The sequence below is a fragment of the Stenotrophomonas sp. STEN063 genome (assembly GCF_056854515.1).
Window position 1 is genome coordinate 1 of the sequence record NZ_JBXFWF010000041.1, and the last position, 41,509, is coordinate 41,509.

At 63.8% G+C, this 41,509-nt stretch carries 41 protein-coding genes; 21 read left to right on the plus strand and 20 right to left on the minus strand.

Annotated features, from left to right (window positions below):
* Nucleotides 1-155: 155 nt before the first annotated feature.
* A complete protein-coding gene (locus tag AC1VWL_RS11920; RefSeq protein WP_282268348.1) occupies nt 156-944 on the minus strand; it encodes a GntR family transcriptional regulator in 789 nt (262 codons plus the stop codon).
* A gap of 56 nt (nt 945-1,000) precedes the next feature.
* Here AC1VWL_RS11920 and AC1VWL_RS11925 point away from each other — a divergent pair, with 56 nt between their 5' ends.
* Genes AC1VWL_RS11925 through AC1VWL_RS11940 form a run of 4 tightly spaced genes read left to right on the plus strand, consistent with a single transcriptional unit; the run spans nt 1,001 to nt 4,575 of the window.
* Nucleotides 1,001-1,780, plus strand: a complete 780-nt coding sequence (locus AC1VWL_RS11925; protein ID WP_481533894.1) for an enoyl-CoA hydratase/isomerase family protein — start codon at nt 1,001-1,003, stop codon at nt 1,778-1,780.
* 11 nt (nt 1,781-1,791) lie between these two features.
* Complete coding sequence (locus AC1VWL_RS11930) at nt 1,792-2,124, plus strand: DUF1330 domain-containing protein (RefSeq protein ID WP_481533893.1); 333 nt, start codon at nt 1,792-1,794, stop codon at nt 2,122-2,124.
* The gene (locus AC1VWL_RS11935) at nt 2,121-3,164 is read left to right on the plus strand and encodes a nitrilase-related carbon-nitrogen hydrolase (protein WP_482986832.1); all 1,044 of its coding nucleotides are present in this window, start codon (nt 2,121-2,123) and stop codon (nt 3,162-3,164) included. Before AC1VWL_RS11930 ends, AC1VWL_RS11935 begins: the two co-directional genes overlap by 4 nt.
* A complete protein-coding gene (locus tag AC1VWL_RS11940) occupies nt 3,157-4,575 on the plus strand; it encodes an aldehyde dehydrogenase family protein (protein ID WP_482986833.1) in 1,419 nt (472 codons plus the stop codon). The genes AC1VWL_RS11935 and AC1VWL_RS11940 overlap by 8 nt, the downstream gene beginning before the upstream one ends.
* A 9-nt stretch (nt 4,576-4,584) precedes the next feature.
* On the opposite strand, the gene AC1VWL_RS11945 is transcribed toward AC1VWL_RS11940, so the two are convergent.
* The 6 genes from AC1VWL_RS11945 to AC1VWL_RS11970 all read right to left on the minus strand — a co-directional run bounded on the left by AC1VWL_RS11945 (nt 4,585) and on the right by AC1VWL_RS11970 (nt 8,905).
* Entirely contained in the window at nt 4,585-4,899 is a 315-nt protein-coding gene (locus AC1VWL_RS11945; protein ID WP_481533891.1) for a hypothetical protein, read from the minus strand.
* Nucleotides 4,900-4,954: 55 nt separating this feature from the next.
* A complete protein-coding gene (locus AC1VWL_RS11950; RefSeq protein WP_482986834.1) occupies nt 4,955-6,538 on the minus strand; it encodes an FAD-binding oxidoreductase in 1,584 nt (527 codons plus the stop codon).
* Entirely contained in the window at nt 6,535-7,197 is a 663-nt protein-coding gene (locus AC1VWL_RS11955) for a hypothetical protein (protein ID WP_482986835.1), read from the minus strand. Before AC1VWL_RS11955 ends, AC1VWL_RS11950 begins: the two co-directional genes overlap by 4 nt.
* A gap of 1 nt (nt 7,198) precedes the next feature.
* Nucleotides 7,199-7,918: a hypothetical protein gene (locus AC1VWL_RS11960; RefSeq protein WP_482986836.1), complete on the minus strand. Its 720-nt coding sequence runs from the start codon at nt 7,916-7,918 to the stop codon at nt 7,199-7,201.
* Nucleotides 7,915-8,406 carry a VOC family protein gene (locus AC1VWL_RS11965; RefSeq protein ID WP_482986837.1) on the minus strand — a complete coding sequence of 164 codons (492 nt, stop codon included), beginning with the start codon at nt 8,404-8,406 and terminating at the stop codon, nt 7,915-7,917. Before AC1VWL_RS11965 ends, AC1VWL_RS11960 begins: the two co-directional genes overlap by 4 nt.
* 67 nt (nt 8,407-8,473) lie before the next feature.
* Nucleotides 8,474-8,905: a c-type cytochrome gene (locus tag AC1VWL_RS11970; protein WP_482986838.1), complete on the minus strand. Its 432-nt coding sequence runs from the start codon at nt 8,903-8,905 to the stop codon at nt 8,474-8,476.
* A gap of 304 nt (nt 8,906-9,209) precedes the next feature.
* Between AC1VWL_RS11970 and AC1VWL_RS11975 the strand changes: the two genes are divergently transcribed.
* Together AC1VWL_RS11975 and AC1VWL_RS11980 are read left to right on the plus strand one after the other, a co-directional pair.
* Entirely contained in the window at nt 9,210-11,123 is a 1,914-nt protein-coding gene (locus tag AC1VWL_RS11975; RefSeq protein ID WP_482986839.1) for an alpha/beta hydrolase family protein, read from the plus strand.
* A 109-nt stretch (nt 11,124-11,232) separates the two neighbouring features.
* A complete protein-coding gene (locus AC1VWL_RS11980; protein ID WP_482986840.1) occupies nt 11,233-12,009 on the plus strand; it encodes a glucose 1-dehydrogenase in 777 nt (258 codons plus the stop codon).
* Nucleotides 12,010-12,017: 8 nt separating this feature from the next.
* On the opposite strand, the gene AC1VWL_RS11985 is transcribed toward AC1VWL_RS11980, so the two are convergent.
* From AC1VWL_RS11985 to AC1VWL_RS12015, 7 genes are all read right to left on the minus strand, one after another.
* Complete coding sequence (locus AC1VWL_RS11985; RefSeq protein WP_481533883.1) at nt 12,018-12,413, minus strand: c-type cytochrome; 396 nt, start codon at nt 12,411-12,413, stop codon at nt 12,018-12,020.
* Nucleotides 12,414-12,911: 498 nt separating this feature from the next.
* Nucleotides 12,912-13,796, minus strand: coding sequence for a methylisocitrate lyase (gene prpB, locus AC1VWL_RS11990; RefSeq protein WP_481533882.1), 885 nt, complete (start codon nt 13,794-13,796; stop codon nt 12,912-12,914).
* Between the two features lie 28 nt (nt 13,797-13,824).
* On the minus strand, nt 13,825-15,504 hold the full coding sequence (locus AC1VWL_RS11995) for an electron transfer flavoprotein-ubiquinone oxidoreductase (protein WP_482986841.1): 1,680 nt from the start codon (nt 15,502-15,504) through the stop codon (nt 13,825-13,827).
* 64 nt (nt 15,505-15,568) lie between these two features.
* Nucleotides 15,569-16,489, minus strand: coding sequence for a polysaccharide deacetylase family protein (locus AC1VWL_RS12000; RefSeq protein WP_482986842.1), 921 nt, complete (start codon nt 16,487-16,489; stop codon nt 15,569-15,571).
* The gene (locus AC1VWL_RS12005) at nt 16,486-17,421 is read right to left on the minus strand and encodes a polysaccharide deacetylase family protein (RefSeq protein WP_482986843.1); all 936 of its coding nucleotides are present in this window, start codon (nt 17,419-17,421) and stop codon (nt 16,486-16,488) included. Before AC1VWL_RS12005 ends, AC1VWL_RS12000 begins: the two co-directional genes overlap by 4 nt.
* A complete protein-coding gene (locus AC1VWL_RS12010) occupies nt 17,418-18,092 on the minus strand; it encodes an isochorismatase family protein (protein ID WP_303747971.1) in 675 nt (224 codons plus the stop codon). The genes AC1VWL_RS12005 and AC1VWL_RS12010 overlap by 4 nt, the downstream gene beginning before the upstream one ends.
* Nucleotides 18,093-18,119: 27 nt before the next feature.
* Nucleotides 18,120-19,358, minus strand: a complete 1,239-nt coding sequence (locus tag AC1VWL_RS12015) for an MFS transporter (protein ID WP_482986844.1) — start codon at nt 19,356-19,358, stop codon at nt 18,120-18,122.
* A 140-nt stretch (nt 19,359-19,498) separates the two neighbouring features.
* Here AC1VWL_RS12015 and AC1VWL_RS12020 point away from each other — a divergent pair, with 140 nt between their 5' ends.
* The 8 genes from AC1VWL_RS12020 (at nt 19,499) to AC1VWL_RS12055 (ending at nt 26,801) form a co-directional block, all read left to right on the plus strand.
* On the plus strand, nt 19,499-19,807 hold the full coding sequence (locus AC1VWL_RS12020) for a hypothetical protein (protein WP_482986845.1): 309 nt from the start codon (nt 19,499-19,501) through the stop codon (nt 19,805-19,807).
* Nucleotides 19,808-19,827: 20 nt separating this feature from the next.
* Nucleotides 19,828-20,670 (plus strand): SDR family NAD(P)-dependent oxidoreductase, encoded by an 843-nt coding sequence (locus AC1VWL_RS12025; protein ID WP_296246632.1) that lies wholly within the window; start codon nt 19,828-19,830, stop codon nt 20,668-20,670.
* A 129-nt stretch (nt 20,671-20,799) separates the two neighbouring features.
* The gene (locus AC1VWL_RS12030) at nt 20,800-21,666 is read left to right on the plus strand and encodes a polysaccharide deacetylase family protein (protein ID WP_482986846.1); all 867 of its coding nucleotides are present in this window, start codon (nt 20,800-20,802) and stop codon (nt 21,664-21,666) included.
* Nucleotides 21,663-22,517 carry an HpcH/HpaI aldolase/citrate lyase family protein gene (locus AC1VWL_RS12035; protein ID WP_482986847.1) on the plus strand — a complete coding sequence of 285 codons (855 nt, stop codon included), beginning with the start codon at nt 21,663-21,665 and terminating at the stop codon, nt 22,515-22,517. Before AC1VWL_RS12030 ends, AC1VWL_RS12035 begins: the two co-directional genes overlap by 4 nt.
* A gap of 88 nt (nt 22,518-22,605) precedes the next feature.
* Nucleotides 22,606-23,124: a MaoC family dehydratase gene (locus AC1VWL_RS12040; protein ID WP_057634054.1), complete on the plus strand. Its 519-nt coding sequence runs from the start codon at nt 22,606-22,608 to the stop codon at nt 23,122-23,124.
* A gap of 9 nt (nt 23,125-23,133) precedes the next feature.
* On the plus strand, nt 23,134-24,303 hold the full coding sequence (locus AC1VWL_RS12045; protein WP_482986848.1) for an acyl-CoA dehydrogenase family protein: 1,170 nt from the start codon (nt 23,134-23,136) through the stop codon (nt 24,301-24,303).
* Nucleotides 24,304-24,490: 187 nt separating this feature from the next.
* Nucleotides 24,491-25,669, plus strand: coding sequence for a CaiB/BaiF CoA transferase family protein (locus AC1VWL_RS12050; protein ID WP_482986849.1), 1,179 nt, complete (start codon nt 24,491-24,493; stop codon nt 25,667-25,669).
* A gap of 16 nt (nt 25,670-25,685) precedes the next feature.
* A complete protein-coding gene (locus AC1VWL_RS12055) occupies nt 25,686-26,801 on the plus strand; it encodes a CaiB/BaiF CoA transferase family protein (protein WP_482986850.1) in 1,116 nt (371 codons plus the stop codon).
* An 89-nt stretch (nt 26,802-26,890) separates the two neighbouring features.
* Here AC1VWL_RS12055 and AC1VWL_RS12060 read toward each other — a convergent pair whose 3' ends face one another.
* Together AC1VWL_RS12060 and hrpB are read right to left on the minus strand one after the other, a co-directional pair.
* Nucleotides 26,891-27,247: a hypothetical protein gene (locus AC1VWL_RS12060; protein WP_282268299.1), complete on the minus strand. Its 357-nt coding sequence runs from the start codon at nt 27,245-27,247 to the stop codon at nt 26,891-26,893.
* Between the two features lie 321 nt (nt 27,248-27,568).
* Nucleotides 27,569-30,202: an ATP-dependent helicase HrpB gene (gene hrpB, locus AC1VWL_RS12065; RefSeq protein WP_482986851.1), complete on the minus strand. Its 2,634-nt coding sequence runs from the start codon at nt 30,200-30,202 to the stop codon at nt 27,569-27,571.
* Between the two features lie 221 nt (nt 30,203-30,423).
* Here hrpB and AC1VWL_RS12070 point away from each other — a divergent pair, with 221 nt between their 5' ends.
* Entirely contained in the window at nt 30,424-31,218 is a 795-nt protein-coding gene (locus AC1VWL_RS12070; protein WP_296246652.1) for a TatD family hydrolase, read from the plus strand.
* A gap of 22 nt (nt 31,219-31,240) precedes the next feature.
* On the opposite strand, the gene panE is transcribed toward AC1VWL_RS12070, so the two are convergent.
* The 3 genes from panE to AC1VWL_RS12085 form a co-directional block, all read right to left on the minus strand.
* On the minus strand, nt 31,241-32,179 hold the full coding sequence (panE, locus tag AC1VWL_RS12075) for a 2-dehydropantoate 2-reductase (RefSeq protein ID WP_482986852.1): 939 nt from the start codon (nt 32,177-32,179) through the stop codon (nt 31,241-31,243).
* A 218-nt stretch (nt 32,180-32,397) separates the two neighbouring features.
* The gene (locus AC1VWL_RS12080) at nt 32,398-33,192 is read right to left on the minus strand and encodes an ABC transporter permease (protein ID WP_282272006.1); all 795 of its coding nucleotides are present in this window, start codon (nt 33,190-33,192) and stop codon (nt 32,398-32,400) included.
* Entirely contained in the window at nt 33,189-34,142 is a 954-nt protein-coding gene (locus tag AC1VWL_RS12085; protein ID WP_282272004.1) for an ABC transporter ATP-binding protein, read from the minus strand. Before AC1VWL_RS12085 ends, AC1VWL_RS12080 begins: the two co-directional genes overlap by 4 nt.
* A gap of 98 nt (nt 34,143-34,240) precedes the next feature.
* Here AC1VWL_RS12085 and AC1VWL_RS12090 point away from each other — a divergent pair, with 98 nt between their 5' ends.
* A complete protein-coding gene (locus AC1VWL_RS12090) occupies nt 34,241-34,990 on the plus strand; it encodes a ferredoxin--NADP reductase (RefSeq protein WP_282272003.1) in 750 nt (249 codons plus the stop codon).
* A 35-nt stretch (nt 34,991-35,025) separates the two neighbouring features.
* Here AC1VWL_RS12090 and AC1VWL_RS12095 read toward each other — a convergent pair whose 3' ends face one another.
* Nucleotides 35,026-36,393, minus strand: coding sequence for a S41 family peptidase (locus AC1VWL_RS12095; RefSeq protein WP_482986853.1), 1,368 nt, complete (start codon nt 36,391-36,393; stop codon nt 35,026-35,028).
* 565 nt (nt 36,394-36,958) lie between these two features.
* Here AC1VWL_RS12095 and AC1VWL_RS12100 point away from each other — a divergent pair.
* The 5 genes from AC1VWL_RS12100 to AC1VWL_RS12120 all read left to right on the plus strand — a co-directional run bounded on the left by AC1VWL_RS12100 (nt 36,959) and on the right by AC1VWL_RS12120 (nt 41,322).
* Nucleotides 36,959-37,543, plus strand: coding sequence for a hypothetical protein (locus AC1VWL_RS12100; protein WP_482986854.1), 585 nt, complete (start codon nt 36,959-36,961; stop codon nt 37,541-37,543).
* Between the two features lie 9 nt (nt 37,544-37,552).
* Nucleotides 37,553-37,750: a helix-turn-helix transcriptional regulator gene (locus tag AC1VWL_RS12105; RefSeq protein WP_282272000.1), complete on the plus strand. Its 198-nt coding sequence runs from the start codon at nt 37,553-37,555 to the stop codon at nt 37,748-37,750.
* Between the two features lie 67 nt (nt 37,751-37,817).
* Nucleotides 37,818-39,347: an alpha/beta hydrolase gene (locus tag AC1VWL_RS12110; protein ID WP_482986855.1), complete on the plus strand. Its 1,530-nt coding sequence runs from the start codon at nt 37,818-37,820 to the stop codon at nt 39,345-39,347.
* Between the two features lie 29 nt (nt 39,348-39,376).
* Nucleotides 39,377-40,132 carry an ABC transporter ATP-binding protein gene (locus AC1VWL_RS12115; protein WP_481615327.1) on the plus strand — a complete coding sequence of 252 codons (756 nt, stop codon included), beginning with the start codon at nt 39,377-39,379 and terminating at the stop codon, nt 40,130-40,132.
* Nucleotides 40,129-41,322, plus strand: a complete 1,194-nt coding sequence (locus AC1VWL_RS12120) for an ABC transporter permease (protein WP_296246669.1) — start codon at nt 40,129-40,131, stop codon at nt 41,320-41,322. The genes AC1VWL_RS12115 and AC1VWL_RS12120 overlap by 4 nt, the downstream gene beginning before the upstream one ends.
* Nucleotides 41,323-41,509 lie beyond the last annotated feature (187 nt).

The window sequence follows — 41,509 nt, forward strand, 5'->3', positions numbered from 1 at the left end:
TCTCTTGGTGGCGGGGGGTGGTGGTGGGGGCGGGCCGGGCGCGGGTGGCGCTCCCGGGGGGGCGGGCCCCGCCCGCCTCCCCCCCCCCCCGCCGCCGGCCCCCCCACTACAGGGCATCACCGGGAAAGCCTCAGCCGGGCATGGCCCGGCCGCCTTCAATCATGCCCGCCGGCATCCACATCCAGGGTCATCTGGTAGGTGAACTGGTCCGGCCGGTACAGCACGCTGAGCAGGTCCACCATGTTGCCGTCACCGTCATAGGAGCGGCGCTCCAAGGCCAACAGCGCGGTACCCGGCTCGACCTTCAGGTGCAGGGCGGCAATCGCATCGGCGTTGACGGCCGACAGCACCTGCTCCACCTGCTTGATCTGGATGCCAGCCGACTGGAACAGCTTCAGCCGTGAGCTGTTGGACAGCTTGGCTTCGCTGAAATCGGGGTGATCGGTATTGGTCCAGCTGTTGTAGTAGCCAAACGGGGTATCGCCACGCAGGCGCAGACGGATCGCATGTGCCAGCAGGTCGCGCGGGCCGGTATCGAACAATGCGCGGATCGGCTCCGGTGGCACCGCACGGCGGAACTGCAGCAGTTGCACCTTGGTGTGCTCGGCCAGCACTTCCAGGCTTTCCAGCAGCCCGGTCAGCGGACTGTGCATCGGCTTGGGCCGCGAGCGGTGGATGACGTGGGTGCCCTTGCCGCGGCGGCGCTCTACCAGGCCCTCGGCGGCCAGCTCGTCCAGCGCCCGCTTGGCGGTGATGCGTGACACGCCAAAGCCGTCGGCCAGGTCGAACTCGGTGGGGATGCGGGCGCCGCGCGGGATCTCGCCATTGAGGATGCGGTCGCGCAGCAGGCTGAACATCTGGTGGTAAAGCGGCGTCGGCAAGTCGTTGCGCAACAGCTTGTGCGCGTTGGCACTCAATAGTGTGGCCAGTGTGTCTTGGGACATCTCGCTTCACCCTCCTTTGGCTTAATGCTATAACGATAGAACAAATAGGATAGGCCATGGTCACTGAAGAAACCGTGATTTGCTGGAGCCGTGACGGCGCGCTCGCCCGCATCGGCATCCACCGACCCGACAAGCGCAACGCCCTGGCCACCCGCCACTGGGCGGCGATCGAGGCCGCACTGGACGAAATTGCCGCCAGTGATGCCCAGATCGTGGTGGTGTCCGGCGTCCCGGGGGCGTTCAGTGCCGGCGCCGATATCGACGAACTCGGCCAGCTGCTCACCGCTCCGGAGGCCTTTGCCGCCAACAACGCCCAGGTCCAACGCACCCAGCTCAAACTGCAACGCCTGCCGCAGACCACGCTGGCCGTCATCGACGGCGCCTGCGTGGGCGGCGGCCTTGGCCTGGCCCTGGCCTGTGACCTGCGCCTGGCCAGTACCCGCAGCCGGTTCGCTATCACCCCAGCCAAGCTCGGTTTAGTTTACAGCGCCGATGACAGTCGCCGGTTGCTCAACACGGTCGGCATGGCCCGTACCCGGGAAATGCTGTTGACCGGACGTCCGCTCGACGCAGCCACCGCACTGGATTGGGGCTTGATCAACCAGTTGGCGGGCGAGGATGGCATCGAGGCGCTGGAGCAGGCGCAGGTGCAGCAGTTGCTGGCCACCTCCGGCCAGGCGCGGCGCGCAATCAAGATCGTGCTCGGGCATCTGGGTGGCGATGCCAGCGTGGGTGTGGCACAGGCCGATGCGGCGTTCAACGACGCCTTCAGCAGCAGCGATTTCGTTGAAGGCGCCGCTGCCTTCCTCGAAAAGCGCGCGCCGCGCTTCAACTGAGGCCTGCATAGATGCCCGCCTACCTGATCATCGAAGCCCACGTTACCGATCCCCAAGGCTTTGCCGCCTACGTCCGTGCGACACCAGCGGTGGTGGCGCGCTACGGCGGCCGCTATCTGGTGATGGGCGGCGAACAAACCAGCTTGGAAGGCGTACACGCGCCGAGCCGCACGGTGATTTCCTGCTGGCCTGACCGCGACGCTGCCTTGGCGTTCTGGCACAGCCCGGAATACGCCGCGATCAAGCCGCTGCGCGCCGGCACCGGCAGCTTCCGCGTGCTGCTGGCCGATGGCGTGCAGACGCAAGCCCTCAACGACACCGCAACCGAAGGGAAAGCCCCATGATCGACGCGTATCGCGCGCTGGCCCTGCAGACCACCTGCCGTGCCATCAATGCCTGTGCAACACCGGCCGCTGCCGCCGCGGCGGTCGCTGACAACATCGAGCGGGTAGGCCGACAGATCCGCGCGTCCAAGGCCTTCATCGGTGCCGACCTGAAGCTGGTGGTGCTGCCCGAATACTTCGCCACCAGCTATCCGTTGGGCGACACCATTCCTGGCTGGGCGGCCAAGGGCTGCTTCGCCATGGATGGTGCCGAATACGAACAACTGGGTCGCATTGCCCAGGACAATGGCGTCTATCTGTGCTCCAACGCCTATGAGCGCGACCCGAATTTCCCGGAGCTGTACTTCCAGTCGTCGGTGATCCTGGACGACAGTGGCAACCAGATCCTGCGCTATCGCCGGCTGATCTCGCTGTATGCACCCAGCCCGCATGATGTCTGGGACAAGTACCTGGACGTGTACGGCATCGACGGCGTGTTTCCGGTTGCGCGCACGCCGCTTGGTCGCCTGTCCTGCATCGCCTCGGAAGAAATCCTGTATCCGGAAATCGCGCGGGCGATGGGCCTGCGTGGTGCCGAGGTGTTCCTGCATTCCACCAGCGAAGTCGGCAGCCCGGAGCTGACTCCCAAGGACATTGCCAAGCGTGCGCGCGCGCTGGAAAACATGGCCTATGTGGTTTCGGCCAATACCGCCGGCATCAGCGGCGTGGATATTCCGCTGGGCAGTGCCGATGGCATGAGCAAGATCGTCGATGACCAGGGCAGGGTGTTGTCCGCCGCGGGTACCGGTGAATCGATGGCCGCCTACGCTGATCTGGATATCGCCGGCCTGCGCCGCCGTCGCCTGCGTCCGGGCATGGGTAACTTCCTGTCGCGGCTGCCGCAGGCTGCGATCAATGCCGGCCTCGGCGGCACCGCCTTGAAGCCCAATGCGCTGCTGGACGGCGACAGCTTGAAGATCCCGCAGCGGGCCGACTTCGCTGCCCGCCAGAAAGCCACCCTTGATGCACTGCTGAGCGCGGGAGTACTGGGCAATGACTGACGCAAGCACGCTGCCGCTGCGCAATCCGCGCACCGGTCTGTTCGATGGCGAACTGCCGATCACCTCCGCTGTTGAGGTTGCTGCATTGGGTGCCGGCCTGCGCCAGGCGCAGCTGGATTGGGCCGAACACAGCATCGAAGAACGCTGCGCGCGCTTGAACGCCTTGGCCGATGCGTTGGTCGCGCGCCGTGACGGTTTCCTCGACGCCTTGCTGGCCGATACCGGCCGCTGGCACGAATCGCAGATTGAAGTGGACGGCACGGTCGGCGCGATTCGCCGCTGGGCGCAGCAGGCGGCAGGGTGTCTGGCGGAAAAGCCCGCCCAGCAGGAGGCCATTCCCTTCATCCAGAGCCAGCAGACCTGGGTGCCGTATGCGGTGGTGGGCGTGATCAGCCCGTGGAATTTCCCGCTGATGCTGACCTTGATCGATGCGGTGCCAGCGCTTGCCGCGGGCTGCAGCATCCTCGCCAAACCCAGTGAAGTCACTTCGCGCTTCGTGCCGCTGCTGCGCGAAGCATTGGAGGAAGCGGGCCTGGGCGCGGTGTTCAAGCTGGTCACCGGCGCCGGCACCACCGGCCAGGCGGTGATCGATGCCAGCGACCAGATCTGTTTCACCGGCTCGGTCGCCACCGGTCGCAAGGTCGGCGAAGCCTGCGCTCGCCGTTTCATTCCGGCTTCGCTGGAACTCGGTGGCAAGGACCCGGCACTGGTCTTGTCCGATGCCAATATCGAACATGCCGCCCGCGCCTTGGCCTGGGGCAGCTTCGTCAATGGTGGCCAAAGCTGCATGTCGATCGAGCGGGTCTACGTGGAAGCGCCGGTGGCCGATGCCTTCATCGCCGCGCTGGTGAAAGAAGCGTCCGCATTGGAGCTGGCCTGGCCGGATCCGAAGCAGGGCCAGATCGGCCCGGTGATCGCCGCTTCGCAGGTGGAGCTGGTACGCGCGCAGCTTGCCGATGCCAAGGCCAAGGGCGCGCGTGCGCTGACCGGCGGCGAGCTGATCGACCATGGCGGTATCTGGTGCCCGCCGACGGTGCTGGTTGATGTCACTCACGAGATGGCGGTGGTCGCCGACGAAAGCTTCGCCAGCGTCCTCCCGGTGATGGTGGTGGCCGATGAAGCCGAAGCCATCGCGCGTGCCAATGCCACCGAGTTCGGCCTGTCGGCGGCGGTGTTCACGCAAAGCCCCGAGCGCGCGCAGCGGGTGGCGCGCCAGCTGCAGGCCGGCGGCATTTCCATCAACGACGCCTGCTTGACCGGCATGGTGCAGACCGCAGAGAAGCAGAGCTTCAAACTCTCCGGCATGGGCGGCTCACGCATGGGCACGGCATCGATCCGTCGATTCGTGCGCGCACGCGCGCTGCTGATCAACACAGGTACGGCATCACCTTGGTGGTTCGCGCAGGCCTGAGGATCTGCCTCAGCACACCAGTACGAACTGGCCCAGGAAAATACCGAAACCCAGCATCCACATCGCCAGCATCGCTGGAACCCCGGCGATGCGCAGTAGCCAGCGTGGCTTCGGCCGCGCATTGCGTGTTGCGCGGAAGATCAACAGCAGCAACACAATGCCGCCGCCAACGAACAGCGCGAAGATCGACCAGCCCAGCAGCCAGAACGCAGTGGATTTGCTCGATTCCTGCGGGCACTGGGCCATTGCCAGCGCGGCCGGTGACACCATGGAAAGGGCGACGATGGATAGCAACCGGGCCAGTCCCGGCGAAGCAACAGACATGTGGAGGATTCCCCCCTGATGGATGCGTCAACGGTGATCCTGCCACATCTTACGGTCAGAGCCCCAATACGCCGGGGTTCATGCGCCGCTGCGGATCCAGCAACCGCTTGATGTCGCGCAGTAGGGCGGCAGGCGGATCCTCCAGTTCCGAAAGGAACGGATAGGTACGCCCAATCTGATTGGAAGCGCCCCCCATCCGTGCGAACAGGGCGCAGGTCAGCTGCCGCAATTGCTCGACCAGCGCCCGCGCATCGGGATTGTCCGGCCCTTGCGCAAAGGTCTGCAGCAGCGCTGGCTGCACCGTGGCTGCGTGCAGCGGCTGCCAGTTGTCCTGCCAATGAAACACAGCCTCGAAGCTGAAGCTGTAGTTGCATAGCGCCGAGCACAGATACGTAACGCGCACGCCACAGTGTTCGATCTCGGCAGCGTGCGCGGCGATCAGCTGTTGATGGGCGCGGATCAGTGCTGGCGCGCGTGAGTGCGCCACCTTGACGTTCAATGCCGCCCAACGGCTGCCGTTGGCGCCCAGCACCGCGTTGAGCCCTGGGAAGGGATCGGCGCGGGCGATACGTGGCACGGTTGCGGCGATCCCGTTGCCGCCATGTTGCTGGGCCAGCGCCCGCGCCGTTGCCAGATCATGTTCAACCGCCGCCGGACTATTGCCTGCGGCAACCAGATGCAGGCTGAAGGCATCGGCCGGAACGACCTGGCGTCCGGCCCTGGCCATGCCGAGCAAGGCCCTGCACTTGCTGGCAATGCCCGAGGTGCTTTCCAGCACCTGCCGCAACGCCCGCAGCGCGCCAGCCACGCTGCGGGCGCGCTCGATATTCGCCGCCACCGCACCGGCATCCAGCACATAGGCTTCCTCGGCCAGGCCCGCGCGGGCAACGGCTGACAATGCACGCGCGGCGGATTCGAAATCGGTGAACGCGAAGGAGGCGTAACCGTTGTGTGCAGGCAGCGGAATCAAGCGGAACGCAGCACGGGTCTTGATGCCGAAAGCGCCGCCGTCATGCATGAACAGGCCGGTGGTGTCCGGGCCGAAGTTGCGGAACACCGGTTCGGGCGCAGCCTTCAGCGCCCACTGCCCGGTGCGCAACACGTCGCCATCGGCGGTGATGACTTCAACGCCGAGTACATTGTCGGCGGCCGATCCATAGCGCGCGCTGCCGAAGAACAAGGCACCGTGGCTGAGCCCGCCACCAATGCTGGCGCCTGCACCGGAGAACGTACCGAAGTACGGCACGCGCAGGCCCAGTGGTGTGAGCGCGTCATGGAGTTGTTTCCAGGTCACCCCTGCCTGCGCCACCACGTACATGTCCTCGGCGCTGATATGTTCGATCTGGTTCAGCGCGGACAGATCCACCAGCACACTGCCACTGCTTTCACACAGGTAACCGCCGGTATAGCTCAGGCCGCCGCCACGCGGGATGACCGATAGTCCCGCAGCGGTGATGCGTGCAACCGCCTGTGCCAGGCAAGCACTGTCGCGCGTGCGGATGACCGCCAGCGGCGGCGGCCCACTGCTGTACAGGTCGCCGGCCATCAACTGCAAGGTGTCGCCATCGCACAAGACCGCGTCCTCACCCAGCAACCCGCGCAGATCTGCCAGCAACACGTTGTGATCGTTCATTGTCATGTTGGCTTGAACACGCTGACGAACACGATTGCGGCAATGAACAGCCACAGCACGCCAAGCACCGAGGTCGCTTTGACATAGGTACGGCGGATGATGGCATTGCTGGCATCGCTCTGGCCTTCCTGCGCCATCACCTTCCAGGTGTGGAAGTGCGCGATAAGCGCCAGCCGTATGCCGACGCCGGACGCCATCACCCCGGCGTACAACGCCAGCTTCCAGCGCAGCCATGCCGGCATGTCCCAGCCGCCGCCGAGCAGGCCGGTAGCCAGGCACAGCAGCAGCGCCATGAACAGGTAACGGGAGCCGCGGTCGATCGCCGCCAGGCGTGCACCCAGGCGGGTATGCCGTAGCTGGTGCACGGCTTCGACGAAGATCAACCACAACACGCACAGCACAGCGGCGATGGCGGCGGTGATGTAAGCACCGGGTATCAAGCCATACAGCGCGGCCAGCGAGAATCCCAACCCGGCCTGCAACACCAGTGCGTAGCGCACGTGCTGGTCCACGTGCATCACATGCTCCATCAACCGGCTGCGCTCAACGAAGGGAATGTTGCTGCCATTGCAGACGTAGCGGTAGGTGCTGTTGATCACCAGTTCCGAGCCCAGCCAGTAGCCAAGCACGGCGATGTGCGCGACCAGCAGGATCTGCAGCAGCACCTCAGTGCTCCTGCACGTGATAGCTGCTCAGCTCGTAGGCGGTCTGCATGTAGCCGGTGACGCTGGCGCGCAGCAGGGTGTAGTGCTCATCGGCGCTTACCCACAGATCGTAGTCAGGGTGCTCTTCCGGCATGCCGACATCGAGGATGCGGAAATGCCGTGCCTTGAAGCGGCCGGCGATGACATCGATCTCTTCCTCACCGATGTATTCGATGGCCAGTTGTACCGGGTAGATCATTGGGCCGGTGGCGCCGCGATGATCCGGCGAGGACAGCAACATGAAGAAATGCTGCTTGCCCGGCCCCTGCGCCAGATCGTAGAGCGACATCGCATAGGCATCGTTGATGATGGCGTGGTTGCCGAAGGCCCGTAGCGGCGACTGCAGCGGGAAGCGCTGGCAGATGCGCCCCTCCACCGTAGTCGAGGATTCGCACTGGGCCTCGCTGGCGTTGAAGGTGAACCAACCCGAGCCGCGGAACCGGCCGCCAACGGCGATGCGCACGAAGCATTCCTGCGGCATGTTGCTGGAATCCACGCGCAGGTTGACGTCGCGCACAACAGCGGGCGCATCGTCGATCTCGCAATGCGCGGCCAGCACGCGCGAGCCGTCGCGGTGCACGTCCAGGCGGAAGCTTTCGCGGCCACGTTCGGCGCCCTGCCGGTGGCTCTGGTTGCTGGTGTACTGGATGCTGCCGGTGATGGAACGGGCGATGCCGGTCATGCCGTGGTCTCCTTGGGAAGCGGTTCAATCTGCAGGATGCTCACCGGCACGTGGTCCGGGTCGTAGACGATCATTTCGCGGTACAGGCCGGCCGGCGAACGGGCGCTGGCGGTGTGCTTGGGATAGGCGAGTGGCGGCGTCAGGAAGCGGTACCCGGCTGCGCCCAGCGCGCAATGCAGCGCATCGAAGCAACCGGTGGACAGCACCAGCGCTGCCTGCCCGTGGGCAGGTTTGCCCAGCGGCGGTGCAAGCGTGTTCAGCGCGGTCTGGCTTATCTCGAACAGGCCGACGATGACCGCTGCTTCCGCTTCGGTCGCGAGCATTGCGATACGGATGCGACAGGCGGGCAACTGCAGCAGTCCGCCTGCCATCGGCCCTTCCAGGGTCTTTTCCTCGACCACGACCAAGCCCAAGGTGTCGCGGTAGAACCGCAGCGAGGCTTCCAGGTCGCGGCAGAACAGGGTGAAGCGCTCGAACTGAAGGTGCATGTCACTCCTCGTTGCTGCGCGGGGTGCCATCGGCGGTGGTTCTGTGGCCGTGCTGGCAGGAACAACGTCAGGGGGCCGACAGATACTCGATCAGCGCCTGCCGGCGCGCCGCATCGGGTACGGCGATGACCATGCGTGTACCAGGCACCCGCTTCGTCGGTGCTGCCAGATAGGCATCCAGTTGTGCGGCGTCCCAGGTGATGTCGCTGGCGCGCAGCGCGGGTGAGTAATCGAAGCCGGGATTGCTGCCGGCCTTGCGCCCGAGCAGGTCGTGCAGGTTCGGCCCCATCCTTTGCGGTGCACCGGCATCGCGGCTGTGGCAGGTCGCGCACATCGCGAACGCCTGTTCGCCGCTGATTGCGGTGGTGGTCGCGGCGGGCGCTGCCTGGGCTTCGGCCGCGGCCGGAGGTGCAGTTGGCGCACTGGCGGCGGCCGGCTCGCGTTGTTTGCTGCAGCCAATGACGAGCAATGAGGCGACGATGATCAACATGGAGCGCATGGCGGGACCTTGCAGGAAACCAGAAGGGCGGGAGTACAGCGGACCGCTGGAAGGAGGCGGCGTCGGTTGGGCAGTTGCGGCCCGTTTGCCGCCCATACAACAGGCTTGGTATTTGTCCGGACAAATAAATATCAGAATGCCGGCGCGAAGAAAAGCTGCAAGGTTGCATGGCCTGCGCCTGCCCGGATTCGCGCTTGTCGAATCTCCCCCGAATGCGGTCTTCTAGTCGAAGATGAAATGAAATACGCTCCCATTCAGGAATAAGACCGTTGGGGAACGCGTCATGGGAAAAGCAGGGAAAGCGATGTTCCGATCCATGTTGCTGTTGGCCTGCCTGGCGTGGCCGGCAGCCGCGCAACAGGTGCCGGTTGAAGTGTTTGCCAAGGCCAGCCCGTTCTCGATGCCGACGCTGTCGCCGAGTGGCGAATACCTGGCAATGGGCACCGACTTCGGTGAAGGCAACCACGCGGTGCAGATACTGCGCCTGAGCGACATGCAGCGCACCGCGGTGCTGCGCCTGCCGCGCTTTGAAAGCCCGTACCAGATCATCTGGGTAAGCGACAAACGGCTGGTAGTCGCCAAGGGGAGAAAGTACGGTTCGCTTGAAAAGCCGCTACCGATGGGCGAGATCGTCGCCAGCGATTTCGATGGACAGAACCAGCGCTATATCTACGGCTACGAACAGCAGAATGCCGCCGCGGGCCTGGACCGTGGCTTCGGTTTCATCGAGGGCGTGGCCCAGGGCAATGATGACCGCTTCTACATGCGTCAGCTCAAGCGCAACCCCACCAACTCGATGTTGTACCTGGTGGATGCGGGACCACGTCCCAACTTCAAGTTGATTGCCAGCATCAATGTGCCGAGCCTGGAGTTCGTGATCGACCGCAATGGCGTAGCGCGTTACGCATGGGGGCGCGACGATGACGACAACTACCTGCTGTACGCCTCCGGGGACGGGCAGCGCTGGCAGCCGGTCCTACAGGAAAACGTCGGTGGCGTCTGGACGCCCTATGCGTTCTCGGCCGACAACCAGCGTGTGTATGGGCGCTTCAGTCGCAACGACGGGCCGGTATCACTGGTATCCAGCGCTGCAGACGGCAGTGACCGGGACACCCTGCTCGCGGATGGCTTCAGCAACGTCGGCTTGTCGCAATGGACGCGCGATCCGGCGGTACCGTTTGCTGCCTCGCCGGTGACGGGGCGTCCACAGTTGCAGTACTTCGACCCTGGCAAGCCGGAGGCGGAGCTGCACAAGGCCTTGGCGGACCTGCTGCCGGCACAGCACGTGACCTTCGACGACGTGAGCCGTGACGGGCAGACGATCCTTGTGCACCTGGCCAGCGACCGTGATCCCGGCGGTTGGTACGTATTCCGGCGTGCGACCAACAAGCTGGAGAAGGTGTTGGCGCCCCGCGAGGGTATCGACCCAACGCTGATGGCCGAGCGCCGCCCGGTGCGTTTCAAGGCTGGTGATGGAACGGAACTGGAGGCGATACTGACCATTCCGCGCAACAGCGAGGGACGAAGGCTGCCAACCGTATTGTTGCCGCACGGTGGTCCGCACGGTGTAAGTGACGATTGGTTCTACGACAACGACGCACAGTTCCTCGCGAATCGCGGCTATCTGGTGGTGCAGGTCAATTACCGCGGCAGTGGTGGCCGCGGCCACGCATTCGAAGAGCTCGGTTACCTGCAGTGGGGAACGCGCATCCAACAGGACGTGTTGGATGGCTTGAACCATGCGGCTTCCCTGGGCCTTGCCGATACCTCGCGTGTATGCAGTTATGGCGCGAGCTTCGGCGCGTACTCGGCGATGATGCTGGCCGCGCGGCAGCCGGAGTTGATCCGCTGTGCGGTGGGTCTGGCCGGTGTCTATGATTTGAAGATGATGTACAAGAAGGGCGATATCAAGGACCACGCCTTTGGCCGCAACTACCTGACGCGCGTCATCGGACGCAACGACGAGGAGTTGGCGGCCAATTCGCCGACCTCGCTTGCGTCCAGCATCAAGGCGCCGGTGTTCCTCGCCCACGGTGAGCGTGACGAGCGCACGCCGATTGCACAGGCCAATGCAATGCGTGCGGCCCTGGTTTCCGCCGGCAAGCCGCCGGAGTGGATGGCGGTTGCGGGCGAAGGCCATGGCTTCTACAACGACGACAACAGCGCGGCGTTCTATCGTGCGCTGGAAGCGTTCCTGGCGAAGAATATCGGCCAGTAAGCCTGCACCGGCGCCGGTCGCGCTTGCCGAAAGTTGCCATCACCCCGCCGCTGGTGGTGGGGTGTATGGTGTCCGGGTCGATGAATCGCCCGGACAGGAGCACGTAACCATGATCCCGCAAGCGCATTTCGATCTCGCTGGCAAAGTGGCCATCGTCACCGGCGGTGGCAACGGTATTGGTCGCGCCAGTTCCCTGATGTTGGCGGCGTATGGCGCGGCCGTCGCCATTGCCGACCTGAAGCTTGCTGCTGCAGAAAAGGTGGCAGCGGAGATTGTCGCGGCCGGCGGCAAGGCCTTGGCCCTGGAGTGCAACGTGCTCAAGGACGAGGACCTGGTTCGCGTGGTCGAGCGCACGGCGGCTGAACTTGGCGGCATCCACATTCTGGTCAACAACGCCGGTGGCGGTGGTGCCGGGTGCGAGAGTCCATTCGAGATCAGCGTGGAGCAGTTCGAGCGGCCCTTCCAGATCAATGTATTCAGTGCGTGGCGGCTGTCGCAGCTGTGTGCGCCGCACATGAAGCAAGCGGGCTATGGCTCCATCATCAACATGTCCTCGATGAGCTCGATCAACAAAAGCCCGGCGATCAGTGCCTATGCTGCGTCAAAAGCGGCGATCAATCATATGACCGCGAACCTCGCGCATGACTATGGCCCGGCCGGGATCCGGGTCAATGCGGTGGGGCCGGGTGCGGTGCGCACGGATGCCTTGGCGACGGTGCTGACGCCGGAGATCGAGGAGCGCATGTTGTCGCATACGCCGATCAAACGCCTGGGTGAAGCCGACGACATTGCCGGTGCGGTGCTGTACTTCGCCGCGCCGATCTCCAACTGGGTCAGTGGCCAGACCTTGTTCGTCAATGGTGGCGGTGTGCAGACGCTGGATTGATGCCCTGCTTATTCCGGTAGCGTGGACAGGAACTCGATCACGGCCTGGCGGCGTGCCGGGTCGGAGGTGGCATTGACCATCTTGCTGCCGGGTACCAGTTTGGTCGGTGACTTGATGAAGGCATCCAGGGTCTGCGCATCCCAGATGATGCCGCTGGCCTTCATTGCGTCGGAGTAGTTGTAGCCCGGAGCGGTGCCGGCCTTGCGGCCAATCACGCCATGCAGATTGGGGCCAACGCGGTGGCCGAGGTTGGCGCGGGTGTCGTGGCAACCAGCACAGATGGCGAATGCGCGTTCGAGTTCGCGTTGATGTGGATCGGCATTGGCCGAGTGGTTGAAGGCATCGCGCTGGCCGCAGGCGCTGAGCGTCAGGCAGGCGAGGGCGATCAGTGGAAGGCGGGGCATTGCTTTCTCGGTGCAGGGGCGGCCGTGGTTGTTCGGCGTTGGCAATGATGGCTGGTGCTGGGAGGGGAAGCAAAGGCTCAAGCAAGAGCCCCTCTCATCCGCCCGTTGGGCACCTTCTCCCGCAAGCGGGAGAAGGGAGACTTCATGCATTTTTGGGTCTGTTGGAAAGCGCTCGAAGCAGAAGCTCGAAGCAGAAGCTCGAAGCAGAAGCTCGAAGCAGAAGCCCCCTCATCCGCCCGCTGGGCACCTTCTCCCGCACGCGGGAGAAGGGATGCTTCAGAGCATTGCTTGAGCTTTGGCTTTTCGGCTCCGGACAGAGTTGGCGGAGTGCGCCGAAGCTAGTGATGCCGGCCCATGCAGAATCGCGACGAAGCAGCCCCTCTCCCGTTTACGGGAGAGGGGTAGGGGTGAGGGCAGCTTTTGAGCTTTTGGCATTTCAAGCTTCTAAGCTTCCAGGCATTCCGGCTCATAGCTTCAAAGCCCCCCACCAAAAAATCATCACTTCTTCCCAGCAAACGTCCTATCCAGACTCTGCTCAAAGGTGTGATACCCGATCCGCTCATACAGTTCCTCGCGGGTCTGCATGGTGTCCACCACATTGCGCTGGTGGCCATCGCGACGGATCGCGGTGTACACGTTCTCCGCGGCCTTGTTCATCGCGCGGAACGCCGACAGCGGGTAGATGCACATCGCAACACCCACCGAACCCAGCTCTTCGGTCGAGAACAGCGGCGTCTGCCCGAACTCGGTCAGGTTGGCCAATACCGGCACCTTCACCGCATCGACAAAGCGCTTGTAGGTCTCCAGGTCATACGAGGCTTCGGCAAAGATGCCATCGGCACCGGCCTCGACGCAGGCCAGCGAACGCTCGATCGCCGCGTCCACGCCTTCCATCTGGATCGCATCGGTACGCGCGATCAGGAAGAAATCCGGATCGGTCTTGGCATCGGCGGCGGCCTTGACCCGGTCCACCATCTCGCCCAGCGACACGATTTCCTTGTTGGGGCGGTGGCCGCAGCGCTTGGCACCGACCTGGTCTTCGATATGGCAGGCCGCCGCACCGGCCTTGATCAGTGACTTCACCGTGCGCGCGATGTTGAACGCGCTCGGGCCAAAGCCGGTGTCGATGTCCGACAGCAGCGGCAGGTCACAGACGTCGGTGATGCGGCGGATGTCGGTGAGCACGTCGTCCATGGTGTTGATGCCCAGGTCCGGCAGGCCCAGCGAGCCGGCGGCGACGCCGCCACCGGACAGGTAGACCGCACGGAAGCCCGCCCGCTTGGCCAGCAACGCGTGGTTGGCGTTGATCGCACCGGGGATCTGCAGCGGGCTTTCCTGTGTGAGCGCCGCGCGGAAGCGGGCGCCTGGACTGACAATGCTCATCAAAACTCCTGTGGGTTGATGGCGACGTTTACATCGCCGGATAGTTCGGTCCGCCACCACCCTGCGGGGTCACCCACACGATGTTCTGGGTCGGGTCCTTGATGTCGCAGGTCTTGCAGTGCACGCAGTTCTGCGCGTTGATCTGCAGGCGGGTGTCGCTGCCTTCGCCGACGAACTCGTAGACGCCAGCCGGGCAGTAACGTGCCTCAGGGCCGCCATAGGTGGCCAGGTTGACCTTCACCGGCACGCTGGCGTCCTTCAAGGTCAGGTGGCTGGGCTGGTCTTCCTCGTGGTTGGTCGAGGACAGGAACACCGAGCTCAGGCGATCAAACGTCAGCACGTTGTCCGGCTTGGGATAGTTGATCTTCGGCTGGCTGGCGGCCGGCTCCAGGCACTCGTGGTCGGCCTTGGTGCGGTGGATGGTCCACGGCGCATTGCGGATGCCCAGCTTGGGCAGCAGCCACTGTTCGATGCCGGTCATCAGCGTGGCCAGGGTGCGGCCCTTCTTGAACCACTGCTTGAAGTTCTTGGCCTGCATCAGCTCGGCCTTCAGCCAGCTGTTCTCGAAGGCTTCCGGATACGCCGTCAGCTCATCGCGCGAGCGACCGGCGACCAGCGCATCGAACGCGGCCTCGGCGGCCAGCATGCCGGTCTTGATCGCGGCGTGGCTGCCCTTGATGCGGCTGACGTTGAGGTAGCCGGCTTCGCAGCCGACCAGCGCGCCGCCCGGGAACACGGTCTTGGGCAGCGACAGGATGCCGCCGGCGGTGATCGCACGTGCGCCGTAGGCAACGCGCTTGCCGCCTTCCAGGTGCTTGCGGATCGCCGGATGGGTCTTGAAACGCTGGAATTCCTCGAACGGACTCAGCCACGGGTTCTTGTAGTCCAGGCCGACCACATAGCCGATCGAGACCTTGCCGCCTTCGGCGTGGTACAGGAAGGCACCGCCGTAGGTGTCGTTGTCCAGCGGCCAGCCGGCGGCGTGCACCACCAGGCCCGGCTCGTGCTTGGCCGGATCGATCTGCCACAGTTCCTTGATGCCCAGGCCATAGGACTGCGGGTCCTTGCCGGCATCGAGCTTGAACCTGCTGATCAGCTGGCGGCCGAGGTGGCCACGCGAGCCTTCGGCGAAGATCGTGTACTTGGCATGCAGTTCCATGCCGCGCTCGTAGTTCGGGCCCGGCGTGCCGTCCTTGTGGATACCCATGTCGCCGGTGGCCACGCCCATCACCGCGCCGTTCTCGTCGTACAGCACTTCGGCGGCGGCAAAGCCCGGGAAGATCGACACTTCCAGTGCTTCGGCCTGCTGCGCCAGCCAGCGGCTGACTTCGCCCAGGCTGATGATGTAGCTGCCGTCGTTGTGGAAGCATTCCGGCAGCAGGGCGTGCGGGGTGCTCTTGGCGCCGGTTTCATTCAAGAACAGGAATTCGTCGCGGGTGACGGCCTGCCGCAGCGGCGCACCACGTTCCTTCCAGTCCGGGAACAGCTCGTTGAGCGCGCGCGGGTCCATCACCGCGCCGGACAGGATGTGCGCGCCGGGCTCGGAGCCTTTCTCCAATACGCACACCGACAATTCCTGGCCCTTCTCGACCGCCAGCTGGCGCAGGCGGATGGCGGTGGCCAGACCGGCAGGGCCGGCGCCGACGATGACGACGTCAAATTCCATCGCTTCGCGCGGCGGCAGGGCGGTGTTGGCTTCAGTGTTCATGCAAGGGCTCTTGGGTAAAGGCCGGCGCGTTTTCTGGCGACGACGGTTGCCTGGAACCGCCGCCTCAACGTGAGGCGGCGATGATCTGCGAAGGCGCAGCGTTCCAGATCAGCCCTGCGTTGTCTGCCAAATGGGCGAACACGCGTTCCAGGTGCTTGATGCGGTGCGGCTGGCCCATCACCCACGGGTGGATGTTGAGCGCGAGCAGGCGACCCTGTCCGTTGCGCTGCGCCTCCTCAAGCAGGAAATCGCAGGCATCGACCATCTGGTCCGCATACTCGGCCTCGGCATGCAGATTTTCGCCGACGATGAAGCGATCTTCCAATTCCAGTGACAACGGCAGTGCGGTGAGGGGGCCGTTGGCGGTCTGGAAGGGGTAGGGCAGCTCGTCGTTGATCCAGTCACCAAACCACTGCAAACCGGCCTGTTGCAACAGTTCCGGGGTGTTCTCGGACTGCGAGCGGGCCGGTGACAACCAGCCCTGGATGGGGGCGTCCGAATACGGGGCCAGCGCGGCCAAACTGCGCTGGATGTATTCAGCTTCGCGCGCCGGGTCCAGCCCGCCGTAGTGCACGCTGTCCATGTTCCAGCCGTGCGCGACGAGCTCGGCGCTGCGCGCCTTCAACCTGCGCAGCAGGGCCGGGTAGCGTTCGGCCAGCTCGCCGTTGACCGCAGTGCTGGCGCGCAGACCGTACTTTTCCAGCGCATCCAGTACGCGGAACACGCCGACCCGATTGCCATAATCGCGCAGCGTGTAATGGCGCAGGTCCGGGTAGGGCATGACCATTGCGCCGTGCGGCTTGAAGCCCTCGCCCTTGGGGTTGAGCGGGAAGTGCTCCAGGCTCAGGTTGATCCACAGCGCCAGCGGCTTGTCGTCGGGCCAGCGCACGGCCGGGCGCTCGGCCAGCATCGACCAGCTGTAACGCGCATGGTCCATGCCATGGCGCAGCTGCGGGTACTCCAGGAAGCTGCGATCCAGGCTCATGCCGCGTCCTCCGCGTTGATCGCCGTCATCGAGGCCAGCGCATCGTCGTAGTGCTTGTCCAGATAATGCTGGGCGATCTCGCGGCCGGTGGCCTTCCACACCTTGTCGTGGCTGCAGATGTAGTCCATCGCATCGTGGAAAGCGGCCAAGCGGTGCGGGTGGCTGACCTGGTAGGCGTGCAGCGGCACGCACATAACCGTGCCGGAGTGCTCGCCTTCGGCGTACAGGCGGTCGAAGGCGTCCTTGATCATCTGCCCGTAACGGCGCGGCTCGATCTTGTTGGTGACGTAGACGATGGTGTCGTTGAGCTCCAGCGAGTACGGCACCGACACGAAGCGCTTGCCCGAGCGGGTCTTTACCGGCGTTGGCTGGTCATCGTGGAACAGGTCGCAGGTGTACAGGCCACCGGCCTCGGCGAACAGGTCGATGGTGGCGTCCGAATGCGACAGCGCCGGTGCCAGGTAGCCGTCGCAGTGTTGGCCGGTGTGCTCGGCGATCAGCGCCATCGAGTGCGCGATCATCTCCCGCTCCTGCGCCTCGTTCATGCCGTAGGTATAGCGGGTGTTGTAGATGCCGTGGCTGAAGAATTCCCAGTTGCGCTCGGCCGCCATCTGGATCACTTCCGGATGGTGCTTGAGCATGGCCGTGGACAGCGACACCGAGCCGCGCAGGCCGTACTGGTCCATCACCCGCATCATCCGCTGGTGACCGACGCGGTTGCCGTAGTCGCGCGTGCCATAGCCCTGGATGTCCGGCAGCGGACGCGGCCACGGTTTGCGCTGCGGGTTGGCCGGCGGCGCGTACTCGTAGAACTCGATGTTGGGCGCGATCCACAGCGCCACGCGGGCACCGCCCGGCCATTCGATCTTCGGACGGCTGTCGTAGGGCCAGTAGTCGAACAGGCCGGGGTCGGACTTGGTCGTGGCGTTCATGCGCGCAAGGCCTGCAGCTGTGCGGCCACATGCTCGACCGGCTCCACGTCGCCGTACTTGAGCATGATGTCGCTGAGGTTGGCGAAGTGCGGGATCTCGTGCTTGTCGGCCACGCATTCTTCCGGAACGATGCTGCGGTAGCCGCGCGACAGGCTGTCGATCACGCAGGCGCGGATGCAGCCCGAGGTCGAGCCGCCGGTGATGATCAGCGTGTCGATCTTGTGGAAGGTCAGCAGCGACCACAGGTTGGTTTCGAAGAACGGGCTGGCCATGCGCTTGTGCATGACGATGTCGCCCGGCTGCACGTCGGCGCGTGGATCGAACTGCGCGCGCTCGGAGCCGTGCTTGATGTTCTGCAGCGAGTCCGGCGTGTTGGTGCGGGTGCCCCAGGTGCCGGCGTCTTCGCCCGACTCCAGGTACGCCACATACGTCCACACCACCGGCAGGCCGAGCGCGCGCACCTGCGCCGACAGCGCATTGATGTGCTCGATCTGGCGCGGGTCGGTCTCATACGCGGTCTTGAACGCGGCCAGGTCGGTATAGGCGCGTTGCACATCGATGTTGACGATGGCCGGGCGCGCGCCGAAGCCGAACTTGGCGCGGTTGGGGTTGGCCTTGACCTGCTCCCAGTACTGGCGGGCGGTGAGGTTGGACGTTTCCATCACGGGCATGGGGTCTCTCCGTTGCAGTAGTGGGGATCAGGTAGCCGAGGCGCGCGCGCGTTCGTCGCGCACCAGCGTTGCGGCCAGCAGGGCCAGCACGATCAGCGCGCAGATCAGGCTGAAAGCGATGTGGTAGCTCTTGGTGATATCGAAGATCTTGGCCGTTACCCAGATACCGAGGCCGGCGGTGGTCGCATCGAGCAGGGTGATGGTGCCGAGGATCTTGCCGGCCGAACCCAAGCCGAAGGCGTTGACCGCCAGCAGCTGGATCATCGTGTACAGGCCACCCCAGCCCAGGCCGAACAAGGCCAGCGAATACCAGATCAGGTCGGCGCGCATCGTCGCCAGGATCAATGCACCTGCGGCCATGATCGCCAGGTTGACCAGGAACACGCGCTTGGCCGGCAATACATCGGCGAGGAAGCCGAAGATGAACTTGCCCACCATTGCCAGGCCGAACATCAGGCCAAGGCCATTGCCAGCGGTGGCCGGCTCAAAGCCGAGGTCGCGCATGTGCAGGAACAGGTTGGAGGCAACCGCCATGATCGAGAAGAAGGTGGTCATCGCCACGAAGGCCAGCACCCAGAAGGTGCGGGTGCGCATCGCCTGCTGGTAGCTCAGGTCCGGCAATGAGGACGCGGCCGGCTTGCCGGCGGCGGCCTTGGCGGCCAGCGTGTCCGCGCCCCAGGGCTGGATGCCACCCGGGCGCGGGCTGCGCACGAACAGGAAGGCCAGGATCAGGAAGGCCAGTGGGATCGCGGCTTCCCACAGCAGCGCTGCGCGCCAGTCCATGCTCTGCATCAGCTGCACGCCGAGCTTGGGGAAGACCATGCCGCCGAGGCTGGTGCCGACCAAGGCAATACCAATTGCGGTGCCGCGATGGGTGGCAAACCACTGCGATACGAAGATCACTGCCACATTCAGGCCGGCGGCGACCAGCACCGCGGCAAAGCCGACGTGGATCCAGTACAGGTGGGCCAGCGAATGGATGTGCGCATAGGCCGCATACAGCGCCGCCAGCAGCGCGATGCCGGCCAGCACCAGTTTGCGCGGGCCAACCTTGTCGATCAGCGCACCCAGGAACGGCGCCATCCAGCCGGCCAGCACCAGGGTGATCAGGTCGCGCAGCTTGAGCTCGCTGCGGCTCCAGCCGAAGTCCTTGAGCAGGGATTCGTCGAAAGCGGTCAGGCCGGTCACGGTCAGGCCGTTGGAGACCAGCAGCACCAGCATCCCCATCAACGCCATCAACCACGGGTAATAACGCTTCAACTTCATCGACGCACCTCAAGAGTTGGGTTATGGCAGGTAGATACGCCGGTGGGGGATTTCCGCCGCCGACGTTGACCGGGGGCGGATGGCATGCCTACACTTTGTCCGGACAAAGTGTGCCACAGTCTTTTACCCGGGAGGAAGCCATGCAAACCGTGATCGTCCTGTTCAACCTCAAAGCCGGCGTCAGCCGTGAGGAATACGAGGCCTGGGCGCGTGCCAGCGACCTGCCGGTGGTCAATGCGCTGCCGTCGGTGGAGACGTTCGAGGTACTCAAGGCCAGCGGTCTGTTGATTGGTGAAGGCAGTTCCCCGTACGACTACATCGAGCTGATGCGCATCCCGGACATGGCCGCGTTCGGCGCAGACCTCGCCGACCCGACCGTGCAGGCCGGTGCAGCGCAGTTCCAGCAATACGCTGACAATCCGTTGTTCATCCTCACCAGCGCGCTGTAAGCGCACAAGGAACATTGGTCATGGCTCGTTTCCCCGAATTGCAGGGCAAGGTCGCACTCATCACCGGCGCTGGTCGCCGCGCCGGCCTGGGCGAGGGCATTGCCCGCCGCCTGCTGCAGGAAGGCTGCAAGGTGGTGCTGACCGACATCGGCCAGGTGCGTGGCGCCGAGATGCCGGTCACTGCGGTGGGCACCGACGAGGAGCTGGCGCAGGTTGCCGCCGAATTGGCTGCCAGCAGCGGTGGCGAGTGCGTGGCGATGGCATTGGATGTGCTGGAAGAGGCGCAGGTGGAGGCAGTGGTCAAGGCCACGGTCGAGCGCTTCGGCCGCCTTGACATCCTGGTCAACAACGCCGGCATCGGCTATTTGATGAAGTCGCTGGTCGACATCGATGCCAGGGAATGGGACGCGGTGCTGGGCGTGAACCTGCGCGGTGCCTTCCTGGCCATCAAGCATGCCGGCCGGCAGATGATTGCCCAGGGTGGTGGCCGCATCGTCAACATCGCTTCGCAGGCGGCCAAGTCGGCGTTCCCGCATGCAGCGGCGTATTGCTCGTCCAAGCACGGCCTGGTCGGCCTGACCCGCGTCGCGGCGCTGGAGCTGGGAGCGCATGGGATCAACGTCAACGCGGTTTGCCCGAACCATGTCACCACGGGTCTGGGTGCCTGGCAGAACGAATACTTCGCGGAAAAGCAGGGCAAGAGCGTGGAGCAGTACCTGGCGGACATGCGTGCGCGCATTCCGGCTGGTCGCCCGGGTCTGCCTTCGGATACGGCCGCAGCCACGGCGTTCCTGTGCTCGGACGACGCGGTTTACATCACAGGTGAGGCAATCAACGTCTCTGGTGGTGAGGAGAACCATTGAGGCAGTGCCGAGCGACCTTCAGTCCGTCGCTCCTGCTGCCGCGGGAACGATGGAACCGAAGCAACTACGAAGTAGAAGCAACGCTGTAAACCCCACCACCACGCAACCAATAACTGCACCGAGACCACCATGTCCAAACCCGCCTACCAGTGGCCCAACAATGCACGCCTGGCCTTGTCCGTGGTCGTCAATGTTGAAGAGCTGTCCGAGTACAACGTGGGCCAGGGTGACAAGATCACCGAGCCGGTGGACGAGCTGCACGTCACCCTGTCCAAGCCGGTGCGCAACTATGGCAACGAATCCAACTACCGCTACGGCGTCAACGAAGGCCATGCGCGCGTATCCGCGCTGCTGGACAGGTACAACGTCACCAGCACCTATACCGCTGCTGCAGTGTCGCTGGAGCGCGCACCGGAAATCGCCGACTACCTGCGTGGCAGCCGCCACGAAGTGTGTTCGCACGGTCACCGCTGGGTCCACCAGTTCCGCTTCAACGAGGAACAGGAGCGCCAGTTCATCCGCGACGCTGCCGACAGCATCGAGAAGACAACGGGCGCACGCCCGGTAGGTTGGCTGTCGCGTTACCTGCATACCGCTTCCACCCGCCGGCTGTTGCAGGAAGAAGGCTTCCTCTACCACATGGACGATTACTCGGCCGACGCGCCGTTCTGGGGCGATGTCGACGGCAGTGACAAGCCGATGATCGTCGTGCCGTACCAGCTCGACACCAATGACATGAAGATGTGGGTGGCGCCGTCCTACCTGCCCAAGGACTGGCTGGACTACGCCATCGACAGCTTCGACACGCTGTACACCGAAGGCGAGCACAGTCCAAAGGTGATGTCGTTGGGCCTGCACCTGCGCATCATCGGCCGCCCGGGTCGCATTGGCGCATTGGAGAAGTTCCTGCAATACGTCGCGCAGAAGCCAGGCACCTGGTACGCAACGCGTCGTCAGATCGCCGAACACTTTGCTTCACAGGTGGCTGCACCATGAGCGCTGCACTGAACAACCCGCGCCGCTGCCTGCTGTTCGTGCCGGGCTCGCGCCCGGAGCGCTACGCCAAGGCAGTGGCCACCGGTGCCGACCAGGTCTGCATCGATCTGGAAGACGCGGTTGCTCCGGCGGACAAGGAAAGCGCGCGTGCTTCGCTGTTCGCGTTTCTTGCGGAGACGCAGGATAGCCGTAGCGAAATCGGCCTGCGCATCAATCCCCTGTCTACCGAACTGGGGCAAGCGGATCTGAAGGCATTGGCGGCGTCAGGCTTGAATCCCGCTTTCGTGATGCTGCCAAAAGTCGAAACCGTGGCCGAACTGCAGCAGGCCGATGCTGCACTCGCCGGCATCGACACCGTGTTCATCGCACAGATCGAAACTCCGAAGGGTTTGCTGGATGCGCGCGCGCTGGTCAACGCCATTCCGCGTCTGCAGGCGCTGATGTTCGGTGGTTTCGACTACATCGTCGCGCTGCGTGGTCGTGCCGGCTGGGACAGCTTCTTCCACCCGCGCGTACAGTTGGCGACGATCGCCGCCGAAGCCGGCGTCGGCTGTCTCGACGTGCCATTCCTCGACATCAAGGACGAAGCCGGGCTGGTCAATGAAACCGACCACGTGATCGACCTTGGCTTTACCGCCAAGGCAGCGATCCATCCGGCCCAGGTCGATCCCATCCAAAGCCGCTACCTGCCAACCGCCGCCGAATATGACCGTGCCCAGCGTGTGGTCGCCGCCCTGGCCGCAAGCGGCGGCGAAGCCATCCAGCTCGACGGCAAGCTGGTGGATCGTCCCATCGAAATTGCCGCCGAACGCGCAATCGCACTCGGCGCACTCGGCGTACGCGCCGGCTGACCGCAACGCTCCATTGAACGCCTGATCGCCCCCTCTTTGACCAAGCTGCGCCCAGCGCCAGCCCAACCCGCACCAAAAGGACATCGTCATGGTTCAGAACGTCAAGCAGATCTCCGAAAACCGCTTTCGCGAAACCTTCGGCCGCTACTACGAAGAGTTCAATGTCGGCGACATCTACGAGCACCGCCCGGGCCGCTCCATCACCGAGACCGACAACACCTGGTTCACCCTGCTGACGATGAACACCCATCCGATGCACTTCGACAAGGAATACGCCAAGGCGTCGGAGTTCGGCAAGGTCATCGTCTGCTCGCCGTTCACCGTCGCGCTGATGGTCGGCATGAGCGTTACCGACGTCAGCCAGAAGGCCGTGGCCAACCTGGGCTGGAGCGAAATCAAGATGACCCATCCACTGTTCGTCGGTGACACCCTGGTGGCCGAATCGGAAGTGCTGGAAAAGCGCGAATCCAAGTCGCGTCCGGGCGCTGGCATCGTCACCTGCCGTACCGATGGTTTCAACCAGGACGGCAAGTTGGTCTGCACCTTCAACCGCACCATGCTGATCGCAAAGCGCGGCCATTCGGTGGAAGACAAGGTCAACTACTGAGGCGCAATGATGAGCACCGAACCGGAACAGCTGTGGGGCCCTGAGGAAGAACAGGCGTTGCTGGATTCGATCGACCACTGGGTCGAGAAATCCGTTGCGCCTATCGCGCAGGAATACGATCAGGAGGACAAGTACCCGCATCACCTGGTCGAGGAGATGAAAGACATCGGCCTGTTCGGTGCCACCATCTCGCCCGAATATGGCGGCCTGGGTTTGCCGGCGCGCATCTACGCCAAGATCGTGATCAAGGTGTCCTCGGTATGGATGGCGCCGACCGGCATCTTCAACTCGCACCTGATCATGGCCGCAGCCATCGAGCGCTGCGGCACCGAGGCGCAGAAGCGTAAGTACCTGCCGCGCATGGCCACCGGCGAGCTGCGCGGCGCGTTGGGTTTGACCGAGCCGAATGCCGGCACCGATCTGCAGGCAATCCGCACGGTCGCCAAGCGCGAGGGCGATCACTATGTCATCAACGGTGCCAAGACCTGGATCACCAATTCCATGTACGGCGACATGGTGCTGCTGCTGGTCAAGACCGACCCGGAGGCGCAGCCGCGCCACAAGGGCATGACCATGTTCATTGCCGAGAAGGGTGAGGGCTTCATCGTCGCCAAGAAGCTGAAGAAGTCGGGTTACCGCGCCATCGACACCTGCGAGCTGGTATTCCAGGACTACAAGGTCTCGGCTGACTGCATGCTCGGTGGCGTTGAAGGCCAGGGCTTCCAACACGCGGTGGGTGGCCTGGAGTTGGGTCGCATCAATGTGGCGGCGCGCGGCTGCGGCATTGCCGAGGGCGCACTGCGCCTATCGGTACGCTATGCGCAGGAGCGCATGACTTTCGGCAAGCCGATCGCCGAGCACCAGGCCATCCAGCTCAAGCTGGGCGAGATGGCCGCCAAGGTTGAAGCCTCCAAGCTGCTGATCGAGAGTGCGGCCAACGCTTATGACAAGGGCGAGCGCTGCGACATGGAAGCGGGCATGGCCAAGTACTTCGCTACCGAGACGGGCGCGTACTGCGCGCAGGAAGGCATGCGGATTTTTGGTGGCTACAGCTACTCGGTGGAATACGACATCGAGCGCTTCCACCGCGACGCCATGCTGATGTGCATCGGTGAAGGCACCAACGAAATGCAGCGCATCATCATCGCCAAGCAGCTGGTGGCCAGGAACAAAATCTGACGCTCAAAGCCCCTCTCCCACCGGGAGAGGGGTTGGGGTGAGGGTAAGGGCGAAGCCTGCTGGTACTGGTGGCGCCAACCCTCATCCGCCCCTTCGGGGCACCTTCTCCCGAAGGGAGAAGGGAGAAGGCATCCCTTCACCGCGGTCCTCAACCGCCGCGGTGCTTTTTACAAACCAGAGGCCACACATGAAAGACCTTCCCCTGCAGGGACTGCGCATCCTTGCCGTCGAACAGTACGGTGCTGGCCCCTATGGCTCGATGCATCTGGCCGATCTCGGCGCCGAGGTCATCAAGATCGAATCCCCTCCGGGCGGCGACGTGTCGCGCGGCACCGGCCCGTACTTCCTGGGCGAAGGCGACAGCCTGTTCTTCCAGACCTTCAATCTCAACAAGCGCTCGCTGCGACTGGACCTGAAGGCCGCCGAGGGCCGCGAGGTATTCGAGAAGCTGGTCGCCAGCGCCGACGCAGTGCTCAACAACCTGCGTGGTGACCAACCCGGCAAGCTCGGCCTGGATTACGCCACGCTCAGCAAGCTCAACCCGAAGATCGTCTGCGCCCACCTGTCCGCCTATGGGCGCGACAATGAGCGCGCCGCATGGCCGGGCTACGACTACCTGATGCAGGCCGAAGCCGGCTTCATGGCACTGACCGGTGAACCGGACGCGCCGCCGGCACGCTTCGGCCTGTCCATGGTTGATTTCATGACCGGTACCACGATGTCGATGGGCCTGCTCGCCGCCATCATCGGCGCGATGCGCACCGGCCTTGGTCGCGATGTCGATGTCAGCCTGTTCGATGTGGCCCTGCACCAGCTCAGCTATCCGGCGACCTGGTACCTCAACGAAGGCCATCGCACCGAGCGCCTGTCGCGCAGCGCACACCCGTCCACCGTACCCTGCCAGGTCTATCGCACCGCCGACGGCTGGGTGATGGTGATGTGCATGCTGGAGAAGTTCTGGCAAACCTTCATTGAAGGCATCGGCAGCCCCGCCTGGGCCGCAGAAGCGCGCTTCGCCAGCTTCGCCGAGCGTCGCCAGGTGCGCGAGGAGCTGACCGTGCTGGTCGACGCAATCCTCAGCACCCAGCCCACCGCTCATTGGACGCAGAAGTTCGCTGGCCGTATTCCAATCGCGCCGGTGCTGGACATCGCCCAGGCCTTGGACAATCCCTATGTGCGCGATGTCGATATGCTGCAGGACGTCGAGCATGCACAGGGCACGCAGCGCCTGCTGCGCAACCCGATCAAGCTCGATGGGCAGCGGCTGAGTGGCAATGCCTGCCCGTCGCTCAACGCCGATGCCGATGCATTGCTGCGCGAGCTGGGCTACAACGATGCAGACCGCGCGCGCCTGCTCGGGGCATGAGGCAACGGAGTCGAAAATGAAACTCGAAGGTGTACGCGTACTCGATCTGTCGCTGTTCCTACCCGGCCCACACCTGACCATGGTGATGGCCGATCACGGTGCCGATGTGATCAAAATCGAGCCGCCCAGTGGTGAGCCGGTACGCGAGATCGGCTTGAAGCAGGCCGGTGTTTCCACCTGGTTCCGCAATACCCATCGCGGCAAGCGCTGCATCGTGCTGGATCTGAAAAGCGCGGATGGCAAAGCCGCATTCACCAGGTTGGTCGAGTGGGCCGATGTAGTGGTGGAAGCGTTCCGGCCCGGTGTGGCCCAGCGGCTTGGCATCGACTACGCCAGCTGCAAGGCGATCAACCCGAAGCTGGTCTACTGCTCGATCAGCGCCTTTGGCCAGACCGGGCCCAAGGTCAACCGGCCCGCACATGATCTCGCCATGCAGGCCGATACCGGGGTGGTCAGCCTGAACCGTGCGCCGGATGGCACGCCGGCGATGCCGCATATGCCGGTGGCCGACATGGCAGGCTCACTGATGGCACTCAACGGCATCCTGATGGCCTTGTTCCGCCGCGAACGCACGGGTGAGGGCGACTACATCGATCTGTCGATGCAGGACGCCTTGATGGCGTGGTTGCCGAACGTGCTGGGCCCGCCGTTTGCACTTGGCCGCGACCCGGTGGTCAAGGAAGAACGCAGCTGGGGCGGCAATGCGCTGTACAAGCTGTACCGCTGTGCCGACGATCGTTGGATCGCACTCGGCGGTGCCGAGCACAAGTTCGCCGAGAACCTGTTGAACGCGCTAGGCCGCGCTGATCTGATCCATCTGTGCCACCTGCCACCGGGGACGGGACAGGACCCGGTCAAGGAATTCCTGGCCGAAACCTTCGCCCGGCGAACCTTGGTGGAATGGGCGCTGTTCCTGCACGACATCGACGTGTGCTGGGCACCGGTCAAGACGCTGACCGAAGCCTTCAATGATCCGCATACGCGTGCGCGCGAAATGGTCTGGACAGATGCAAAGGGCGGAACCCACCTGGGCATACCGATCAAGTTCGCCAACGAGCCTGGGCGTATCAATCCGCAGCTGGATGACATCGGTCAGTCCACCGCAGCCGTACTGGCAGAACTAGGCCTCTAGCAAGCTGCGAGCTTTCCTCCCTCCCTTGCGCGAAGCGCAGGGGAGGGTCGGGGAGGGGTGCTCTTGCCTCAAGCACCACCCCAAAAAACTCAGGCATCGCTACCAATATCGCTGGTTTCATCAGTCACGCTGGCCGCATGACGGCGGCGCTGCGCGATCTGCCGCGACTTGGCCTCGATGGCCTCGTTGTCGCGCTTGTTCTTGCGGTACAGCGCATAGCCGATCAGGCCCAGGCCAACCGCCGCAACGGCGACGGTAGCGGTGGGGTTGCGCTTGGCGACGCGGGTGACGGCACGGCCGCCGGTCTTCATCGCACCAATGGCGGCACCGGTCTTGAGCCATTCGGCTGCGCTGGAACCACCGTGCTTGATGTTGCCACCGGCACTGTTGACCAGTTCCAGTGCACGCTCCAGTGCCGGGCCGGTGATATCGCTGAACTTGCTCATGTGGGGACTCCATGTAGATGAGGGCCAGACCCTCATTCTTACCAGAGGGCCGTGTACGGGATGTTAGCCGGGAAGGGTTGTGCGTTGTTGTGGAAGGCTGAAGCGGGAGTAACGAGCACTGCGAAGGTCAAAGGCTACCCCTCCCCAACCCTCCCCTGTGTTTCGCACAAGGGAGGGGGCAGAGCGGCTGCGCTGCTCTGACAGATTGCCAAGAACCGCCCCCTCCCTTTGCCGCAGGCAAGGGGAGGGTTGGGGAGGGGTGCTGTTGCTGTTGCTTTTGCTCTCGCTTCCGCCTTTGCCCCAAAACCCAAGCAACCCCAATCAAGTCCCCCGAGGCTTCGCCCTATGCGTCGCCGTAGCACTCCAGGGATCATCTGGCCACGGATGCCGTGGATAACGCCCCTTCATTTCTTTCTTAACTTCGGCATAAGTGTTCTGCCAGAAATTGCGCAGGTCACCAGTCACCTGCAATGGCTTTCCACCCGGCGACAGCAGGTGCAACAGCAAGGGCACGCGCCCATCGGCAATACGCGGCGTATCGGCCAGGCCAAACAGCTCCTGCAACTTCACCGCCAGCACCGGTGGGCGCGGGCTGACGCCGTCGTCATCCAGCGCGTACTCGATGCGTCGCTCCATCCCCGAAGGGACGCTGATACGCGTCGGCGCATGACGATCCACCAGTTGCCGCTTGCTCCAGTCGATGCCGGACTTCAGCGCTTCGCCGAGCTCTTCCTCGGAAAGGGCTTCCAGGCGCGTCTTGCCGTTGAAGGCTGGCAACAGCCAATCGTCCAACGTCTCCAACAGCGCCGCATCGGATAAGTCGGGCAGTTCGAGCTCCGGCATCCAGCGTCGCAGGCCCAGCACCCGCCAGCGCAGCTGCTGCAGGTTCTCGGTCCACGGCAATGCCTCCAGGCCCAATTCGCGTACCGCATCGGTAAGTGCGCGTGCGGCACGTGCCGGGTCCACCTGGCCGGCCGGGCGGCTGTCCAGCACGATGCGTTCGAAGCTGCTTTCGCGACGTGCTTCCAATGCACGCTTGGTGCTGTTCCAGCGCACCACGTCCTGCGTCTTGAAACGATCAGGAAAGTCGCGGCGCAGGCGTTGTTCGTCCACCGGTGCCGCACGCAGGATCAGCGCATCACGTGGGTCATGGCGTAATTCGCTGATCACCAGCCACGGTTCGCCACGCAGATCGCTGTTGTCGAACTGGCGTGCGCTGCGGCCATTGGCCAGCTGGTAGCGCTGCTGGTCGTTCGGGTGCTGGGTGGCGATGCGGTCGGGGAAGGCATGGGCGAGCAGGTCGCCGAGTTCATGCGCTTCGATATCCGTTGGCGGCGCGTTATCGCAGCGCAGGCGACGGCGCCATTGCTTGGCGGCCGCATCAATCGCAGCCAAGCCACCGCGGTTGGCGTCGTAAGGCGCGCGGCCATTGCGGAATGCGGCAAGGGCGCGCCAACGCGCGGCCAGTGCGTCGCCGCCCTGACGCAGTGGATCGCGTGCTTCCAGCAGTGCGGCAACATCGGCGGCCAACGCCTGCTCGCGCGGATTGCCTGCAGACAGCAGCATCGCCGCCATGCGCGGATGCGTGCCCATCGCCAGCATGCGCTTGCCCAGCGCGGTGATGGTGCTATCGGCGCTCAAGGCGCCCAAGCGCTGCAGCAGTTCGCGCGCGGCCGACAAGGCGCCGCTCGGAGGTGGATCGACGAAGCGCAGCGCGTCACTGCCCCAGGCCGCCAGTTCCAGCGCCAGACCGGCCAGCTCCACCTGCGCCATCTCCGGACGTCGCTGTGGCTCCAGCCGCTGTGATTGCGGCCACAGCCGCCACGCCCAACCGGAAGCAACGCGGCCGGCACGACCGGCGCGCTGGTCGGCCGAAGCCTGCGAGATGGCCACCGCATCCAGTCGCGAGAAGCCACTATTGGGGTCGTAGCGCGGCTCGCGTGCCAAGCCGGCATCGATCACCACGCGTACGCCGGGCAGGGTGACCGAGGATTCTGCGACATTGGTGGCCAGCACCACCCGGCGGCGGCCGTCGGGATCGGGCTGCAGCACGCGGGTTTGTTGTTCGATTGGCAGTTCGCCGTGGAGGGGGAGGACGTCATAGCCTTCTCCCGCCGGGAGAAGAGCCTGTCCCCGCGAAGGCGGGGATGGCCGAGCGTCGGATGAGGGTGCGGGTGAAGCCTCATGCAATTGGGCAGTGCGGGTGGCTGCGCCACTTACCCTCTCCCCAACCCCTCCCCCGGAGGGGGAGGGGCTCAAAGCAGCCTGCACCCTGGTTATCTCCCGCTGCCCCGGCAGGAACACCAGCACGTCGCCAGGATGCTCGGCCAGCGCCTGTTCCACCGCGCGCCGGGCCTGGGCTTCCAACGTCTCGTCGCGCCGTGCCGGGAAATGACTTATCTCCACCGGATAGCTGCGACCTTCGCTGGACAGGCGCGGCGCATCCAGGAACTGCGCCAGCCGCTCACCATCCAGCGTGGCCGACATCACCACGATGCGCAGGTCGTCGCGCAGCTGCGATTGCACGTCCAGCGCCAAGGCCAGGCCAAGATCGGCCGACAGATGGCGCTCGTGGAATTCGTCGAACAGCAGCGCGCCCACGCCTTCCAGCAGCGGGTCGTCCTGCAGCATGCGGGTCAGGATGCCTTCGGTGACCACCTCGATGCGGGTACGCGCGGATACCTTGTTCTCGAAGCGGATGCGGTAGCCGACGGTTTCGCCAACCGCCTCACCCAGCTGTTTGGCCATGAAAGTGGCGGCACTGCGCGCGGCGACCCGGCGAGGTTCCAGCATGATGATCCTGCCGCCGTGCAGCCACGGCGCATCCAGCAGCGCCAACGGCACCTGGGTGGTCTTGCCGGCGCCGGGCGGTGCTTCCAGCACCAGCCGCGTGTGCGCGGCCAGCTGCTGGAGGATGTCGGGGAGCAGTGGAGTGATGGGGAATGCTATTGCCATTGCAGCATTGTAGAAGCCGCGCGCCAGATGCGCCGCCGCAAGCCCGTAGCCCGGGGAAGCGCAGCGCACCCGGGGCTCTGCGCACGGCATCTGACGAGTGCGCGAAACGCCCCCGGGTGCGCTGCGCTTACCCGGGCTACAGGGGGCCGTTCATGCTGTACAGGGCTCGCCTGCGGCCAACCCTCTACAATTCACCTTTCCGCCTCACCACACCCAGCTCAATGCAACTGATCGACATCGGCGCCAACCTCACCCACGAATCCTTTGATCGCGACATCGACGCGGTGCTGGAGCGCGCGCGCGCGGCTGGCGTGGTGCAGATGGTGATCACCGGTGCCAGCCGCGAGCATTCGCCGATGGCCTTGGCGCTGGCGCAGCGACACCCCGGCTTCCTCTACGCCACGGCTGGCGTGCATCCGCACCACGCCAGTGAGTACACCGACGAATGCGATGCGGAAATGCGTGCGTTGCACACGCATCCGGAAGTGGTGGCAGTGGGTGAGTGTGGCCTGGATTTCAACCGCGATTTCTCGCCGCGACCGTCCCAGCGCAAGGCCTTCGAGCGGCAGCTGCAGATCGCCAGTGAGAACGGCAAGCCGCTGTTCCTGCACCAGCGTGACGCGCACGACGACTTCATCGCGATGATGAAGAACTTCGACGGCAAGCTCGGCCCGGCGGTGGTGCATTGTTTCACCGCCGAGCGCCGCGAACTGTTCGATTACCTGGACCGTGATTGGTATATCGGCATCACCGGTTGGCTGTGCGATGAGCGCCGTGGCGCGCACCTGCGTGAGCTGGTCAAGCACATCCCGGCCGAGCGATTGATGATCGAGACCGATGCGCCGTACCTGCTGCCGCGCACGATGCGGCCGCTGCCCAAGGACCGCCGCAACGAGCCGGCGTTCCTGTCGCATATCGTCGAAGAACTGGCACGCGATCGTGGCGAAGATGTGGCGGTCACCGCTGCCAACGCTACCGCCGCGACCCGTGCCTTCTTCCGCCTGCCGCCGGGCTGACGGCAGGCTTTAGGCTGAAACCTCAAGCGGCGCGCTGCGCCTCGTAGGCCTGCAGGTGGCAGTAGGCTGCCTGCAGCAGCGGTGCTGATTGCCCGGCGGCAAGTGCACGGCCCAGCATGTCGCCGACGATGTGTGTGGCTTCCACGCGCTGCCCGGCTTCCAGATCACGCAGCATCGATGCCTTGATTGGCGAGCCGGGTCTGGTGATCGCGCCCAGTGCGATTTCCTGTGCCTTGGCGGGGATCGGCTGCCCGGCCTGCGCGGCGACCGCCAGGCATTCGGCGTACAGGGCCTGCATGAAGGCGGTGCCGTGATCGCTGGCAACGATGCTGCCGACATCGGCGCGCATCAGGCAGGTGCCGGCCGCCAGCGCGGTCAGGAAGGTGTACTTGATCCATTGTTCCTGGGCGATATCGGCTGAGGCGACATGGTCGATGCCGGCCTGTTCGCAGGCTTTGGCCAATGCAGCGACGCGTGCGCTGTCGGTTGCGCCATCGCGCTCGCCGAAGGTGATCTTCGCTGGCTTGTCCAGGTGCAGCACGGCACCGTCCTCGGCCTTGGTTGCGCTGATGAAGCACAGGCCGCCAAGTACGTTTGCACTGCCGAAGCGCGCATCCAGCGCGGCGTAGTGACGCAGGCCGTTGAGGATCGGCAACACGGTGGTATTGGCGCCAACGGCAGGTGCGATGGCCTCGATCGAGCTGTCCAGGTCATAGGCCTTGCAGCTGAGGATGACCAGATCGAAGGGCTGATCCCTGGCCAGTTTCGGCAGGGCATCGGCAGCGACGTGGGCGACCGGGAATGCGGCGTCACCAAGCGGACTGCGGATCACCAGGCCATCGCGATCCAGTTGCGCAGCGCGGTTGGCGCGTACCAGGAAGGTGACATCAACGCCGGCCTGCGCCAGCCGACCACCAATGTAACCGCCGGTACCACCGGCACCGAGAATCAGGATGCGCATCAGCTTGGATATCCATCGACAAAGGGGAGTGAAGACATCATAGGTGTTCGGGGGGGGTAGGAGCGGCGTCAGCCGCGAAGCTGACGCCGCCTCCAGCCGCAGAAACCATGGTTTGCAATATCCAGATTGCAGAGTCATCTTGGTTTGATGCTGTACGAGCTTCGCGGCTTACGCCGCTCCTACAAAGCAAAAAAAAAGGCGCCTTTCGGCGCCTTCTTTCAGCTGCGCAGGCCTACGCCCCGGCGCAGCAGCCACAGCGCCAATGCGGTGAGCGCGGCAACAAAGCCCAGCATCAACGCATACGAGACCCACAACGGCACGTCGCTGCTGCCCAGCAGGCCGTAACGGAACGCATTGACCATGTAGAAGATCGGATTGGCATGCGTCATCGCCTGCGCCCAACCCGGCAACAAGGTCACCGAGTAGAACACGCCGCCCAGGTAGGTCAGCGGGGTCAGGATGAAGGTCGGTACGATCGCCACGTCATCGAACTTCTTCGCATAGACGGCATTGATGAAGCCGGCCAGCGAGAAGATGGTCGCGCCCAGCAGCACCGTGGTCAGCGTCACCAGCGGGTGCGGGATGCGCACGGGGGTGAAGAACATGGCGATGATCAGCACGATCACGCCCACCATCAGGCCACGCAGCACGGCGCCGGCCACATAGCCCCACAGGATCACCCAGTTCGGCATCGGGCTGACCAGCAGTTCCTCGACATGGCGGCCGAACTTGGCGCCGAAGAACGAGGAGCTGATGTTGCCGTAGCTGTTCTGGATCACGCTCATCATCACCAGGCCCGGCACGATGAACTGCATGTAGCTGTAGCCGCCCATCTGCCCGATCTTGGAGCCGATCAGGCCGCCGAAGATCAGGAAGTACAGGGTCATGGTGATCGCCGGCGGCACCAGGGTCTGGCCCCAGATGCGCAGGATGCGGTTGACCTCGCGACGAACGATGGTGCCCAGCGCCACCCAGTTGCGGCTGCTGTCGGTCACGGGAACGGGGGTACTCATGCTGCGGTGCTCTCCAGGTTGCCGGTGAGGCGCACGAACAGCTCCTCCAGGCGGTTGCTCTTGGTACGCATCGAACGCACGCGGATGCCGGCGGCATTCAGTGCGTCGAAGACTCGGTTCAGATCCATCGCACGCGGCATGTCCAGGTCCAGCGTATGCGCGTCGGTGGCGACCAGGGTGGCGCCTTCGATCTGCGGCAGCTGGGCAGGCAGCTCACCGTCGATGTCGAACAGGAAGCCTTCCACATCGAGCTTGGCCAGCAGGCCGCGCATCGGGCCCTGCTCGACGATCTGGCCGTGGTTGATGATGGCCAGGTTGCGGCACAGCTGCTCGGCCTCTTCCAGGTAATGCGTGGTGAGGATGATGGTGGTGCCGGCGGCGTTGATCTCCTGCAGCGTCTTCCACATGTCGCGGCGGATCTCGATATCCACGCCGGCGGTGGGCTCGTCGAGGATCAGCAGGCGCGGCTGGGTCATCATCGCGCGGGCGATCATCAGCCGGCGCTTCATGCCGCCGGACAGGGTGCGGCTCATCATCTGCGCCTTGTTCCACAGATGCGCGCGCTTGAGCTCCTGCTCGGCGCGGGCCTCGGCCTCGGCGCGCGGGATCCCGTAGAAGCCGGCGTAGTTGACCAGGATGTCGAAGGGCTTCTCGAACAGGTTGAAGTTGATTTCCTGCGGCACCAGTCCGATCAGGCGCATGGTCGCGCTGCGGTTGGCCACCAGGTCACTGCCGAACACCTGCACCTGGCCTTCGCTCAGGTTCACCAGTGAAGAAACGATGCCGATCAGGGTCGACTTGCCGGCGCCGTTGGGGCCGAGCAGGGCGAAGAAGTCGCCCGGGGCGACTTCCAGCGACACGCCTTTCAGCGCCTGGACGCCGTTGTCATAGGTCTTGCGCAGGTCGGTGATGCGCAGGGCGGCTGCGCCGGGAGGGGTACGGGAGTCCAATCTGTGGCCTTCGCGCCGGGTACAGGCGTCGGATAAGTGCAGGCGGCTATTATAGGAGGCCCCGTGGTCCATACCCGGTTACACACTGTTCCCCTCCTGTGCCAATCCAATTCCCCCTCAAGCTGGTCGGCAGCCGCATGCTGGCCCCCAGCGTCGGTCACTACCAGTTCGTCCGTGACGACGGCCAGCCGCTGGATTTCCTGCCCGGCCAGTTCATTCAGGTCCATTTCGACTACGCCGACGGCACCGCAACCAAGCGCAGCTACTCCTTGGCCACCATCCACGACCACGCGATGGGCCCGGGCGAGGCGGTGGATATCGCGGTCAGCTTCGTGCCTGGCGGCGCTGCCACGGCATTGTTCGAGGGCCTGAAGGCCGGCGACCATATCAGCGGCAGCGGCCCGTTCGGTCGCTTCTGCCTGCAGCCGGGCGACCACAATGGCCGTTACCTGCTGATCGCCACCGGCACCGGCGTCACCCCGTACCGCTCGATGTTGCCGCAGCTGCGCACGGCAATGCTCGAACGTGGCGTGGAAGTAGTGCTGCTGCAGGGTGCGCGGACCCCCGAAGAACTGCTGTACAGCGACGACTTCTACGCCTTCGCCGCCGCCAATCCGGGCTTCCGCTACCTGCCCTGCCTGTCGCGCGAACTGCCGGAAAACCCGCACGCCGACGTCCGCAAGGGCTATGTGCAGCAGCAGTTGGCCGAGATCGCGCCGGATCCGGCCCGCGATATCGCCTACCTGTGCGGCAATCCGGACATGGTCGATACCTGCGTGGAAGCGCTGAAGGAAGCCGGTCTGCCGATGCCGCAGATCCGCCGCGAAAAGTACGTCAGTAGCAAGTGAATTAATGACGGCTGTGTGGCAGTCGCCATTAATTACTAGAGAGGAGGCGCCGATATGAGATCGAGCGCTTTCTTGAGAGCTACGTCGCTCATCTCTTTGAGATCAGCTGCAGTTGGGATGGCGAAATAGTCCGGTTCAATCCCGACACCTTCGTAGGTGGAGCCATCAGGGAAATACATTCGTTTAGCGCCCACTGAGAACATCATTCCGTTCCCGAATCTTGAGAAATTCGGTTGCCCAGACGAGCCAAAAGTCGTGTCGCCAACAACAATCGCGCGACGGGTTTGCTTCATTGGCATGACGAAATCTTCACAGGCTGATGCGCAGGCGTCATCAACCAACAGTACCAACTCACCTCGGAAGATCGGATTGTCCGGCATGACCAGCCTTCCCGGTGACTTTAAAGTTGGGCGAGAAAAGTAATTCCTCATTCCAGCGACAAAGCCATAAAACTCGGGATCCTGTTCTCTCCCTTCCTTCTCCAGATCAGTGGCAAAGCTTCCGTACGAACGAAGCAAACCAACTGACATGGCTGAGCTCTCGTTCCAATCCCTGTAAGGTTCAAGAAGGAGCGCCGAAAGCAGTCTCGTAGGCGTGACGCCACCATTATTGCCGCGCAAATCAATGATTACCGCCTTGGCATCCCGGTGATCTGAAAAAAAAGCAACCGCGGAATTTTCTGCATCAGGGTTGGAGAACGTTGAAATACGGAGATAGTGGACATCGGGGGGGAGTGCTGTTGGGTCGCTGGAATAGCGCCAAGCGTTGCCCGAATGAGTCCTGTCAATCACAACCTGACGCCCATCATCCAGTCCGATAACGAATTTCTTCGGAAATAGATAGGGTGTGTTGAAAAGACGGCTACTAGCCGAGCGGCTGCTTGATCCAGAGATGTACTTTTTGTTTATTGAGAAAAGCTGATCAACGGGGCATCCATCAATCTCCGCCACGATTTCTCCTGGCACCAATTCAGGTCGCTTGCTATTGTAAATAATCCATTGGCCTTGTTGACGCTTGACTTGCAAGCCCGTCCCTTCGAAGGAGGACTTCCATATCCAGCTGTCTACGAACTTTGTGTGGCCATTTCCGAGCTTCGCAAAGAGCTTGAGAGTTTCGAGATTGAAGTGACGGCGGGATGTCGATTCCGAGATTGAAGAAAGATAATCTTGGTATTCCGTTTCGAAATCGAGACTGGGTGCTCCCTCCCAGTGTGCGAAGAAAACCTCGATTGCGTACTTGATTTCGGCTGCAACTTGCATCTTTTCAAAATTGCGCAGAGGGACGTCGGGTAACTTCAGGTTGCGTGCGTCGAGGCATGACGAGTCGTGAGCTGCCAAAGTGCTAAACGGGCTCAACGCGAACATGGTGGCCGCTGCGGCCTTTAAGCAGTATTTTGAAATCATTGCAGTATGGTGGCCGTAGGTAAGCGATGTGCGAGGCGATTCGCTTTATATCGAGATAGGTCCGGTCAATTACCAATGCTTCTTCCCGAAGAAAATCTCATGGCATTGATCGATCCCCGCTTATACCTCCCTTTTTGATTCAGCATTAGCGAGCCAGTCTTCGTACATAGGAGTACTCTCAAATTGACGTAGGCGCGGCTGGTGCTGTCTTTAGGCAGTAGGTGCGGGGGAATCTATTTCCAAAGTTGGTTTCCGGCCCTCAAGAATCATCAGCATGTGGAAATGGCTGGCTGGTTGCTTATCCAAGGGCACTGAACGAGTCGCCGAGTGATCCACCCAACAGGTGATTGCAAGACTTGTTGGGCTGAGCGCCGACTTCAGCTCATCTGTAAAGCTTGCTTGACAGTCGGGTCTGGCTGGCCGCAGGATGTGTCAAGCGTGCTTTACAGGAGTTGGCCATGCGTCATTGCAGGTTTCTTGTTTGTTTCGCGGCGACGGACTCCGTTGCCCGCCGGTGTGCTGTTGTACCGTCCGGCTCGCAGCCACTGCGGCAAGGGGCCGGCCGATGAGCCGCAATCTGTGGACGGTCGGCATGCTGATCGCCGCCGCTGCATTCACCTTGGTCGCATGCGCGCTGCTGCTCTGGCAGCCGATGGGCGCACAGCCGCGGTTCTCCGGCATCCTGTTTGGTATTGCCCTGGGCCTGGCAATCGCGGCACTGCTGCGCCGGCTGATGCCCGATGGCTGCGATGCCGCCCCGGCCAAGCTGCGCAAGCGCTATACCCGCGAGGTGATGCTGGCCATGACCGGCTATGTGGTGTTGCTGGTGCTGTCGATCCTGCTGCTCAAGCGGGTCGAGGACGGCCTGCTGCGCGCCTTGATCGCCTTGCTGCCGGTGCCGCCGATGATGCTGGTGCTGCGGGCGATGATCCGCTACATCCGCGATGCCGATGAGCTGCAGCAGCGCATCGAGCTGGAGGCGGTGAGCTTCGCCACGGCATTCATTTCGCTGGTATACCTGACAGGGGGCTTTCTGCAGTCGGCCAAGGTCATCGATGTGCCGTCCAACGTGGCGATGATCTGGGTGTTTCCCTTGGTGTGCCTGTCGTACGGGCTGGCCAAGGGTGTTGTCGCGCGGCGTTACCACTGAGCCGCGACGATGGATAACCGATTGCGCGAGCTGCGCGAGGCCAGGGGCTGGTCGCAAGGCGAATTGGCCGAGCAACTGGAGGTATCCCGGCAGACCATCAATGCGTTGGAGACCGGCAAGTACGATCCCAGCCTGCCGCTGGCCTTCCGCATCGCCCGTCTGTACGAACGCCGGATCGAAGAAATTTTCTTTCCTGATGTCACATAGCTGCCGCACCCGCGTCTGGATGCAGGTAGACCCGTTTTCTTTTCAACTGTGAGGGGCTGTTCCGATGATGTCCCGTAAGACCCAAACCATCCTCGCCCTGGCCGTGATCGCCGGCATCGTCGGTTACCGCCTGGTGCGGTCAACCGATACGCCGGCACCGGACGCCGCCGGGGCTGCCGCCGCAACGGCCAGCGTCGTCAAGCCGCAGACGCTTGGCAGCTTGAACTTCCAACCCTGCAGCCTGAGTTCGGCCGGCAGCCGCGACAGCGTGGAAGCACAGTGCACCACGCTGGAAGTGCCTGAAGATCGGGCAAACCCGCAAGGGCGCAAGATCAGTTTGAACATCGCCTGGGTTGCCCCGGAGAAGGAAAGCGATCTGCAGCCGGATCCGGTGTTCTTCCTTGCAGGCGGACCGGGCCAGGCCGCGGTCGCCACCTACCCGCAGGTGGATGCGGCGTTCTCCGAAGTGCGCAAGCACCGCAACGTGATCCTGGTTGACCAGCGCGGCACCGGCAAATCCAACCTGCTGGCCTGTGACACGCCGGATGATGCCGATTTCACCGCAGCGTCGATGCAGGCAGCGGCGCAGAACTGCGCCACCCAGCTGTCGCAGAAGGCGGATCTGCGCTTCTACACCACCACCGAGGCGGTGGCGGATCTGGATGCGGTGCGCCAGGCCATCGGTGCGAGCCAGATCAACCTGGTCGGTGTCAGCTATGGCACCCGTGTGGCCCAGCAGTACGCCATGCGCCATCCGCAGGCCACGCGCAGCATCGTGCTCGACTCGGTGGTGCCGAACAGCCTGCAGCTGGGCAATATCTTCGCGCGCAACCTGGATGATGCACTGGTGCTGCAGTTCGCCCAATGCACCAAGACCGCCTCGTGCAAGGACAAGCTGGGTGATCCACGTGCCGAGCTGGACACGTTGCTGGCCAAGCTGCGCGCGCAGCCGGTGACGGTGCAGTACCGCGACGCCAGCACCGGCGAACAGCAGCAAGGCGAGCTGCGTGCCGAAACCGTTGCTGGTCTGGTGCGCATGTACGCCTACATGCCGGCAGCCGGCGCGCTGTTGCCCAAGCTCATCCATGAAGCCAATGGCGGCCGCTACGACAACCTGATGGCGCTCACGCAGATGCTGCAGGGCGAGATGAAGGATGCCATGGCGATGGGCATGCAGCTGTCGGTGGTGTGCAGCGAAGACAAGGAAGGCATGGTCGCCAACGGTGCCGACGCGGACACCGTGCTCGGCAACCAGATGGCCGAAGCCATGGGCGCGATGTGTGCCAGCTGGCCGAAGGGCACGGCACCGGCCGACTTCCACACGCCGCTGGCCGGCAAGGTGCCGACGCTGGTGCTGGAAGGCGAGTTCGATCCAGTCACGCCGCCGCGCTATGGCGAGGAAGTGGTCAAGCATCTGGATAACGCGCGCCTGTTCGTGTTGCGCGGCCAGGGCCACAACGTCATTGGCGCGGGCTGCATGCCCAAGCTGTTCGCGCAGTTCATCGAGAAGACCGACCCGAAGGCGCTCGACGGTGCCTGCCTGGAAAAACTCAACTACGTGCCGCCGTTCACCAGCTTCAATGGCTGGGAACCGTGACATCACCGCATCACTGAGGAACCGCTTACATGATCGTTGCAGAACGACTTCGCAAGACCTTCCCCGGCAGGGGCAAGGACAAGACGCCGGTGATTGCCGTAGATGACGTGGGCTTCACCGCCCATGATGGCCAGATCACCGGTCTGCTCGGCCCCAATGGCGCCGGCAAGACCACCACGCTGCGCATGCTGTACACCTTGATGACGCCGGAAAGCGGCCGCGTGCTGGTCGATGGCGTCGACGCCGCCATCGACCCCAACGCAGTGCGCCGCAGCCTTGGTGTGTTGCCGGATGCACGTGGCGTGTACAAGCGCCTCACCGCCCGCGAGAACATCGACTACTTCGGTGAACTGCATGGCATGAGTTCGGCCGCCATCGTCGAGCGCACCGCGCGCCTGGCCAAGGCGCTGCAGATGGAGGATTTCCTCGATCGTGCCACCGAAGGTTTCAGCCAGGGCCAGCGTACCAAGACCGCAATCGCCCGCGCGCTGATCCATGATCCGCGCAACGTCATCCTCGACGAGCCGACCAACGGTCTGGACGTGATGACCACCCGTGGCCTGCGTGGCTTCCTCAAGGAGCTGCGTGAGGAAGGCCGCTGCGTGATTTTCTCCAGCCACATCATGCAGGAGGTCGCCGCGCTGTGTGACCGCATCGTGATCGTCGCGCAGGGCAGGGTGGTTGCCCAGGGCACGCCGGATGAGCTGCGCGAGCAGGCCCATGAGACCAACCTGGAAGACGCGTTCGTGAAACTGATCGGCAGCGAGGAGGGCCTGCACGCATGAGCCAGACTGGATATTTCCGCGCCATCTTCACGGTGATGCGCAAGGAGCTACGCGACTTCGCCCGCGACCGCCGCACCTTCCTGTTGACCCTGCTGACCGCACCGTTGCTGTATCCGTTGCTGTTCCTGGGCATGAACAAGCTCACCAACCTGCGTGCCGAAACGCAGCTGGAAAAGGACTTGAGCATCCCGGTGGTGGGCATCGCCCGTGCCCCGAACCTGGTCGCCTTCCTGGCCAGCCGCGGCATCAATGCCACCGAAGCGCCGGCTGACTATGAAGCACTGATCCGCAGCCAGCGCGAAGACCTGGCCTTGGTGATCGACGAGAACTTCGCCGCCGATTGGCAGGCCGGCAAGCCGGCCAAGGTGGAGATCGTCGCCGACACCACGCGCCGTACCGGCGATGTGCAGATCGCACGCGTACGCAATGTGCTGACGGCCTACGGGCAATCGGTGGGCGCCTTGCGCTTGCTGGCACGTGGCGTCAATCCGATGGTGGCCGCACCGGTCAATGTCGGCACCCGCGATCTGGCAACGGCCGAAGCCAAGCGCGGCATCTTCCTGTCGGTGGTGCTGCCGCTGGTGCTGATGCTGTTCGCCTTCATCGGCGGTTCGCATCTGGCCATGGACACCACCGCCGGTGAACGTGAGCGGCAGTCGCTGGAGCCCTTGCTGGCGACGCCGGCAGCACGCGGTGCGTTGGTCAGCGGCAAGATGCTGGCAGCAGTGTTGCTGGGCCTGGCGTCGATGTTGCTGATCCTGGTCTCGTTCAAGATCAGCGCCAGCATTGGCGGTGGCGCGGCGCGCTCGCTGGACGTGAGCTTCGCGGCGATGGGCAAGCTGCTGGTGATCCTGCTGCCGCTGGTGCTGATCGGCACCGCCCTGCTGACCTGCCTGTCGGCCAGCTCCAAGAGCATGAAGGAAGCGCAGAGCCACATGGTCTGGCTGATGTTGCTGCCGATGCTGCCGGGCTACGCACTGATGGCCTACCCGCTGAAGGACACCCAGCTGTGGCAGTACGCGGTGCCGTTCCTGTCGCAGAACCAGATGCTGGTGAAGGTCACACGTGGCGAGATGCCATCGGCCACGCAGTGGGCGGTATATCTGGGTGCCTCGGTGTTGCTGGCAGTGCTGCTGTGGGCGGTAGCGGTATGGCGTTATCGCCAGGAGCGCCTGGCAATCTCCGGCTGATAGCGCTTTTCCAGTAGTGCCGAGCCATGCTCGGCAAGGGGCTCTACCGGCAAGGCTGCTGCCGAGCACGGCTCGGCAATACCAAAACAACAAAGGCCCGGATCACTCCGGGCCTTTGCTTTTGCTCCACCTGTAGTGCCGAGCCATGCTCGGCATTGGCTCTACCGGTAAAGCTTCTGCCGAGCAT

Coding starts and splice junctions, on each gene's coding strand:
- AC1VWL_RS12025 (WP_296246632.1), top strand. CDS start 19,828: ATGGCTCGTTTCCCCGAATTGCAGGGCAAGGTCGCACTCATCACCGGC.
- AC1VWL_RS12030 (WP_482986846.1), top strand. CDS start 20,800: ATGTCCAAACCCGCCTACCAGTGGCCCAACAATGCACGCCTGGCCTTG.
- AC1VWL_RS12015 (WP_482986844.1), bottom strand. CDS start 19,358: ATGAAGTTGAAGCGTTATTACCCGTGGTTGATGGCGTTGATGGGGATG.
- AC1VWL_RS12035 (WP_482986847.1), top strand. CDS start 21,663: ATGAGCGCTGCACTGAACAACCCGCGCCGCTGCCTGCTGTTCGTGCCG.
- hrpB (WP_482986851.1), bottom strand. CDS start 30,202: ATGGCAATAGCATTCCCCATCACTCCACTGCTCCCCGACATCCTCCAG.
- AC1VWL_RS12080 (WP_282272006.1), bottom strand. CDS start 33,192: ATGAGTACCCCCGTTCCCGTGACCGACAGCAGCCGCAACTGGGTGGCG.
- AC1VWL_RS11945 (WP_481533891.1), bottom strand. CDS start 4,899: ATGTCTGTTGCTTCGCCGGGACTGGCCCGGTTGCTATCCATCGTCGCC.
- AC1VWL_RS12040 (WP_057634054.1), top strand. CDS start 22,606: ATGGTTCAGAACGTCAAGCAGATCTCCGAAAACCGCTTTCGCGAAACC.
- AC1VWL_RS11935 (WP_482986832.1), top strand. CDS start 2,121: ATGATCGACGCGTATCGCGCGCTGGCCCTGCAGACCACCTGCCGTGCC.
- AC1VWL_RS11925 (WP_481533894.1), top strand. CDS start 1,001: ATGGTCACTGAAGAAACCGTGATTTGCTGGAGCCGTGACGGCGCGCTC.
- AC1VWL_RS12060 (WP_282268299.1), bottom strand. CDS start 27,247: ATGAGCAAGTTCAGCGATATCACCGGCCCGGCACTGGAGCGTGCACTG.
- AC1VWL_RS12105 (WP_282272000.1), top strand. CDS start 37,553: ATGGATAACCGATTGCGCGAGCTGCGCGAGGCCAGGGGCTGGTCGCAA.
- AC1VWL_RS11975 (WP_482986839.1), top strand. CDS start 9,210: ATGTTCCGATCCATGTTGCTGTTGGCCTGCCTGGCGTGGCCGGCAGCC.
- AC1VWL_RS12000 (WP_482986842.1), bottom strand. CDS start 16,489: ATGAGCCTGGATCGCAGCTTCCTGGAGTACCCGCAGCTGCGCCATGGC.
- panE (WP_482986852.1), bottom strand. CDS start 32,179: ATGCGCATCCTGATTCTCGGTGCCGGTGGTACCGGCGGTTACATTGGT.
- AC1VWL_RS11965 (WP_482986837.1), bottom strand. CDS start 8,406: ATGCACCTTCAGTTCGAGCGCTTCACCCTGTTCTGCCGCGACCTGGAA.
- AC1VWL_RS12050 (WP_482986849.1), top strand. CDS start 24,491: ATGAAAGACCTTCCCCTGCAGGGACTGCGCATCCTTGCCGTCGAACAG.
- AC1VWL_RS12100 (WP_482986854.1), top strand. CDS start 36,959: ATGAGCCGCAATCTGTGGACGGTCGGCATGCTGATCGCCGCCGCTGCA.
- AC1VWL_RS12045 (WP_482986848.1), top strand. CDS start 23,134: ATGAGCACCGAACCGGAACAGCTGTGGGGCCCTGAGGAAGAACAGGCG.
- AC1VWL_RS12010 (WP_303747971.1), bottom strand. CDS start 18,092: ATGCCCGTGATGGAAACGTCCAACCTCACCGCCCGCCAGTACTGGGAG.
- AC1VWL_RS12120 (WP_296246669.1), top strand. CDS start 40,129: ATGAGCCAGACTGGATATTTCCGCGCCATCTTCACGGTGATGCGCAAG.
- AC1VWL_RS11920 (WP_282268348.1), bottom strand. CDS start 944: ATGTCCCAAGACACACTGGCCACACTATTGAGTGCCAACGCGCACAAG.
- AC1VWL_RS12070 (WP_296246652.1), top strand. CDS start 30,424: ATGCAACTGATCGACATCGGCGCCAACCTCACCCACGAATCCTTTGAT.
- AC1VWL_RS11940 (WP_482986833.1), top strand. CDS start 3,157: ATGACTGACGCAAGCACGCTGCCGCTGCGCAATCCGCGCACCGGTCTG.
- AC1VWL_RS12005 (WP_482986843.1), bottom strand. CDS start 17,421: ATGAACGCCACGACCAAGTCCGACCCCGGCCTGTTCGACTACTGGCCC.
- AC1VWL_RS11950 (WP_482986834.1), bottom strand. CDS start 6,538: ATGACAATGAACGATCACAACGTGTTGCTGGCAGATCTGCGCGGGTTG.
- AC1VWL_RS12110 (WP_482986855.1), top strand. CDS start 37,818: ATGTCCCGTAAGACCCAAACCATCCTCGCCCTGGCCGTGATCGCCGGC.
- AC1VWL_RS11995 (WP_482986841.1), bottom strand. CDS start 15,504: ATGAACACTGAAGCCAACACCGCCCTGCCGCCGCGCGAAGCGATGGAA.
- AC1VWL_RS11970 (WP_482986838.1), bottom strand. CDS start 8,905: ATGCGCTCCATGTTGATCATCGTCGCCTCATTGCTCGTCATTGGCTGC.
- AC1VWL_RS11985 (WP_481533883.1), bottom strand. CDS start 12,413: ATGCCCCGCCTTCCACTGATCGCCCTCGCCTGCCTGACGCTCAGCGCC.
- AC1VWL_RS12115 (WP_481615327.1), top strand. CDS start 39,377: ATGATCGTTGCAGAACGACTTCGCAAGACCTTCCCCGGCAGGGGCAAG.
- prpB (WP_481533882.1), bottom strand. CDS start 13,796: ATGAGCATTGTCAGTCCAGGCGCCCGCTTCCGCGCGGCGCTCACACAG.
- AC1VWL_RS12055 (WP_482986850.1), top strand. CDS start 25,686: ATGAAACTCGAAGGTGTACGCGTACTCGATCTGTCGCTGTTCCTACCC.
- AC1VWL_RS11930 (WP_481533893.1), top strand. CDS start 1,792: ATGCCCGCCTACCTGATCATCGAAGCCCACGTTACCGATCCCCAAGGC.
- AC1VWL_RS11960 (WP_482986836.1), bottom strand. CDS start 7,918: ATGACCGGCATCGCCCGTTCCATCACCGGCAGCATCCAGTACACCAGC.
- AC1VWL_RS11980 (WP_482986840.1), top strand. CDS start 11,233: ATGATCCCGCAAGCGCATTTCGATCTCGCTGGCAAAGTGGCCATCGTC.
- AC1VWL_RS12095 (WP_482986853.1), bottom strand. CDS start 36,393: ATGATTTCAAAATACTGCTTAAAGGCCGCAGCGGCCACCATGTTCGCG.
- AC1VWL_RS12020 (WP_482986845.1), top strand. CDS start 19,499: ATGCAAACCGTGATCGTCCTGTTCAACCTCAAAGCCGGCGTCAGCCGT.